This is a genomic window from Pseudomonas sp. NBRC 111132, from assembly GCF_001320565.1.
Taxonomy (GTDB): Bacteria; Pseudomonadota; Gammaproteobacteria; order Pseudomonadales; family Pseudomonadaceae; genus Aquipseudomonas; species Aquipseudomonas putida_P.
In genome coordinates this window covers 1-56477 of the sequence record NZ_BCBI01000040.1, presented here as the reverse complement: position 1 = coordinate 56477, position 56477 = coordinate 1, and the positions used below count along the sequence as shown (strand labels likewise).

General features: G+C 64.8%; 34 protein-coding genes and 2 pseudogenes. 22 read left to right on the top strand and 14 right to left on the bottom strand.

Annotation, left to right across the window (positions count from 1 at the left end):
- The 14 genes from APH35_RS18855 to APH35_RS18790 form a co-directional block, all read left to right on the top strand.
- Positions 1–15773, top strand: a 15773-nt coding sequence (locus tag APH35_RS18855) for a BapA/Bap/LapF family large adhesin (RefSeq protein WP_060515259.1), incomplete at its 5' end; no start/stop codon positions are given.
- 63 nt (positions 15774–15836) lie between these two features.
- A complete protein-coding gene (locus APH35_RS18850; RefSeq protein ID WP_060515258.1) occupies positions 15837–17273 on the top strand; it encodes a TolC family outer membrane protein in 1437 nt (478 codons plus the stop codon).
- Positions 17270–19438, top strand: coding sequence for a type I secretion system permease/ATPase (locus APH35_RS18845; RefSeq protein WP_060515257.1), 2169 nt, complete (start codon positions 17270–17272; stop codon positions 19436–19438). Before APH35_RS18850 ends, APH35_RS18845 begins: the two co-directional genes overlap by 4 nt.
- The gene (locus APH35_RS18840) at positions 19435–20619 is read left to right on the top strand and encodes an HlyD family type I secretion periplasmic adaptor subunit (RefSeq protein WP_060515256.1); all 1185 of its coding nucleotides are present in this window, start codon (positions 19435–19437) and stop codon (positions 20617–20619) included. Before APH35_RS18845 ends, APH35_RS18840 begins: the two co-directional genes overlap by 4 nt.
- Positions 20620–20759: 140 nt before the next feature.
- Positions 20760–21659, top strand: a complete 900-nt coding sequence (locus APH35_RS18835) for a chemotaxis protein (protein ID WP_012270550.1) — start codon at positions 20760–20762, stop codon at positions 21657–21659.
- Between the two features lie 88 nt (positions 21660–21747).
- Positions 21748–22059 (top strand): hypothetical protein, encoded by a 312-nt coding sequence (locus APH35_RS18830; protein ID WP_012270549.1) that lies wholly within the window; start codon positions 21748–21750, stop codon positions 22057–22059.
- Positions 22056–22790, top strand: coding sequence for a YkgJ family cysteine cluster protein (locus APH35_RS18825; protein ID WP_060493621.1), 735 nt, complete (start codon positions 22056–22058; stop codon positions 22788–22790). Before APH35_RS18830 ends, APH35_RS18825 begins: the two co-directional genes overlap by 4 nt.
- A 268-nt stretch (positions 22791–23058) precedes the next feature.
- The gene (locus APH35_RS18820) at positions 23059–24222 is read left to right on the top strand and encodes an efflux RND transporter periplasmic adaptor subunit (protein ID WP_012270547.1); all 1164 of its coding nucleotides are present in this window, start codon (positions 23059–23061) and stop codon (positions 24220–24222) included.
- Positions 24219–27311, top strand: coding sequence for a multidrug efflux RND transporter permease subunit (locus tag APH35_RS18815; protein WP_060515255.1), 3093 nt, complete (start codon positions 24219–24221; stop codon positions 27309–27311). Before APH35_RS18820 ends, APH35_RS18815 begins: the two co-directional genes overlap by 4 nt.
- A gap of 9 nt (positions 27312–27320) precedes the next feature.
- A complete protein-coding gene (locus tag APH35_RS18810; protein WP_012270545.1) occupies positions 27321–27995 on the top strand; it encodes a heavy metal response regulator transcription factor in 675 nt (224 codons plus the stop codon).
- Positions 27970–29367 (top strand): heavy metal sensor histidine kinase, encoded by a 1398-nt coding sequence (locus APH35_RS18805; protein WP_012270544.1) that lies wholly within the window; start codon positions 27970–27972, stop codon positions 29365–29367. Before APH35_RS18810 ends, APH35_RS18805 begins: the two co-directional genes overlap by 26 nt.
- Positions 29368–29523: 156 nt before the next feature.
- The gene (locus APH35_RS18800) at positions 29524–29748 is read left to right on the top strand and encodes a hypothetical protein (RefSeq protein WP_012270543.1); all 225 of its coding nucleotides are present in this window, start codon (positions 29524–29526) and stop codon (positions 29746–29748) included.
- Between the two features lie 205 nt (positions 29749–29953).
- On the top strand, positions 29954–31288 hold the full coding sequence (locus APH35_RS18795; RefSeq protein ID WP_012270542.1) for an OprD family porin: 1335 nt from the start codon (positions 29954–29956) through the stop codon (positions 31286–31288).
- Positions 31289–31522: 234 nt separating this feature from the next.
- Positions 31523–33013 carry a sensor domain-containing diguanylate cyclase gene (locus APH35_RS18790; protein ID WP_012270541.1) on the top strand — a complete coding sequence of 497 codons (1491 nt, stop codon included), beginning with the start codon at positions 31523–31525 and terminating at the stop codon, positions 33011–33013.
- On the opposite strand, the gene APH35_RS18785 is transcribed toward APH35_RS18790, so the two are convergent.
- Entirely contained in the window at positions 33010–33486 is a 477-nt protein-coding gene (locus tag APH35_RS18785; protein ID WP_060493626.1) for a ferritin-like domain-containing protein, read from the bottom strand. The genes APH35_RS18790 and APH35_RS18785 overlap by 4 nt on opposite strands.
- A gap of 202 nt (positions 33487–33688) precedes the next feature.
- Between APH35_RS18785 and APH35_RS18780 the strand changes: the two genes are divergently transcribed.
- A complete protein-coding gene (locus APH35_RS18780; protein ID WP_060493627.1) occupies positions 33689–33910 on the top strand; it encodes a DUF3820 family protein in 222 nt (73 codons plus the stop codon).
- Between the two features lie 146 nt (positions 33911–34056).
- On the opposite strand, the gene APH35_RS18775 is transcribed toward APH35_RS18780, so the two are convergent.
- Genes APH35_RS18775 through ptsP form a run of 3 tightly spaced genes read right to left on the bottom strand, consistent with a single transcriptional unit; the run spans position 34057 to position 39596 of the window.
- The gene (locus APH35_RS18775; protein WP_060515254.1) at positions 34057–35799 is read right to left on the bottom strand and encodes a PTS fructose-like transporter subunit IIB; all 1743 of its coding nucleotides are present in this window, start codon (positions 35797–35799) and stop codon (positions 34057–34059) included.
- Positions 35796–36743, bottom strand: a complete 948-nt coding sequence (pfkB, locus tag APH35_RS18770; protein WP_012270537.1) for a 1-phosphofructokinase — start codon at positions 36741–36743, stop codon at positions 35796–35798. The genes APH35_RS18775 and pfkB overlap by 4 nt, the downstream gene beginning before the upstream one ends.
- Positions 36744–39596: a phosphoenolpyruvate--protein phosphotransferase gene (ptsP, locus tag APH35_RS18765; protein ID WP_060515253.1), complete on the bottom strand. Its 2853-nt coding sequence runs from the start codon at positions 39594–39596 to the stop codon at positions 36744–36746.
- 284 nt (positions 39597–39880) lie between these two features.
- Between ptsP and cra the strand changes: the two genes are divergently transcribed.
- Positions 39881–40876: a catabolite repressor/activator gene (cra, locus tag APH35_RS18760; protein ID WP_012270535.1), complete on the top strand. Its 996-nt coding sequence runs from the start codon at positions 39881–39883 to the stop codon at positions 40874–40876.
- Positions 40877–40878: 2 nt separating this feature from the next.
- Positions 40879–41655, top strand: a complete 777-nt coding sequence (locus APH35_RS18755; protein ID WP_060493631.1) for a TatD family hydrolase — start codon at positions 40879–40881, stop codon at positions 41653–41655.
- A gap of 39 nt (positions 41656–41694) precedes the next feature.
- Here the strand turns inward: APH35_RS18755 and ampE are convergent, their stop codons facing one another.
- From ampE to APH35_RS18740, 3 genes are all read right to left on the bottom strand, one after another.
- Complete coding sequence (gene ampE, locus APH35_RS18750; RefSeq protein WP_012270533.1) at positions 41695–42525, bottom strand: regulatory signaling modulator protein AmpE; 831 nt, start codon at positions 42523–42525, stop codon at positions 41695–41697.
- The gene (gene ampD / locus APH35_RS18745; protein ID WP_060515252.1) at positions 42522–43094 is read right to left on the bottom strand and encodes a 1,6-anhydro-N-acetylmuramyl-L-alanine amidase AmpD; all 573 of its coding nucleotides are present in this window, start codon (positions 43092–43094) and stop codon (positions 42522–42524) included. Before ampD ends, ampE begins: the two co-directional genes overlap by 4 nt.
- 87 nt (positions 43095–43181) lie before the next feature.
- Entirely contained in the window at positions 43182–45341 is a 2160-nt protein-coding gene (locus APH35_RS18740; RefSeq protein ID WP_060515251.1) for a DUF1631 domain-containing protein, read from the bottom strand.
- Positions 45342–45583: 242 nt separating this feature from the next.
- Between APH35_RS18740 and nadC the strand changes: the two genes are divergently transcribed.
- Positions 45584–46432 (top strand): carboxylating nicotinate-nucleotide diphosphorylase, encoded by an 849-nt coding sequence (nadC, locus tag APH35_RS18735; RefSeq protein WP_012270530.1) that lies wholly within the window; start codon positions 45584–45586, stop codon positions 46430–46432.
- A 58-nt stretch (positions 46433–46490) separates the two neighbouring features.
- On the opposite strand, the gene trxB is transcribed toward nadC, so the two are convergent.
- The gene (trxB, locus tag APH35_RS18730) at positions 46491–47453 is read right to left on the bottom strand and encodes a thioredoxin-disulfide reductase (RefSeq protein ID WP_003247318.1); all 963 of its coding nucleotides are present in this window, start codon (positions 47451–47453) and stop codon (positions 46491–46493) included.
- 322 nt (positions 47454–47775) lie between these two features.
- Between trxB and cysZ the strand changes: the two genes are divergently transcribed.
- Entirely contained in the window at positions 47776–48504 is a 729-nt protein-coding gene (gene cysZ, locus APH35_RS18725; RefSeq protein WP_012270529.1) for a sulfate transporter CysZ, read from the top strand.
- A 36-nt stretch (positions 48505–48540) separates the two neighbouring features.
- Here cysZ and APH35_RS29775 read toward each other — a convergent pair.
- Together APH35_RS29775 and APH35_RS29770 are read right to left on the bottom strand one after the other, a co-directional pair.
- Positions 48541–48954 (bottom strand): annotated as a pseudogene (locus APH35_RS29775) (methyl-accepting chemotaxis protein); the annotation flags it as partial.
- Positions 48955–49128: 174 nt separating this feature from the next.
- A pseudogene (locus APH35_RS29770) lies at positions 49129–49728 on the bottom strand (PAS domain-containing protein); the annotation flags it as partial.
- Positions 49729–50035: 307 nt separating this feature from the next.
- Between APH35_RS29770 and APH35_RS18715 the strand changes: the two are divergent.
- Complete coding sequence (locus APH35_RS18715) at positions 50036–51226, top strand: glycosyltransferase family 4 protein (protein ID WP_060515250.1); 1191 nt, start codon at positions 50036–50038, stop codon at positions 51224–51226.
- 127 nt (positions 51227–51353) lie between these two features.
- On the opposite strand, the gene APH35_RS18710 is transcribed toward APH35_RS18715, so the two are convergent.
- Both APH35_RS18710 and APH35_RS18705 read right to left on the bottom strand, forming a co-directional pair.
- Positions 51354–51836: a glutathione peroxidase gene (locus APH35_RS18710; RefSeq protein WP_012270526.1), complete on the bottom strand. Its 483-nt coding sequence runs from the start codon at positions 51834–51836 to the stop codon at positions 51354–51356.
- A 145-nt stretch (positions 51837–51981) separates the two neighbouring features.
- Entirely contained in the window at positions 51982–52467 is a 486-nt protein-coding gene (locus tag APH35_RS18705; RefSeq protein WP_060493634.1) for an FKBP-type peptidyl-prolyl cis-trans isomerase, read from the bottom strand.
- On the opposite strand from APH35_RS18705, the gene APH35_RS18700 reads away from it, so the two are divergent.
- Complete coding sequence (locus APH35_RS18700; protein ID WP_060515249.1) at positions 52466–52768, top strand: DUF3565 domain-containing protein; 303 nt, start codon at positions 52466–52468, stop codon at positions 52766–52768. The genes APH35_RS18705 and APH35_RS18700 overlap by 2 nt on opposite strands.
- A 31-nt stretch (positions 52769–52799) precedes the next feature.
- Positions 52800–54887 carry a phosphate acetyltransferase gene (pta, locus tag APH35_RS18695; RefSeq protein ID WP_012270523.1) on the top strand — a complete coding sequence of 696 codons (2088 nt, stop codon included), beginning with the start codon at positions 52800–52802 and terminating at the stop codon, positions 54885–54887.
- Between the two features lie 37 nt (positions 54888–54924).
- Here pta and APH35_RS18690 read toward each other — a convergent pair whose 3' ends face one another.
- Positions 54925–55647, bottom strand: a complete 723-nt coding sequence (locus tag APH35_RS18690) for an OmpA family protein (RefSeq protein WP_012270522.1) — start codon at positions 55645–55647, stop codon at positions 54925–54927.
- 109 nt (positions 55648–55756) lie between these two features.
- Positions 55757–56401 (bottom strand): MBL fold metallo-hydrolase, encoded by a 645-nt coding sequence (locus APH35_RS18685; RefSeq protein ID WP_060515248.1) that lies wholly within the window; start codon positions 56399–56401, stop codon positions 55757–55759.
- Between the last annotated feature and the right edge of the window lie 76 nt (positions 56402–56477).

Sequence of the window (56477 nt, the reverse complement as noted above, 5' to 3'; positions counted from 1 at the left end):
GCGCCGTGGTCGGCCCGACTGGCGCGTTCAGCATCAACCTCAACCCACCGCAGGTAGATGGTGAAGTACTGCAGGCCACTGCCACCGATGCCGCTGGTAACACCTCTGTGGCCAGTTCGGTCACCGCGCCGGACATCGACGGCGGTGATACCACGCCACCAGATGCCCCATCCAACCTGGTCATCGGCCTGGCCGGCAGCCAACTCAGTGGTCGCGGCGAAGCCGGCACCACCGTCCAGGTGCGAGACGCCGCAGGCAACATCATCGCGACCGGCACCGTCGGCCCGGATGGCACCTTTACCGTCACCCTGGACCCTGCCGTCATTGACGGCAGTACCTTGCAGGTGACCCTCACCGATGCTGCTGGCAACGTGTCGCAACCTGGCTCGGTCACCTCGGCCGACCTGCTGCCGCCCGCACAACCGACAGACTTGGCCCTGGCCGACGGCGTGACCTTCACCGGGCGCGGTGAGCCCGGCGCCACTGTGCAAGTGCGCGACGCTGCAGGTACGGTCATCGGCACGGGTATCGTCGGTGCCGACGGCCTGTTCAGCCTCACCCTGTCGCCTGCCCAAGCCAACGGCGAAGCGCTCGACGTGCGCCTGGTGGATGCCACCGGCAACACCTCGGCCCCGCTGCAGTTCGATGCCCCCGACATCACCCCGCCCGATGCTGTCAGCAATATTCTGGTTGGCCCGGGTGGCGCGGCGCTCAGTGGGCGTGGCGAACCGGGTGCCACCGTCGAAGTGCGCGATGCCAACGGCAACGTGATCGGCACGGGTGTGGTCGGTGCCAACGGCACCTTCCTGATCGACCTCAACCCAGCCGCGCAGCCGGGTGAACACCTGAGCCTGGTGCAAACCGACCCGAGCGGCAACGAATCCGTGGCCCTGGAGTACGACGTTCCGCTGACCACCGCCCCCGATAGCCCGAGCAACCTGGCCATCGATGCCGACGGCACAACGCTCACCGGTACCGCGCCGGCTGGCAGCCGCGTGGAAGTGCATGATGCCAACGGCACGCTGATCGGCAGCGCTATCGCCAATGCCGATGGCAGTTTCAGCATCGAACTGAATCCGGCCCAAGCCAATGGCGAACTGCTGGACGTGGTCGCCATCGATGGCAGCGGCCTTTCGTCGCTGCCAGCGCAGGTCACCGCACCGGACATCACTGCGCCAGCTGCACCAACCGAACTGACAGTCAATGCCAACGGTACTGTGGTTACCGGCCGCGCCGAACCGGGCAGCACCGTGCGTATCCTGGCAGCCGATGGCACTGAACTGGGCACCGCCGTGGTCGGCCCGACCGGCGTGTTCAGCATCAACCTGACCCCGCCACAAGTAGACGGCGAAGTGCTGCAAGCGACCGCCACCGATGCCGCTGGTAACACCTCTGTGGCCAGTTCGGTCACTGCGCCGGACATCGACGGCGGTGATACCACGCCACCGGATACCCCATCCAACCTGGTCGTCGGCCTGGCCGGCAGCCAACTCAGTGGTCGCGGCGAAGCCGGGACCACTGTCCAGGTGCGAGACGCCGAAGGCAACATCATCGCGACCGGCACCGTCGGCCCGGATGGCACCTTTACCGTCACCCTGGACCCTGCCGTCATTGACGGCAGTACCTTGCAGGTGACCCTCACCGATGCTGCTGGCAACGTGTCGCAACCGGGCTCGGTCACCTCAGCCGACCTGCTGCCGCCCGCACAACCGACAGACTTGGCCCTGGCCGACGGCGTGACCTTCACCGGTCGCGGCGAGCCGGGCGCCACTGTGCAAGTGCGCGATGCTGCAGGTACGGTCATCGGCACGGGTATCGTCGGTGCTGACGGCCTGTTCAGCCTCACCCTGTCGCCTGCTCAAGCCAACGGCGAAGCGCTCGACGTACGCCTGGTGGATGCCGCCGGCAACACCTCGGCCCCGCTGCAATTCGATGCGCCGGACATCACCCCGCCAGCGATCGTCAGCAATATCGTGGTCGGCGGTGACGGCCTGGCCCTGAGTGGTCGCGGCGAAGCCGGCGCCACCGTGGAGGTGCGCGATGCCAATGGCACCTTGCTCGGCAGCGGCGTGGTCACGGCCAATGGCACCTTCCTCGTCGACCTTTCACCCGCCGTGCAGCCAGGCGAGCAACTGAGCCTGGTACAGACCGACCCAAGCGGCAATGCCTCTGCGCCACTGCAGTTCGAAGTGCCGGTCACCACTGCACCTGCCAGCCCCACCGACCTGGTGTTCGCCGAGGACGGCAGCAGTATCAGCGGTACGGCACCTGCCGGCAGCCGTGTGGAAGTGCATGATGCCAACGGCACGCTGATTGGCAGTGTGATAGCGGGCCCCGATGGCAGCTTCACCGTCACCCTCGCCCCAGCCCAGGCCAATGGCGAACTGCTGGATGTGCTGGCCATCGATGGCAACGGCGCTGCGTCGCTGCCGGTGCAAGTCACCGCGCCAGACATCACCCCACCGGTTACCCCGAGCGAACTGGTGATCAATGCCGACGGCAGCGTGGTCACTGGCCGCGCCGAGCCGGGCAGCACCGTACGCGTGCTGGCCGCCGACGGCACCACCGTGCTGGGTAGCGTGGTCGTTGGCGCTACCGGCAGCTTCAGCATCACCCTCGACCCGCCACAGGTAAACGGCGAGGTGCTGCAAGTCACTGCTACCGATGCGGCGGGCAATGCTTCCACCGCTGGCAGCCTTACCGCGCCAGATATCGACGGCGGCGACACCACCCCACCGGATGCCCCGACCAACCTGGTGATCAACGCTGCCGGCAACCAGCTGAGCGGTCGTGGCGAAGCCGGTGCCAGCGTTCAGGTGCGCGATGGCGCTGGCACCGTAGTGGCCACGGGCACGGTCAACCCGGATGGCACTTTCGCCATCACGTTGAGCCCAGCCATCACCGACGGCAGTACCCTGCAAGTCACCCTGACCGACGCTGCCGGTAATGTCTCGCAACCCGGCGCTGTCGCCGCGCCAGACCTGCAGGCCCCGGCGCAGCCAACCGAGTTGGCCCTGGCCGATGGTGTCACCTTCACCGGCCGTGGCGAGCCCGGCGCCACCGTGCAGGTGCGCAATGCCGCCGGCAGCCTGATCGGCACTGGCCTGGTCAACGAGGACGGCACTTTCACCGTCACCTTGTTCCCGGCCCAGGCCAATGGTGAAGCACTGGACATTCGCGTGGTGGACGCCGCTGGCAACAGCTCGACGCCGCTGGCGTTCACCGCACCGGACATTACCCCGCCAGCCGCCGTCAGCAATATCGTGGTCGGCGCCGATGGCCTGGTGCTCAGTGGCCGTGGCGAGGCAGGTGCCACCGTACAAGTACGTGACGCCAACGGCACTGTCATCGGTACCGCCACCGTTGGTGCCAACGGCACCTTCCTGATCGACCTCGACCCCGCCGCGCAGCCGGGCGCTCAGTTGAGCCTGGTGCAGACCGATGCCAGCGGCAACGCCTCCGTGGCCCTGCAATATGAAGTGCCGGTAACCACCGCGCCAGCCAGCCCAGGCGACCTGGTTGTGGCTGCGAACGGCAGCAGCATCACCGGTACAGCGCCGGTGGGCAGCCGGGTGGAAGTACACGATGCCAACGGCACGCTGGTCGGCAGTGTGGTGGTGGGTGCTGGTGGCACCTTCACCGTCATCCTCAACCCGGCACAGGCCAACGGCGAGCTGCTGGATGTGGTGGCCATCGACGGCAGCGGCGCTTCGTCGCTGCCAGTGCAAGTCACCGCGCCAGACATCACCCCACCGGTTACCCCGAGCGAACTGGTGATCAGTGCCAACGGCAGCGTGGTCACCGGCCGCGCCGAAGTGGGCAGCACCGTGCGCGTGCTGGCCGCCGATGGCACCACTGTGCTGGGTAGCGTGGTGGTGGGCGCCACCGGCAGTTTCAGTATCACCCTCGACCCACCACAGGTGAATGGTGAGGCGCTGCAAGTCACCGCCACCGACGCAGCCGGCAATGCCTCCACCGCCGGCAACATCACCGCGCCGGACATCGACGGTGGCGATACCACGCCACCAGATGCCGCCACCAACCTGGTAGTCGGGCTGGCCGGCGCCCAGCTCAATGGCCGTGGCGAGGCCGGTGCCAGCGTGCAAGTGCGCGATGCCCAGGGCACTGTACTGGCCAGCGGCACGGTTAACCCCGACGGCACCTTCCAGATCACCCTCAACCCACCGGTGAAGGATGGCAGCACCCTGCAAGTGGTGCTGACCGACGCCGCTGGCAATGCCTCCACACCGGCTACGGTGGTTACCCCAGACCTGCAGGCCCCGGCCCAGCCGACCGGCCTGGCCTTGGCCGACGGTGTGACCCTGAGCGGCAGCGGCGAGCCAGGCGCGACCGTGCAGGTACGCGATGCCTCGGGCAACCTGCTCGGTACCGGCCTGGTCAACGAGAATGGCAGCTTCAGCGTCACCCTGTCGCCGGCCCAAGCCAATGGCGAAGTGCTCGACGTCCGCCTGGTCGATGCCGCTGGCAACGTTTCTTCCCCACTGCAGTTCGACGCCCCGGACATCACCGCGCCCGCCGTGGTCAGCAACATCGTGGTCGGTGCCGACGGCCTGACCCTGAGTGGTCGCGGCGAAGCCGGTGCCAGCGTGGAGATACGCGATGCCAATGGCACGCTGATCGGTAGCGGCACCGTGACTGCGAACGGCACCTTCCTGATTGGCCTCGACCCGGCAGCGCTGCCGGGTGAACGCCTGAGCCTGGTGCAGACCGACCCGAGCGGCAACGCTTCCCAGGCCCTGACCTACGACGTGCCACTGGTGGTCACGCCGACCAGCCCAAGTGAACTGGTGGTGGCCGCTGACGGCGGCAGCATCAGCGGCGCTGCCCCGGCTGGCAGCCGCGTGGAAGTGCACGACGCCAACGGCACGCTGGTTGGCAGCATCGTGGTCGGTGCCGAGGGCACCTTCACCGTGGTGCTCACGCCGGCCCAGGCCAATGGCGAGTTGCTGGACGTCGTGGCCATCGACAACAACGGCACCTCGTCGCTGCCGGTGCAGGTCACCGCACCCGACATCACGCCACCTGTAGCGCCGAGCGACCTGGCAATCAATGGCGACGGTACCGTCGTCAGCGGCCGCGCAGAAGCCGGCAGCACCGTGCGTGTGTTGGCCGCCGATGGCACTACTGTGCTGGGCAGCGTCGTGGTGGGGGCCAGTGGCGCCTTCAACATCGGCCTCACACCGCCACAAGTGGCGGGCGAACAATTGCAAGTGACCGCCACCGACACCGCAGGCAATGCCTCCACGGCCGGCACAGTCACCGCGCCGATCGTGGACAATGGCGGCGACACCACGCCACCGGCGCCGGCCACCGACTTGGCCATCAGCAACGATGGCCGCACGGTCTCCGGCCGTGGCGAAGTGGGTGCCACTGTAGAAGTGCGCAACGATCAGGGCCAAGTGCTGGCAAGCGGCACCGTTCAGCCCGATGGCAGCTTCAACGTGCAACTGCCAAGCCCGGTGGTGGATGGCTCGGCCCTGCAGGTGACCCTGACCGATGCCGCCGGCAACGTCTCCACGCCCAGCCCGCTGACAGCGCCAGACCAGGTGGCACCACTGCAACCGACCGGCCTGGTGCTGACCAATGGCGACAGCCTCGCCGGCATTGCCGAAGGGGGCGCAAGGGTGGAGGTGAAAGATGCCTCGGGCAACCTGATCGGCAGCGTCATCGTCGCACCGGATGGCAGTTTCAGCCTGACCCTCGACCCGCCACAGGCCAATGGCGAAACCCTGTCCATCACCGTGACCGACGCAGCAGGCAACACCTCGGTGCCGCTGAGCTACGTGGCCCCGGACATGACCGCACCGACGATCGTCACCGAGGTGGTGGCAGGTGATGGCAGCCTAACCGTGTCTGGCCGTGGCGAACCCGGTGCCACGGTGGAGGTACGGGATACACAGGGCGCCGCCCTTGGTAGCGGGATTGTCGGGCCAAACGGTACCTTCGTGGTCGATCTGGATGTACGACTGACCGCAGGCCAAACCATCGTCCTGGTGCAAACCGATGCCGCCGGCAATATCTCGGTGGGTGTCAGTGTGATCGTTACCGATACACCGCGGCCCGAAAGCCCGAGCGACGTGGTGGTGGCCGCTGATGGCTCCAGCGTTTCCGGTACCGCACCGGCAGGTACGCAGGTGCAGGTGCGTGACGCGCAGGGCAATGTGCTGGGCAGCGTCCAGGCCGGCCCGGATGGCAGTTTCACCATCGGCCTGACCCCAGCCCAGGCCAACGGCGAGGCTCTGGCTGTCGTGGCGGTCGATGGCGCTGGCAACAGCTCGCTGCCTACCCCGATCACCGCCCCCGACATCACCCCGCCCAATGAGGCCAGCGAACTGCAACTGAGCGCCGATGGCGGCCTGCTCACCGGCCGTGGCGAACCGGGCACCACCGTGCAGGTCATCAGCGCCGACGGTACCGTGCTGGGCAACGCCCAGGTCGGTGCCGATGGCGTGATCAGCGTGGTCCTGACCCCGCCGCAGACCGACGGCCAGGAGCTGGACGTGGTACTGCGCGACGCTGCCGGCAACAGCTCGACCGCCACCATCGTCGCGCCCGACACCGATGGCCCGCTGCAACCCTCGGGGCTGGCCATCGATACCGCTGGCCTTCACCTCACCGGCCAAGGTCAAAGCGGTTCCATCGTCACCGTGCGCGACGCCAACGGCAACGTGCTCGGCACCGCCACCGTGGGCGGCGACGGCCGCTTCGACGTCACCCTCAATGCAGCACAGCGCAATGGCGAAAGCCTGACTGTCGAAGCCACCGACACCCAGGGCAATAGCGCCGGGCCGGTGAACTTCACCGCACCGGACTCAACCCCACCGCAAGTGGTCACCAGCCCTGCCATCGACGGCACCGGCACCACGGTCACCGGCAACGGCGAACCGGGCGCCACCGTTACCGTGCGCGGGCCAGATGGCAGCGTACTGGGCAGCACGCTGGTCGGCGCTGGTGGCGCGTTCGAAATCACCCTCGACACGCCGCAGACCAACGGCCAGGCACTGACCGTGGAGCAACGCGACGCAGCCGGCAACCTTTCGGCGGCGGTCGACTTGGCGGCACCGGATACCCAGGCTCCCGATATACCCACCGGCCTTATCCTGGCTAGCGACGGCAGCAGCCTGAGCGGCAGCGGCGAGCCAGGTGCACAGGTGACCGTAACCGGCACTGGCGGCGCAGTACTGGGCACCGCAACGGTCCAGCCCGATGGCACCTTCCAAGTGACAATCGACCCGCCGCAGCTCAACGGCCAGACGCTGTCTGTCACTCAAGCGGACAATACGGGCAACGGCTCACTCGCGGGCACCGTTACCGCGCCTGACCTCGAGGCGCCACTGCCGGCGCAAGGCCTGGGCCTTGACCCTACCGGCACACTGCTCAGCGGCCAAGGCGAAGCTGGCAGCACCGTAGAGGTACGCAACGCTGCAGGCGATTTGCTGGGTACCATCCAGGTGGGTGCAGGCGGCACATTCGAAGTGCCGCTTAGCCCCGCCCAGACCAACGGCGAAGTACTGTCCGTGGTGCTGATCGATGGCGGCGGCAATGCCTCGCCGTCGGCCAGTTTCACCGCTGACGACAGCACGGCGCCAAACGCACCGGCCGGGCTCACCATCACCCCAGGCGGCAATGCCATCCAGGGTACCGGTGAAGCAGGCGCCACGGTTGAAGTGCGGCTTACCGATGGCACGCTGGTAGGCACCATCGTGGTACCCGTAGGCGGAAGCTTCACAGTGCCACTGTCGCCCGCCCAGCTGGACGGCCAGGCCCTCAACGTGACCCTGACCGATGTGGCTGGCAATGTATCGCAGCCCGGCCAGATCAATGCACCGGACATCACGCCACCGGCACTGCCCACCGACGTGGCCGTCAGCGGCGATGGCACGGCTGTCACTGGTAACGCACCTGGCGCCACCTCGGTGACCGTGAGCGATGGGGCCGGCAATGTGGTTACCGTCGCGGTCAACCCGGACGGCAGTTTCAGCGTGCCGCTGAATACCCCGCAAAACAATGGCCAGACCGTGACCGTGGTGGTGACCGACGCCGCCGGTAACAGCTCGGCGCCGGTCCCTGTCACCGCCCCTGACACAACCAACCCGGAACCTGCGACCGGCCTCACCGTGAGCCCGGACGGCAGCACGGTCGGCGGCACCGCCGAGCCTGGCAGCACAGTGGAAATCCGCAACCCGGATGACACCGTGCGCGGTACGGCAACCGTGGGGCCGGACGGCACCTTCGTGGTAGAGGTCGACCCACCGCTGACGACAGGCGAAACGGTCGATGTGGTCGTGATCGACCCTACCGGCAACCAATCGCCCGAAGTATCGCTGGCTGGCCCGGCCGGTACCGAAGCGGCCACGCCGTCGGCCCTCTCCATCAGCGCCGACGGCTTCCTGCTGACCGGCCAGGGCACGGTCGGCTCGCTGATAACCGTGACCTCCGGGGGCGTCACCCTGGGCACCGCCACGGTCGGCAGCGACGGCACCTTCCGAGTGTTCTTCCAGAATGCCCAGCTCAATGCCCAGACCTTGCAAGTCAGTGCCAAGGTTACCGTCGATGGCCTGCCTTCGGTGCCAGCCATCATCGTGGCCAATGACACCACGGCACCGAACGCACCGACCCAGGTAAACCTCAACGCCACCGGCAGCACGCTGACCGGTCAGGGCGAAGTGGGCGCAACCGTGCGCGTGACAGACGCGCAAGGCACTTTGCTGGGGACTACCACCGTCGGCAGCAACGGCCTGTTCAGCATCAGTTTCTCGCCAGCTGTGGCCAATGGACAGAACCTGATCGTCACCCAGGCCGACGCTGCAGGTAACGTTTCGCTCGCGGCCACCCTACAGGCACCCGACCTGCAAGCACCGCTGGCGGCCAGCAACCTGAGCCTCAACAGCGCAGCCACCGTGCTCAGCGGCCAGGGCGAAGCCGGTGCCAGCGTTACCGTACGCGATGCCAGTGGTGCCATCCTGGCCACAGGCACGGTCAACCAGAGCGGCCAGTTCCAGATCACCCTGCCCAGCGCGCAGGTCACCGGCAGCCCGCTGCAAGTCACCCTCAGCGATGCTGCGGGCAACGTGTCCGGCCCGGCCAGCCTGGCCACGCCAGACCGCACGCCACCCGCGGCCATCAGTAACCCGCTGTTGAGCCAGGACGGCCGGCAGCTGTCCGGCAGCGGTGAAGTGGGCGCTACCGTGCAGGTACGCAACGCCGCCGGCACCGTGCTCGGAACCGCCACGGTGGGCGCCGACGGTCGCTTCACGGTGACCTTCGACACCCCGCAAACCAGCGGCCAGCCCATCGGCGTTACGCAAGTGGATGCCGCCGGCAACACTTCGCCAGCGATCAACGTGCCAACCCCGGACCTCACCCCGCCAGCGCCGCTGACCAACGTGGCGCTGAACAACAACGGCCTGACCCTGACTGGCCTGGGCGAAGCCGGCGCCACGGTCACCGTTCGCGGCCCGGACGGCACCATCATCGGCACCGGCCTGGTGGCAGCCAATGGCAGCTTTACCCTTACCCTCAACAGCGCCCAGCTCAACGCCCAGCACCTGAGCGTCACCCAGACCGACGCGGGCAACAACACCTCCACCCCCGTGGCCGTCACCGCGCCGGACTTCACCCCACCTGCGGCGCCGACAGCCCTGGCCCTGTCCGGTACCGGGCTGCAGCTGACCGGTAACGCCGAGGCCGGCAGCACCGTGACCGTGCGCGATGCCAGCGGCAATGTGCTGGGCACTGCGTTAGCCAGCAGCAACGGCACTTTCCAGGTCACCCTGAACAGCGCCCAGACCAATGGCCAGACCCTGCAAGTGACCGCCACTGACGCCGCCGGCAACGTGTCGACGGCCGCGCCTTACACCGCCGCCGATACCACGCCACCAGCAGCCGTGACCAACCTGGCGGTCTCCGCCAATGGCGTCACCCTGACAGGCAACGGCGAGGCAGGCGCAACGGTTACCGTACGGGCACCGGACGGTACCGTGCTGGGCAACGCCACGGTCGCGGCGGACGGTCACTTCAGCGTGACCTTGTCGCCGGCCGCGATCACGGGTGAAAGCCTCAGCGTGGTTCAAACCGATGCTGCACAGAACGTTTCCCCTGCGCAAAGCGTCACCGCGCCGGGCGTGCTGGCACCGGCCACACCGGACAACCTGGTACTGGCGGCCGACGGCCTGTCGGTGACCGGCACCGCCGCAGCGGGTAGCACGGTCAAGGTGTATGGCCCCAATGGCGTACTGCTGGGCAGCAGCCCGGTCGCCAACGACGGCACCTTCACTGTCAACCTGGGCAGTGCCCAGGCCAATGGCGAAGTGTTGCAAGTGAACGCCACCGGCAGTGACGGCGCAGTTTCGCTGCCGGCTACCTTGCAGGCGCCGGACACCACGGCGCCGCAACCACTGACCAACCTGGTGCTGTCCAACGACGGCCTGGTGCTCAGTGGCCACGGTGAGGCAGGCGCGACCGTTACCGTGATTGGCGAAGGCGGTATCGACCTGGGTACCGCCCTGGTCGACGCCAACGGCAACTTCAGCGTCAACCTGAGTGCTGCGCAGATCAACGGCGAACAGCTCAGCGCCAGCCAAGCCGATGTGGCCGGCAACGAGTCCAATAGCGTCAGCCTGACAGCCCCTGACCGCGTCGCGCCGGATGCTGCTGGCAACCTGGCTTTTGCCGGGGGTGGCAGCCTGCTCAATGGCACCGGCGAAGCGGGTGCGGCTGTGCGTGTTATCGCCGCCGATGGCACGGTGCTGGGCAATGCCACGGTGCGAGCCGATGGTACCTTCCAGGTCAACTTCACCTCGCCTCAAGCCAACGGCCAACAGGTGCAAGTGGTGCTGACGGACGCCGCTGGCAACCAGTCTGCCGCCAGCGCCATTACCGCCCCCGATACCACACCACCAACAGCACCCAGCGAACTGGCCGTTTCCGGTGATGGCGTCACCCTCACCGGGCGCGGCGAAGCTGGCGCGCTGGTAACCGTGACCAACCCGGCAGGCGAGGCCATTGGCAGTGCCACCGTCGATGCCAGCGGCCACTTCACCATCACGCTGAACCCTGCGCTGGGCAACGCCGAGCTGCTCAGCTTCACCCAGGCCGATGCGGCCGGCAACGTGTCGCCAGTGGCCACCCTGCAGACCCCGGACTTCACCCCACCGGCGCCGCTCACCCAAGTGGTGATCAATGCCGACGGCAGCGTGGTCAGCGGCCTGGGCGAAGCCGGTGCGACGGTGATCGTCAGCAACGCCGCGGGGGTCGTACTGGGCACGGGCACCGTGCTTGCCGACGGCAGCTTCCACGTCGAACTGTCTCCTGCACAAATCAACAATCAGACACTGTCGGTGCTGCAGGCCGACCCACCTGGCAACGTCAGCCTGCCGGTCAATGTGCAGGCGCCGGACCTTACGCCGCCTACCGCGGCAACCGAGCTGCGGCTCAATGCAGCGGGCGATGAACTGGGTGGTGTCGGCGAAGTGGGCGCCACGGTGCGCGTGTACGTCGGCACTACGCAGATCGGTACCGCCGTGGTGGCAGCCAATGGCACCTTCGTGGTCGAGCTGACGACAGCGCAGCTCAATGGCCAGGTTCTGCAAGTGACCCTGACCGATGCCGCCGGCAACGTCTCGCCAATCAGTTCGGTCACGGCGGTTGACACCACGCCACCGGCCACCGTGATTGCGTCCATCAACGACGGCGGCACACAAGTGGTGGGTACCGCTGAAGCCGGCACCCGTGTCACCGTGATCAACAACAATGGCGACCTGCTCGGCCAGGTGACGGTCGACCCGGACGGCACCTTCGTCCTTGACCTGAACCGCCCGCAAATCAACGGCGAGACACTGACCATCATCGCCCAGGACGCCACCGGCAACCCGTCGGCGCCACTGACAGTGACTGCGCCAGACCTGACGCCACCCGTGCAGCCGACCAACCTGCTGCTCAACCCTGCAGGTACGTCGATGACGGGTACGGCCGAAGCCGGCACCACCATCACGGTACGTGGCCCGAACAACAACATCGTAGGCACGGTGGAAGTCGGTGAAAACGGCCAGTTCACGGTGCCGATCAGCCCGGCGCAGAACAACGGCCAGCTGCTGACGGTGGTATCCACGGACGATGCCGGCAATGCTTCGGTGGCTGTCCCCTACCAGACCAATGACACCTCGCCACCCGACGTGGTAACCAACCTGGCGATCAACAACGCCTATAACGTGCTGACTGGCAAGGGCGAAGCCAATGCCACAGTTACCGTCAGTTTCGGCGGCGTCGTGATTGGGACGGGCGTGGTGGATGCCGCTGGCAACTTCCAAGTAGCGCTTTCGCCAACACCGGGCTCAGCCGCAACCCTGACAGTGACGCAGTCCGACGGTATCAACACGTCTGCGGTCGCATCGTATGTCACCCCGCTGATCCCGCCACCGGAGCCACCTACCAACGTGATACTGGGCGGCAACGGCCTGACCTTGACGGGCAGTGCAACTACCGGCGCAAGCATTCGCGTCTACGATGCCGCAGGCAACCTGATCGGCTCAGGCGTGGCTAACCTCGGCGGCACCTTCACCTTGACGCTGAATGCGGCACAGCTCAATGGCCAACACATCTCGGTGACGGCAGTATCGCTGCTGGGCGGCGAATCGCAGCCGGTCTTCCTGCAAGCGACTGACATTACACCACCGGCCAATCCGCTGGTGACCGGCTTGTCCATCAATGGCCTGGTGCTGACCGGCACGGGTGAAGCCGGTGCCACGGTGACAGTGCGCGACGCCAGCAACAACGTGCTCGGCACCGCGCTGGTGAATGGCGGAGGCGTGTTCACCGTCAACCTGAACGCCGCGCAACTCAACGGCCAGGTACTGGGCGTGAGCCAGGCTGACGCCGCGGGCAATGTGTCCGGCAGTACCAGCTACACCGCCGCCGACCTGCAGCCACCTGCCGCGCCGAACAACGTCACCATCAACGGCGCGGGTACCGTACTCACCGGTAACGGCGAAGCAGGCGCGATCGTCACGGTCCAAGGCCCGAGCGGTCAGGTCGGTACTGGCGTGGTCCTCGCCAATGGCACCTTCAGCATCACACTGGCGTCGCCACAGAACGACGGGCAATTGCTGGTAGTGCGCCAGTCGGACGCTGCGGGCAATTTGTCGGCCAGCACCAGCTTGACCGCACCGGACACCACCCCGCCCGCCGCCCCGCTGGCCACCATCAACGCCAACGGCACCGCGGTCAGTGGTTCTGGCCAGATCGGCAGCACGGTCACCGTGCGCAACAGCGCCGGCACCGTGCTGGGAACCGCGACGGTGGGCAGCAACGGCCTGTTCGTGGTCAGCCTGACGGCGGCGCAGATCGACAACCAGGCGCTGAGCGTCACCCTCACCGACAGCGCCGGCAACGTGTCCACCAGCACGGGGCTGACCGCACCGGACCTGACCCCGCCTGCGGCTGCCGGCAACCTGCTGTTCAGTGCCGACGGCAGTACCCTCACCGGTACTGGCGAAGTGGGTGCCACCGTGACCGTACGCAGCGCCAGCGGTACCGTGCTGCAAACCACAACGGTGCAGGCCAACGGCACCTTCAGCGTGACCCTGAGCCCGCCTCAGGACAACGGCCAGGTCCTCTCGGTGACCCTCAGCGACCCGCGCGGCAACGTGTCGGGCAACGTCAACGTCACCGCGCCGGATGTGGATGCCAACGCGCCGGTCATCGCCAGCGACAACCTGGCCACGGCCACGGTCAACCTGGCACCGGTCACCGCCACCAAGACCTACACCGACAGCTTCACCACGCTGCTGTCTGGCTTCACCAAGACCTACACCTGGACGGTGGCGGCCGGCACCACAGCCGACCCGACCCTGACACTGACCACCAACAGCGTGCTGGCCCTGCTCAACAACTCCAGCTTCACCCTGCAGGTGAAAGACGCCAGCGGCGCCTGGGTGACCATCGCCACCGGCAACACCCAGGGGCTGCTCGACCTGATCGTGCTGCCGCTTGGCCTGCAGGTGGATATCGGCGTGCTGCAAGCCGGTGACTACCGCCTGACAGTCGGCAGTGGCGGCATTGGCCTGGTCACCAACGTCACCACCTCGCTGGACATCACCTCCACCAGCCTGACCCAGTTCACCGGCACCGGCACTGCCACCTCGGGCAACGTCATCACCGATGTGGGCACCGACGGCGCCGTGGACGCCCGTGGCCCGGACAGCGCCGCCGTGCTGCAAGTGTTGAAGAACGGCAGCTACGTCTCGGCCGGTACGTCCACCACGGTGCAGGGCCTGTATGGCACCCTGGTGATCAGTGCCGACGGCAGCTACACCTACACGCCGAACGGCAGCCCGAACAGCGTCGGCAAGGTAGACGTGTTCAGCTACCAACTGGTGCACCCGAACGGCCTGTCCGATACCGCCAACCTGTACGTGCGTATCGACAGCCCGCAGGCCAACGAGGTGTGGAGCAACATCAACTACGCAGCGCCCGCCACGGTGGTCGACGCGGTCAACGATGTCGGCTTCAGCCACCTCACCCTGGCCAACCGGGTGGACACCAGCAGCAGTACGCTGGGTTCGCTGAGCCTGCCCTTGGTTGGTTCGCGCCAGGCGACCTACACCACCACGGTGGCCGCCGATACCACCGCAAACCTACAGGTGGTGGTCAACTCCACCAACCTGTTGAGCTTGCTCAACGGCACCACCATCGAACTGCTCAAGCTCAACCCGGCCACCGGCCAGTACGTGCTGGTGCAGTCGGTGCCGGGTGGTTCGCTGATCAGCCTGCTGGGTGGCGGCGCCGGCTATACCTTCCAGAACCAGGGGGCCGGCACCTACCACGTACGTGTCACCGCCGGCGGCATCGGCCTGCTCAGCTCCATCACCACCAGCCTGAACGCCACCACCACGCACCTGACCGAGTTCGTGGTCAGTGGTGCAACGGCAGCTACCGGTAACCTGCTGACTGACGACAACGTAGGTTCGGCACTGACCGTGCTGAGCGTGCTGACAGCGGCCAACACCTACACCATCCCGGGCTACAACGGGGTGAGCGTTGCCGGCACCTATGGCACCTTGCTGGTGCATGCCGACGGCAGTTACACCTACACCCTCAACGCGGGGCTCACCTCGGCGGCGGTCGGCCAGCATGACACCTTCACCTACGAGCTGACCCACCCCAACGGCACCACCGACACCGCAACGCTGACCATCAACCTGGACAATGCCGCCGGCCTGGTCACGACTACATCGCTGCTGGCCGACAGCGGTGACGAAGCCGTGGCGCTGGCCAGCCTGGCAGCCGCCACCGATGTGATCGCCGGCACCGACGGCAACGACCACCTCGATGGCAGCCAGGGTGGCCACATCACCCTGCAGGGTGGTGCGGGTGACGACACGCTGGTGGTGGTCGACCAGAACTTCGCCAGCGTTGACGGCGGCACGGGGACCGACACCCTCCTGTGGGGCGGCGGTGATGCCAGCATCGACCTGGGCAACCTGGCCGGGCGGGTGCACGACATCGAAATCATCGACCTCAACGACACCAGCTCGGTGGCGCTGACCCTCAACCTGGCGGACGTGGTGGCAATCACCGAAACCGGCACCGACACCCTGGTCATCAAAGGGGACGACAAAGACTCGGTTCACATGACGGACAACTGGACGCTGGTCGGGAACCAAACCGTCGACGGCATCGACTATAACCAATACACGGCTCAGGAGGATCCAAGCCATCACCTGTGGGTACAGAACGGTATCCATGTGGTCTGAAGCCGCTGCAAACCCGCCGAGCCTATGCCCGGCGGCATGGACGACCAGCAGTAAGGGAACTATGTGAAGCGAAGCAGTCCGCTGTCACCGCTGTTGCTGGGAGCCTTCGGGCTCCTGGCCCTTGACTTCCACCCGGTTGCCCACGCAGCCGATGACATAGACCCCCAACTACGCCAGATCGGGCCATCGCTGTTACGCGATGCGCCCGAAGCGGTGCCCTCCCGCCCGCCAATCGGCATGGCCCCGGTCGCCAGCGGCGAGCGCCTGGGGTTGACCGATGCGGTGCTGCAGGCCGCACAGTGGCACCCAAGCATCGCCGAGGCCGTCGGCAACCTGTACAAGCAGGGCGAAGGCATCAACGTCGCCCGCGCCGGGTACTACCCGCAAATTTCCGGCGGTATCCGCACCGGTTATGACACCGGCTACGGCGGCGACCGCAACAGCCAGGCCTTGAACCTGTCGCTCAAGCAAATGCTCTATGACTTCGGCAAGGTCGACAGCGCCGTCAGCGCGGCCCAGGCCGCCGCCGCTCGCGCCCAGGCCAATATCCTGCTGGTGGTCGACGAACTGGCTCGCGACACCGCCTATGCCTGGATCGAAACCCGCCGCTACGAGCAACTGATGACCATCGCCCGCGACCAGGTTCGCGGGGTTGGCGACATTGCCGGCATGGCCCGCCAGCGCAGCGACATGGGCGCCAGCACCCGTTCCGACGTGGTGCAGGCCGAATCTCGTGTGGAAAGCGCCCGCGCCACGCTCGAGGAGTACCAGTCGCAGTACGAGCGCTGGCGCTCGACCCTGGCGGCGCTGATGGGGCGTGTTACCCCACCAGCTCTGACCGAGGATTCACCCGCCGAGCTGAACCAGGCCTGCAAGCGCCCCGCGCAGGGCGATGACCGCCTGCCTGCGGTGCTGATGGCCCTGGCCCAGCGCGCCCAAGGCCAGGCCGAGCTGGCCCAGGCCAAGGCGGAGGCCTACCCGACGGTGTCGTTGCAACCGCAGGTCAACCATTACCTGGACAACGACTACAACCGCGACAACTCACGCATGGACCGCACCCAAGCGGGCATCTACCTGAACGTCGAAGTGCCCATTTACCAGGGCGGTGCCATCAGTGCCCGCACCCGCGCTGCCGGCCATGCGCTGACCGCCGCCGATTCCGCCGAAGATGCAGCACGCCTGCAGGCGCGTCGGGGCCTGGCCGAGGCCATGGCGCAAACCTCCGGGCTGGGCCGCCGGCTGACGTCGCTGGAAGCGCGCCAGGTCAGCATCCAGGAAGCACGCATGCTTTACGGCCGCCAATACCTGGACCTGGGCACGCGGCCACTGCTCGACCTGCTCAACGCCGAGCAGGAGATCTACCAGTCACGCTTCGAACTTGCCGGCACCCGCTCCGACCTGCTGCGCCTGGATGTCGACTGCCTGTACAACACCGGCGCCCTGCGCACGGCCTTTGGCCTTGAGGGGCGCAACCTGCAAGGTGTGGAGATCCAGCCATGAGCGATCCGATCAATGTAACCCTGCCCAACCAGGCGCCTGCCCCAGCGGCCGAAGAAGCTCATCGGCCAGACCTTGGGCCGTGGCTGGAAGTGATGCTTCAGGTCGCGCACCACTACCGCCTGGACGTGTCGCCCCAGCGCATTCGCCTGGCCGCCGTGGAGGATGCTCGCCCACTGGACGAAATCCTCCGGCATATGGCCCGTCAGGCCGGGCTGGCCCTGCGCTTCGTGCGCTTCGATGCCAAGGGCCTGCGGCAATGGCGCACGCCGCTGGTGCTGGAGCTGGACGATGGCCAGCTGGCAGTGGTCGAGTCGGTGACCGAAGAGGACGACGTGGCGGTGGTGTTCGCCGGCGACCAGGGCCTGACCTCGCGCCTGCCACGCGACACCCTCAAGGGCCGCATCAACCGCGTTGCCCTGCTGCGCCCGGCAAGGCCGCTGCGTGACGTGCGCACCGACGACTACACCGCGCCCTACGACCGCCACTGGTTCGCCCGCATCGTGCTGCGCGACCTGCGCCCCTATGGCCAGGTGATGGTCGCCTCGCTGGTGGCCAACGTGCTGGCGCTGGCCGGGGTGCTGTTCTCGATGCAGGTGTACGACCGGGTGATCCCGGCCGAATCCCTGCCAACCCTTTACGTGCTGTTTGGTGGCGTGGTGCTGGCACTGGTGTTCGACTTCAGCATGCGCCTGCTGCGGCTGAAGGTGACCGACCTGCTCGGCAAACGCGCCGACTTGCGGGTAAGCGACCTGGTCTACGGGCATGCCCTGCGCCTGCGCAACTCGGTGCGGCCGAAATCCACTGGCTCGTTCATCTCGCAACTGCGCGAACTGGAGTCGATTCGCGATCTGATCACCTCAAGCACCGCCACGGCGCTGGCCGATCTGCCGTTCTTTCTGCTGTTCCTGTTGGTGTTCTGGCTGATCGGCGGCGTGCTGGTGTTCATCCCACTGGTCGCGTTGCTGGCCATGGTCCTGCCCGGGTTGCTCGCGCAACGGCGCCTGGCACGGCTTGCCAATGCCTCGATGCGCGAGTCGGCGCTGCGCAACGCCATGCTGGTAGAGAGCATCCAGGGCATGGACGAGATCAAGGCACTGCAGGCCGAGGCACGCTTCGAGCGGCAGTGGAACCAGTACAACGCGGCTTGCGCGCACACCAACCTGCGCCTGCGCACCCTCACCAACGGCCTGGTGACCTGGACGCAGAACGTGCAGGGCGCGGTGTTCGCCGTGGTCATCGTGATCGGTGCACCCATGGTCATCGCCGGCGACCTCACGACCGGTAGCCTGGTGGCGGCGTCGATGCTGTCGTCGCGGATGATGGCCCCGCTGGCGCAACTGACCCATGTGCTGACCCGCTGGCAGCAAGCCAAGGTAGCCCTCCAGGGCCTGGACAAGCTGATGCAGTCGCCGGTCGACCACCCCGAAGGCGAAGCCCGCGTGCACCTGCCGGCCATCCGTGGCGAGTACCGCTTGCGCCAGGCCAACTTCCGCTACAGCGAAGAGTCCCCACCGGTACTGAACATCGGCCAGCTGGATATCCAGCCGGGCGAGCGCATTGCCGTGCTTGGGCGCAACGGTGCTGGCAAATCGACCTTGCTGCAAGCCTTGGGCGGGGCCATGGACCTGGTACAAGGCGAGATCAGCCTGGATGGCATCGCCATGGCCCACCTCGACCCTGCCGACCTGCGCCGTGATGTGGGCCTGCTGCCGCAATACGCGCGGCTGTTCCACGGCACCCTGCGGGAAAACCTCACCCTCGGCGCCGGCCAGGCCAGCGACCAGGAACTGGTGGCCGCGCTGGCCGCCACCGGCGCGCTGGACTTCGTCCGCCGTCTGCCCAAGGGCATGGACCACCTGATCCTCGAAGGCGGCCTGGGCTTGTCCGGCGGCCAACGCCAGGCCCTGGTGCTGTCGCGCCTGCTGGTGCGCCAGCCGCAGGTGCTGCTGCTGGACGAGCCGACCGCGTCGCTGGACGACATGACCGAGCGCAAGCTGCTGGATAACCTCGAACGCTTCTGCCAGGGCCGCACCCTGGTGATCGCCACCCACCGTCTGAGCGTGCTGCAACGGGTCGACCGCATTCTGGTGCTGGATGCCGGGCGCATCGTCATCGACGACGCGCGCGACGCCGCCCTGGCCAAACTGCAAGGAGCCCAGGCATGAGCAACCATGAACTTCCGGCCTCCTACCTGGACGGGCAGGACGATCAGGCGGTATTCCGCGCCGGCCGCATCATCACCCTTTGCGCGCTGATGCTGGCGGCGTTCCTGGCCTGGGCGGCCTGGTTCGAGGTGACCGAAGTGTCCACCGGTACCGGTAAGGTCATCCCCAGTTCGCGCGAGCAGGTGATCCAGTCATTCGAGGGCGGCATCGTTGCGCAGATGAGCGTGGCCGAAGGCGACCTGGTCGAGCGCGGCCAGGTGCTGGCCCAGCTCGACCCGACCAAAACCGCTTCCAGCGTTGGCGAAAGCGAAGCCAAGTACCGTGCCGCCAAGGCGAGCCAAGCCCGCCTGCAGGCAGAAGTGACCGGCAAACCGCTGACCTTCCCGGAAAGCCTGCGCGACTCTCCCGACCTGATCGATGCCGAAACCGCCCTGTACCAGACCCGACGCCGTGGCCTGGAACAGACCCTGGCTGGCATTCAGGACTCGCTGCAACTGGTGCGCAGCGAGCTGCAGATCACCGAGAACCTGGCGAAGATGGGCGCCTCCAGCCGGGTCGAGGTGATCCGCCTGAACCGCCAGCGTTCAGAGCTCGAGCTCAAGGCCAACGAAGCCCGCTCCGACTACCTTGTACGTGCCCGGGAAGAACTGGCCAAGGCCAGCGCCGAAGCGGACAGCCTGTCGGAAGTGATCCGCGGGCGCAGCGACTCGCTCACCCGCCTGACCCTGCGCTCGCCGGTGCGCGGCATCGTCAAGGACATCGAAGTCAATACCTTGGGCGGCGTGGTGCAACCGGGCGGCCAGGTAATGAAAATCGTGCCGATGGACGAGCGCCTGTTGATCGAAACCCGCATCGCCCCGCGTGACATCGCCTTCATCCACCCCGACCAGGCGGCCAAGGTCAAGATCAGTGCCTATGACTACTCGGTGTATGGCGGGCTGGATGGCAAGGTGGTGGGGATTTCGCCGGATACCCTGCAGGATGAGGTGAAGCCGGAGATCTACTACTACCGCGTGTTCATCCGCACCGAGCAGGACAGCTTGCAGAACAAGGCCGGCAAGCATTTCGCGATCGTGCCGGGGATGATTGCCACGGTGGATATCCGCACCGGTGAGAAGACCATCCTCGATTACCTGATCAAGCCCCTGAACCGGGCCAGGGAGGCCCTGCGCGAACGGTAGTGCATGCCTTGAGTTTTGTGTTGTTGGGGCGACCGAGCGCCGCCCCAACAACACAAAACTCAAGACAATCCCACCAACCCTAAAGCCCAACCCAAACAGGCCGATAACCGGTTATTCCCTGTTCCCCACCGAAGGTCACCATGGCCACGCAAAATGCCCGCGCGGACTCGCTGTCCCTGCTGCTGTTCACCCTGCGCAGCGGCAAGCTGATGGCAATCAACCTGCTCAAGGTCAGCGAGATCATTCCCTGCCCGTCTCTGACCAAGCTGCCCGAGTCGCACCCCCATGTGAAAGGTGTGGCAACCCTGCGCGGCCATTCGCTGTCGGTCATCGACCTGTCCCGCGCCATCGGTGAACAACCACTGGCCGACCCGCAGGGTGGCTGCCTGATCGTCACCGAGATCAGCCGCTCGCGCCAGGGCCTGCATGTGCAGGCGGTCAGCCGCATCGTGCATTGCCTGAGCACCGACATCAAACCGCCGCCCTATGCCTCGGGCAACCGCTCGTTCATCACCGGCGTGACCCGCGTCGACAACACCCTGGTGCAGGTGCTGGACATCGAGAAGGTCATTCACGCCATCGCCCCGCCCGTGGCGGAGCCTGCGCACGGCACCTTGAGCGAAGAAGACGCCAGCCTGCTGGCCGCCGCCAACATCCTGGTGGTGGACGACAGCCAGGTGGCCCTGCAGCAGTCGGTGCACACCCTTCGCAACCTGGGCATAGAGTGCCACACCGCACGCAGCGCCAAGGATGCCATCAACGTGCTGCTGGAGCTGCAGGGCACCGCGCAGGAGATCAACATCATCGTCTCCGATATCGAAATGAGCGAAATGGACGGCTACGCCTTCACCCGTACCCTGCGTGAAACACCCGACTTCCAGCACCTGTACGTGCTGCTGCACACCTCGCTGGACAGTGCCATGAGCAGCGAAAAGGCGACCCAGGCCGGGGCCAATGCCATCCTTACCAAGTTCTCTTCACCGGAACTGACCGATTGTCTGGTGGTGGCCGCGCGTACCGTGGTATTCGCCGAGCACTGATATATTCAGAGACAATCTCCCCGGCTTGCCGTCGGGGGTGAGTCGGGCATAATTTGCGCCCTTCGCAAGAAAATTGCCGGAATCACGTATGAAGTTTTTCAGCGCCATCCTGATCAGCTGTGCCCTCTTCAGCGGTATTGCCCAGGCCTCAAGCAGCCAGGCCTGGAACGAGCAGCGCCAGCAGATGCTAAAAGCCTGCTTGGCCGCCAGCCAGTTCAAGGACGCCCACGCCCGCGGCAAGCCCGCCGAGTTCGATGACCAGGTGGGCATGAGTGCCCTGCTCATTGAAGGCGTGTACCCGCAAAAGCACATGCAGAAGCGCACCGGCACCGAACTGTGCCTATACGACCGCCAGCACCAGCGTGCCTTCGTCAGCGAATGGAGCCCGGAAGCCAAGTGACCGACAGCTTGCGTTTCGGCTGTACCGGCTGCGGCAAATGCTGCACCGGGCACCATGTACCTTTGACCCTGGCCGAAGCGCGCCGCTGGGCGCAGGATGCAGGCCAGGTAATCGTGCTGATCGAGGCCTTCGTGACCGACGGCCCCGGTATGCCGCTGGAGCAGCGTGATCATGTGCTGCGCCGTTCCCATCCGGTGCAGTGCGGCGACGGCGAGGCACGCGTTTCGGTGACCTTTGCCGCATTCAACCCTGGGCGTTGCCGCAACCTCGACGACAACGACCTGTGCACCATCTATGACCAGCGCCCGCTGGTCTGTCGCATCTATCCGGTGGAAATCAACCCCCATATTCCGCTACGCCCGGACACCAAGGACTGCCCGCCGGAGGCCTGGCAACAGGGCCCGGAGCTGATCCATGGCACGCAGTTGGTCGACGCCGAGCTAAAGGCGCTGGTACAAGCCTCGCGCCAGGCCGACCGCGACGACATTGCCATCAAGGTGGCGGTGTGCCAGGCACTGGGCATGACGACCAGTGCGCTCAAGGGCAATGGGTTTACCGCGTACCTGCCAGACATGGGGGCGTTTGCCACGGCCCTGGCGCAGGTGCAGGGAGATGACGCCGCGCAGTGGACCTTGCATGTGCAGGATGAAGCGCTGACGGGGAGCTTGCAGGGGCTTGGTTTGCGCACGACCAACGAAACCCCGCTGTACTACGCCTTTATCGGTTTCTAGCCAAGACGCACGCCCCCCTTGTAGGAGCGGCCTTGTGTCGCGATCGGGCTGCGAAGCAGCCCCCGGATTTCGGCGTTACCCCATAGATTGCCGGGGCCGCTTCGCGGCCCGATCGCGACACAAGGCCGCTCCTACACGGAATCGTATTCTGCGGCAGGCGAAACTGACAGCGCTGTCAGCCAGCGGTCACGCTGCCGACCCGGTAGGGGGGCTATAAGATTGAGTACCGACAACCGTTCCCTCCTACCTGGTCAAGGTGCCCGCACCGATGCGACGTCCGTCCCGCTCAGTCATCCTCGCCGCCTTGGCGCTTCTGGTCCTGGTGGTAGCGGGCATCTGGTTCGGCCAGCGCCAACCCGAACCGGCCGCCCGCGCACAAACCGCCATCCCTGTGCGCGTTGTCAGCGTTGCCCAGCAAGACGTACCGCGCTATGCCAGCGCCATCGGCTCGGTGCTGTCGTTGCACAGCGTCGAGGTCAGGCCGCAAGTCGAGGGGATACTCACGCAAGTGCTGGTCAAGGAAGGTCAGTGGGTCAAGGAGGGCGACCTGCTCGCCACCCTCGATGATCGCAGCATCCGCGCCAGCCTCGACCAGGCCCGCGCCCAGCTCGGCCAGAGCCAGGCTCAGATCCAGGTGGCCGGCGTCGACCTCAAGCGCTACCGCCTGCTCAGCAGCGATGACGGCGTGTCAAAGCAGACCCTTGACCAGCAACAGGCGCTGGTCAACCAGTTGCAGGCCACGGTCAAGGGCAACCAGGCCGCCATCGCCAACGCCGAGGTGCAACTCTCCTATACGCAGATCCGCTCGCCGGTCACCGGGCGCGTCGGCATCCGCAACGTCGACCCTGGCAACCTGGTGCGCACCAGCGATACCCAAGGGCTGTTCAGCGTCACCCAGATCGACCCGATCGCCGTCGAATTCGCCCTGCCACAGCAAATGCTGCCAACCCTGCAGAGCCTGCTGAAGGCGCCAACCCCGGCGCTGGTGCAGGCCTATATGGACGCCGATGGCGAACGCAGCCTGCTCGGCGAAGGCCATCTGGCACTGATCGACAACCAGATTTCCGCCACCACCGGCACCGTGCGAGTAAAAGCCGAGTTCGACAACAAGGACGGCCGCCTGTGGCCAGGCCAGTTGGTCACCATTCGCCTGCGCACAGCTGTGGAAGAAAACGCCCTGGTGGTGCCGCCGCCCGTGGTGCAACGCGGCGTCGACGGGCACTTCGTCTACCGCCTGGACGGCGACAAGGTCACCAGCGTGCCGGTCAAGGTGCTGTACCAGGACAGCGGGCTGAACATCATAGCCGGGGTCAAGCCGGGCGAGCGCCTGGTGCTCGATGGCCAGTCGCGGCTCAAGCCGGGCTCACGGGTCGAGATCACCCATGACGCCCCCGTGCCGTCGGAAATGGCGGATCGCCGGAGCCAGCCATGAACACGCGCAACGGTGTTTCGGCCTGGTGCATCGACCATCCCATCGCCACCTTGCTGCTGACCTTCGCCCTGGTGCTGCTGGGGGCCATCGCCTTCCCGCGCCTGCCGGTGGCGCCACTGCCCGAGGCAGACTTCCCGACCATCCAGGTCACGGCCCAACTGCCCGGCGCCAGCCCGGAAACCATGGCCTCGTCGGTCGCCACGCCCCTGGAAGTGCAGTTCAGCGCCATCCCCGGCATGACCCAGATGACCAGCAGCAGTGCGCTGGGCTCGACCACCCTGATCTTGCAGTTCACCCTGGACAAGAACATCGACACTGCCGCCCAGGAAGTACAGGCAGCGATCAACACCGCCACTGCGCGCCTGCCGCAAGACCTGCCCAACCCGCCGACCTGGCGCAAGGTCAACCCAGCCGACAGCCCGGTGCTGGTAATGACGGTCAGTTCCGACCAAATGCCCGGCAACGAGCTCAGCGACTACGCCGAAACCCTGCTGGCCCGCCAACTGAGCCAGATCGAAGGGGTGGGCCTGATCAACATCACCGGCCAATTACGCCCGGCCATCCGCGTGCAGGCGCAGCCCGAAAAACTGGCCGCCATCGGCCTGACCCTGGCCGACCTGCGCCAGGCCATCCAGCAAACCAGCCTGAACCTGGCCAAGGGCGCGCTGTACGGCGAGCACAGCGTGTCGACCATCGCCGCCAACGACCAGCTGTTCCACCCCGAGGACTACGCGCAACTGATCGTCTCGTACCGCGACGGCGCCCCCGTGCACCTGAAGGACGTGGCCAAGGTGATCAACGGCGCCGAAAACGCCTATGTCAAAGCCTGGTCCGGCGACCAGCCGGGGCTGAACCTGGTGATCTTCCGCCAGCCTGGGGCCAACATCGTCGATACCGTGGACCGGGTACTGGCCGCCCTGCCCAAGCTGCAAGAGATGCTGCCGGCCTCGGTCGAGGTGTCGGTGCTGCAGGACCGCACCCAGACCATTCGCGCCTCGCTGCACGAAGTGGAGCTGACCCTGATGATCGCAGTGGCCCTGGTGATCGGGGTCATGGCGCTGTTCCTGCGCCAGTGGTCGGCGACAATGGTGGTGTCCAGCGTGCTCGGTGTATCGCTGATCGCCAGCTGCGCGCTGATGTACGTACTGGGTTTCAGCCTGAACAACCTCACCCTGGTGGCCATCGTCATCTCGGTGGGCTTCGTGGTGGATGATGCCATCGTGGTGGTGGAGAACATCCATCGCCACCTGGAGGCCGGCGACGACAGCCGCACGGCGGCGCTCAAGGGCGCTGGGGAAATCGGCTTTACCGTGGTGTCGATCAGTTTCTCGCTGATTGCCGCGTTCATCCCGCTGCTGTTCATGGGCGGTGTGGTCGGCCGGCTGTTCAAGGAATTCGCCCTCACTGCCACCGCCACCATTTTGATTTCGGTGGTGGTCTCGTTGACCTTGGCGCCAACCCTGTGCGCACTGTTCATGCGCCGCCCGCCCGGCGAGCACAAGGGTGGGTTTGGCGAGCGCCTGGTCAAGTGGTATGAAAAAGGCTTGAACCGGGCCCTCGCCCACCAGCGCCTGACCCTCGGTGTATTCGGTGTGACCCTGGCGCTGGCGGTGGCAGGTTACGTGGGCATCCCCAAGGGCTTCTTCCCCCTGCAGGACACCGGCTTCATCCTGGGCACCAGCGAAGCGGCGGCGGATGTGTCATACCCGTCGATGATCGAGAAGCACCAGGCACTGGCCAAAATCATCGGCGCAGACCCTGCGGTGCGTGCGTTCTCCCATTCGGTGGGCGTTACCGGCAGCAACCAGACCATCGCCAACGGCCGCTTCTGGATCGCCCTCAAGCCGCGCGGCGAACGCGATGTCTCGGCCAGCGAACTGATCGACCGGCTGCGGCCCAAGCTGGCCCAGGTACCGGGCATCGTGCTGTACATGCGCGCCGGTCAGGACATCAACCTCAGCTCCGGGCCCTCGCGCACCCAGTACCAGTATGTGCTCAAGAGCAACGATGGCGACGCGCTTAACCTGTGGACCCAGCGCCTGACCGAACGCCTGCGGGAAAACCCGGCGTTCCGCGACTTGTCCAATGACCTGCAGTTGGGCGCCAGTGTCACCCGCATCGATATCGACCGCCAGGCCGCAGCACGTTTCGGCCTGACCACCACCGACGTCGACCAGGCCCTGTACGACGCCTTCGGCCAGCGGCAGATCAGCGAATTCCAGACCGAGACCAACCAGTACAAGGTGATCCTGGAACTGGACGCGCGCCAGCGCGGCAAGGCCGAAAGCCTCAACTACTTCTACCTGCGCTCGCCGCTGACCAGCCAAATGGTGCCACTGTCGGCCGTGGCCCACGTGGCACCGCCCAGCACCGGGCCCCTGTCGATCAGCCACGATGGCCTGTTCCCAGCCGCCAACCTGTCGTTCAACCTGGCGCCAGGCGTGGCCTTGGGCGATGCGGTAAGCATCCTTGATCGCACCCAGCGCGAACTGGGCATGCCCGACTCGATCAGCGGCAACTTCCAGGGTGCGGCGCAGGCATTCCAGAGTTCGCTGTCGAGCCAGCCTTGGCTGATTCTGGCGGCACTGGTGGCGGTGTACATCATTCTCGGTGTGCTGTACGAAAGCTTCGTCCACCCGCTGACGATCATCTCCACCCTGCCCTCGGCCGGCCTGGGTGCGCTGATTTTGCTGTGGGCCATGGGCCAGGACTTCAGCATCATGGGGCTGATTGGTGTGGTGCTGCTGATCGGTATCGTCAAGAAAAACGGCATCCTGCTGATCGACTTCGCCCTCGAAGCGCAGCGCCATCACGGCCTGACACCTGAACAGGCGATTCACCAGGCGTGCCTGACGCGCTTCCGGCCGATCATCATGACCACCCTGGCAGCCTTGCTCGGCGCCGTGCCGCTGATGTTCGGTTTTGGTACTGGCGCCGAGCTGCGCCAACCGCTGGGCATTGCGGTGGTCGGCGGCCTGCTGGTGAGCCAGGCGCTGACGCTGTTCACCACCCCGGTCATATACTTGGCCCTGGAGCGCCTGTTCCACCGCCGCCAGGCTGCCCGAACGGCAGCGCCAAGTGCCAGTTAGGACAAGACCATGCGTGTGCTGATCATCGAAGACGAAGAAAAAACCGCCGACTACCTGCATCGCGGCCTGAGCGAACAGGGCTTTACCGTGGACCTGGCGCGGGACGGCATCGATGGCCTGCACCTGGCCCTGGAGGGTGACTACGCGGTAATCGTGCTGGATGTGATGCTGCCAGGCCTGGACGGTTATGGCGTGCTGCGCGCCTTGCGCGCTCGCAAGCAAACGCCGGTGATCATGCTGACCGCCCGCGAGCGTGTCGAAGACCGCATCCATGGGCTGCGTGAGGGCGCTGACGATTACCTGGGCAAGCCGTTCTCGTTCCTCGAACTGGTCGCCCGCCTGCAGGCCCTGACCCGGCGCAGCAGCAGCCACGAACCGCTGCAGGTGCAGGTGGCAGACCTGTGGATCGACCTGATGGCGCGCAAGGCCACTCGCGCCGGTCAACGCCTGGATCTGACGGCCAAGGAGTTCTCGTTATTGAGCGTGCTGGCCCGGCGGCAGGGTGAAATCCTGTCGAAGACGGCGATTGCCGAGCTGGTCTGGGACATCAACTTCGACAGCGATGCCAACGTCGTGGAAGTGGCAATCAAGCGCCTGCGCGCGAAACTCGACGGGCCTTTCGACAACAAGTTGCTGCACACCATCCGAGGCATGGGCTATGTCCTGGAAAACCGTGCGGGGTAACTCCATCGCGCTGCGCCTGTCGGCGTTGTTCATCCTGGTGGCGCTGGGTGTGTTCGTGCTGATCGGCTCGGCGCTGTACCGCCAGGTCGATCGCAGCCTCGACTTGCTGCCACAGGCGGAGCTGGATGCGCGCTTCAGCGTGCTCGAATCCACCCTCAACCGCTATGGCACACCCGACCACTGGGCCAAGATCAACAACAAGCTCAACCTGCTTAGCGAAGAGGACAAGCGCATTCGCTTCTGGGTGGTCAGCAGCAACCCGGCCTATGAATACGGCCACCCCAGCGAGCTGGTGCGTGCCTTCGCCGAAGGGCCGCAAGGCATGCGCGACTTGCGTCTGCCTGACCGGCCCTACCCATACAAAGTACTGGTCAGCGAACTGCCGGCGCTGGGCGAGCGGCCGGCGTTGCGTTTTCTGATCGGCATTGACACCGAAACCTTCTGGCAGGCACAGCACAGCCTGCTGGTGGCGATTGTCGGGCTGGCCGTGCTTGGCGTGCTGCTGGCTTCAGTGCTGGGCTACTGGGTGGCGCGCATTGGCCTGCGGCCGCTGCTGGCGTTGTCCAACGAGGCCCAGGCACTGGCGCCACCTCGCCTGGACGGGCGCTTGCAGACCCACGCGCTGGCCCCGGAGCTGGCGCAGTTTGCCGGCGCCTTCAACGCTGCGCTCGACCGCGTCAGCCAGGCCTATTCGCGGCTGGAAGCGTTCAACGCCGACGTAGCCCACGAACTGCGTTCGCCGCTGACCAACCTGATCGGCCAGACCCAGGTGGCGCTGACCCGTGGCCGCAGCGCCGAGCACTACTTCGAAGTGCTGCAATCGAACCTGGAAGAGCTGGAGCGCCTGCGCAGCATCATCAACGACATGCTGTTCCTGGCCAGCGCCGATCAAGGCAGCAAGGCCACCGCCCTGACCCAGGCCTCGCTGGCCGAGGAAGTAGCGACCACCCTCGACTACCTGGATTACATCCTCGAAGACGCGCAGGTCAGCGTGAGCGTGACCGGCGACGCCCAGGCGCCGATTGAAAAAGCCCAGCTGCGCCGGGCGCTGATCAACCTGCTGAACAACGCCGTGCAGCACACCGCACCACACCAGGTGATCCAGGTGCGGATCGATGCCCGGCCGGAACAGGTCAGCATTGCCGTGAGTAACCCGGGGCCGGCAATTGATGATGAGCACCTGCCGTTACTGTTCGAACGTTTCTACCGGGTGGATGCTGCACGCAGCAACAGTGGTGGTGGCAACCATGGGTTGGGCTTGGCGATCGTCAAGGCGATCGCGCTGATGCATGGTGGGGAGGTGTTTGTACGCAGTGCAGCGGGGGCCAATACCTTCGGTATCCAGTTACCCACCCACAGGGACCGCGTCTAGGACGGGGGTTTGCGGCGAAAGTACTATTGCTTTCTCATGAATCGTTACCTTTTGCGCAACAGTGCTTATCGCACTTCGCTCTGTTTCAAGTGCATTGAAAGGGCTAACTTTACCCCCGTCCTCATTAGCACTTGCACCGCAAGAAGGTAGTTTCAAATGTCCAACAGTATGGGTATTGCCAGCGTCTTCGTCCTGTCTTCCCTGTTGTTGTCGCCCCTGGCCATGGCCGAAGAATCCCAGGCTTTCGTCGCCCGTAATGCTGAGTTCGCCGCTGTCCATCAAGAGGCCCGCGACGCGGTAGCCGCAAATAAGGCAGACGCCGCCAAAGACGCAAAACAGACAGCTTCCAAAGTTTCTGTCGATGCCAATGCCGACAGCTGATCACGCGCTGTCACTGCTCCCGTTTTCCCTTGGCTACGCCATGGGCACCACCGGTGCCGATATGTTAGCCTTTTAAAGCCGCTGCCAATCAGCGGCTTTTTTTATGTGCTTTAACTCTCAGCCCGGCTGTAACGTCATCCTATAAAAAAGACGCACATTCAAAAATAAAAACTGCCCCACCGTCAGACCAAAGGAGCTAGTACCGGTGCCTTCCGCGTTTCGTTTTACCCCGCTTTTCATTGCGTTGACTGCAACGATCCCTTTCGCCGCCCAGGCAGATGAAGACAAGGCTGATGGCTTCATCGAAGGGTCGTCCTTCAACCTGCATTTTCGTAATGCCTACTTCAACCGCGACAACCACAACGCTGGCGTGCGCGACACCCGCGAATGGGGCCAGGGCGCGGTTGCGCGCTTCGAGTCGGGTTACACCCCCGGTGTCATCGGCTTTGGCCTGGACGCCCATGCCATGTTGGGCCTGAAGCTCGACGGCGGTGGCGGCCATGCCGGCACCAGTATCCTGCCTGAGCACATCAAGGACGACGGCGAACTGGGGGCTGCCCCGCACTCGTTCTCCACGGCTGGCGCTGCGGTCAAGCTCAAGGCCTTCGACACCGAACTGAAAGCTGGTGACCTGTTCCTCACCAACCCGGTGATCGCCGGCGGCGAAACCCGCATGCTGCCGCAAACCTTCCGTGGTGTGAGCCTGACCAACACCAGCATCGACGGCCTGCTGCTCGAAGGCGGCCAGGTGAGCTTCACCCACCCCTACAACCAGAGCGGCCACCGCCGCATCGACACCTACTACGGGTCGCTGGACGAGCACGACAAGAGCAAGCACCTGAACTGGGCCGGCGCATCGTGGAGCGGTACCGAGAACATCACCGCCAACCTGTACGCCGCCGAGCTGAAGGACATCTGGAACCAGTACTACGCTGACTTCGACTACACCTACGTGGTCAACGACCTGGTCAGCCTGAACCCGGGCGTGCACTTCTACCACACCCAGGACACCGGCCAGGCCCTGCTGGGCAAGATCGACAACAACACCTACAGCGTGCACTTCACCGTCAACGCCGGGTTCCACAGCATCACCGCCGCCTACCAGCGCGTGAACGGCAACACGCCGTTCGACTACATCAACCTGGGCGACAGCGTGTACCTGGACAACTCGCGCATGTACTCGGACTTCAACGCGCCGAACGAGCGCTCGTGGAAGCTGCAGTACGACTATGACTTCGCCGGTGTCGGCGTGCCAGGCCTGACCACTTCGCTGTCGTACTCGCGCGGTGAAGCCGACCTGACCAAGGCCACCCAGGACACCACGCATTACGACTACTACCGGGAAGATGGCAAGAACGCCATGCACTGGGAACGCGACCTGGACGTGAAGTACGTGTTCCAGGCGGGTGACCTGAAGGACCTGTCGGTACTGGTGCGCTACGCCACCCACCGTGGCAGCCAGGGTTATGCGTCGATCGACAGCAACAGCGACAACGACGAAGTACGCGTGATCGTGGATTACCCGCTTAACGTGTTCTGATCGCCGTTTGTAAACAATACATATGACTCTGTGGGAGCGGGTTCACCCGCGAACACCGGCGAAGCCGGTGCCAAGCACCGCGGTGGATTCTTCGCAGGTAAACCCGCTCCCACAGGGTTCGGCGTGAAGCCGAAATACAGCTCTGCGTGATTCCGTCGGACAAATCTTGTCCGACAATCTCTGCTTCCCTAGAATATTGCCGCCGCGAATGGCCCTGCCCACGCAGTAGCGAGCATGCCCACCCAATCCCCGCGTTTCCCAGTCTACAGGTCGCACCCCGAACTGATCCTCAACCTGGGCAGTTGCCTTGCCGTGCTCGCCATCGTGGCTATCGTCAGCTACCTGCTGGCCCGCGAGCGCGACAGCGTCGAGCTGTCGGCGGTGCGCGCGTCGAACAACATCGTCCAGCTGATCGAAAGCGACATCCTGCGCAACGCCGAACTGTACGACCAGTCGCTGCAAGGCCTGATCTGGGCCGTCGGGCGCAAGGAGCTGGCGCAAACTCCTGGCCCACTGCGCCAGCGCCTGCTGTTCAATGAAGCGTTCGTCGACCGCAAGCGCGGTGACGTGCTGTGGCTGGACAAACAAGGCAACGTCGTCGGCGATTCCACCAGCAGCGTGCCGCGCAAGGCCAACTTCGGCGACACCGGGGTGTTCAAGGCTCACCAGCACAATGCCAACCTCGGCCTGCTGGTAGGCCCGCCGTTCAAGGCCAAGCTCGGCGACCTGGACTGGTGCATCAGTTTCAGCCGGCGTATCTCCGGCCCCAATGGCGAGTTCGCCGGGTTGGCGGCGGGTGCGCTGCGCCTGTCGTACTTCAGTGAACTGTTCCAGCGCCTGGACATCGGGGATGACAGCAGCATCAACCTGTTCAATACCGACGGGCAGTTGCTCGCCCGCCAGCCCTCCCGCGTGCACGACCCGCTGATCGGCAGCAACTACGCCGAACGGCCCAACTTCAAGCGCATCCTCAGTGAACGCAGCGGCAGCTTCACCGCCCGCTCCGGCGGCAGCGGCAAACCGCGCATGTATACCTTCGCCCGTGTCGCGCAATTGCCCCTGATCGTGTTGGTGGTGCACTCGGCCGACGAGGTGTTTGAATCCTGGCGCCGCACCGCGATTCTGGTCAGCGTCGCCACCGGGGTGCTGTGCGTGGGCATTCTCTGGCTGACGCTGCTGCTGGGTCGTGAATTGCGCCGCCGCCACGAAGCCGAAGAAGGCTTGGCCACGCTGGCGGCCACTGACAGCCTGACGGGCCTGGCCAACCGCCGCCGACTGGATCTGGTGTTGCGCCAGGAATGGGCGCGCGCCCAACGTAACCGCAAGCCACTGGCGGTGCTGATGGTCGATGTGGACCATTTCAAGGCATTCAACCAACGCCATGGCCACGCCGGTGGCGACCACGCCCTGCGCGAAGTGGCCAAGACTATCGAGGCTTGTATCCGTCGCCCGGCGGACCTGGCTGCGCGCTATGGAGGGGAGGAGTTTCAGGTGGTGCTGCCAGAAACCGACCTGGCCGGTGCGCAGCTGCTGGCTGAACGCATCCGTGCGAGCGTCGAGGCGCTGGCGCCGTTTGCCGATGATGCCCACGCGGTTACGGTGAGCATTGGCATCGGCCTGTCCGGCACCCAGCATGACCTGAGCAGGGTGCTGGGTGCCGCGGATGAAGCGCTCTACCGGGCCAAAGCCAAAGGCCGCAACCGGGTAGAGAGCCCGGCCGATTAGGAACGGGCGCGGGCGGAGTCGCGCAGGGCTTTGACCTGGTCATGGTTGCGCTGCACGCCTTGCAGCTGTTTTTCCACCAGGCTGTAGGTCGTGTCGCTGGCAGTGCGGCCCAGCTTCACCAGTTTTTCGCGGGCTTCCTTGTAGGCTTTGAGGGCGTGGTCTTCACCGCGCTCCACTTCGTTCAGCACCGCTTCTTCGTCCTTGCCGGTAACCATCGACTTGAGGTTGACCCAGCCGCGGTGCAGGTCGCCGCTGATGCTGGTGGAGGTTTCCGGGTCGCCGCCCAGGCGGCGCACTTCGCTCTGCAGTTCACCGGCCGCGTTGGCGCACTCGCCGGCACGCTGGACGAAGAACGCTTTCAGCTCGGCGTTCTTCACATCATCGGCCGAGGCCTTGAAGCCCTTCTCGCCATCCTTGCTGTACTCGATCAGGTCGTTGAGCACGTCAATCACGTCTTTGTTGGGGTTGCTCATGGTCGAACTCCTTGGCAGGTGATAGTCATCTACACAGGTGCAGCGTTCGTGCCATGCTGCCAGATAAAGAAAAACTCTTATTATTCAGATAGTTACAAAACAAATGACGCGGACTGGCAACGGCGTTCTGCATGATTGCCGCTTGGGGCTTCGTGCAGATTGCAGTATGGTCGGCGCTTTTGAACAACCAGGTGCGCCGTAGATGAAGCCGGAAACCCTCGAACTGCTGGTGACCCGCAGCATGCCGTTCGGCAAGTACCAAGGGCGAATCATTGCCGACCTGCCGGGGGACTACCTGGCGTGGTTCGCGCGCAAGGGTTTCCCGGCGGGAGAACTGGGTGGGTTACTGGCGTTGATGCATGAGATCGACCACAACGGGCTGGGTGATCTGTTGGTGCCGTTACGCAAGAAACATGGGCGCTGACAGGTCAAATCGGGCTTAGTGGGAGCGGCCTTGTGTCGCGAAAGGGCCGCAAAGCGGCCCCAACAATCTATGCGGCGAAGCTGAAATCTGGGGCTGCCATGCAGCCCTTCCGCGACACAAGGCCGCTCCCACAGGACGGGGGCAGCTCAGGCACTTTTAACCGGCGCCACCGCCAGCTCCACCTGCTCGCTCTTCTTGATCACCGCATACACCACCGCCGTCAACAGGCTGCCCGCCACGATCGCCAGCAAGTACAGCAGCGCATGGTTGATCGCATTGGGGATCAACAGCACGAACAAGCCGCCATGCGGTGCCATCAGCTTGCAGCCAAAGTACATCGACAATGCACCGGTCAGCGCACCGCCGACGATACTGGCCGGGATCACCCGCAGCGGGTCCTTGGCGGCAAACGGGATAGCCCCCTCGGAGATAAAGCACAAGCCCAGCGCCAGTGCCGCCTTGCCCGCCTCACGCTCGCTCTGGGCGAACTTGCGCCGGGCCAGGAAGGTGGCAATACCCAGGCCGATCGGCGGCACCATGCCAGCGGCCATGGTCGCCGCCATCGGCGCGTAGCTCGACGAAGCCAACAGCCCCACCGAGAAGGCATAGGCGGCCTTGTTGATCGGCCCGCCAAGGTCGACGCACATCATGCCGCCCAGCAACAGCCCCAGCAGAATGGCATTGGTGGTGCCCATGCTGTCGAGGAAGTGCGTAAGGCCTTCGAGCATCGCCGCTACCGGCTGGCCAACCACGTAGATCATCACCAGGCCGGTGAACAGGCTAGCCAGCAGCGGAATGATCAAAATCGGCTTGAGCGCTTCCAGGCTGCTCGGCAAGCGCGCCCAACGGGCAATGGCCTTGGCGCTGTAACCGGCAAGAAAACCCGCGACGATGCCACCAATGAAACCAGCCCCCAGGGTGCTGGCCAGCAAACCGCCGATCATGCCTGGGGCCAACCCCGGTCGGTCGGCAATGGACCAGGCGATGTAACCGGCCAGCAAAGGCACCATCAGCTTGAACGCAGCCTCGCCGCCAATCTGCATCAACGCCGCCGGCAAGGTGCCCGGCTGTTTGTAGGCCTCGATGCCGAACACGAACGACAGGGCAATCAGCAGGCCACCGGCCACTACCATCGGCAGCATGAACGACACGCCAGTGAGCAGGTGCTTGTATACCCCACTCTTCTCGCCTTTGGCTGCCGTGCTGGCCGCCGCAGCCTCTGCACTGTTTTCCACCTTGGCTTCGGCCAAGGCTTTGTCCAGCGTGGCGCGGGCCTGCTTGAGGGCGATGCCGGTGCCGCAGCGGTAAATACGCTTGCCGGCGAAACGCGCGGTGGGTACTTCGATGTCGGCGGCCAGCAACACCACGTCTGCTGCAGCGATGGCTTCGGCGGACAACGGGTTGCGCGCACCGACCGAGCCCTGGGTCTCGACGGTGAGCTGGTATCCCAGTTGCTGTGCGGCTTGCTGCAAAGCTTCTGCAGCCATGAAGGTGTGCGCAACGCCGGTCGGGCAGGCAGTGACGGCAACGATACGAGCAGCGCCGCTGCCAGCTGCGGCCGGGGTGTCAGGCAATGCGCTCAGCAGTTGGGCGTTGGCGGCCGCTTCGTCGAGGAAGCCCTCGCGATCAGCCAAGGCCTGGGACGGCGTACTCTTGTATAGGCGCTTGCCGACGAAGCGGGCCAGGTCCACCGGGCCGGTGCTGACCACCAGCACCCAGTCGGCCTCGGCGATCTGTGCCGCACTCAGTTGCCGCTCAGGGTGCTCGGCATCCAGCACTTCGACACTGGTGCTCCAACCACGTCGCTGGGCAGCGGCAGCCAGCAGGCGCGCGCTCAGCACACTCGATACCTGGCCGTTGGGGCAGGCGGTGACAATGGCAATGTTCATCGGCAACCCTCTTGTTGTTCTGTCAGTTGCACGGCGGCTTCCAGACGTTCCAGTTGCTCGCGGTCACGGATGCCGAAGCCAACCTGGGTGACGGCCTGGGCGGCAATTGCAGTGGCACGAATCAAGGTCTGCGCGGGGGCCTCGCCCTGCAGCAGGCCATGAACCATGCCGGCCACCAGCGAATCCCCCGCCCCCACCGTGCTGGCGACCCGCACCTTGGGCGGGCAGGCATGCACGGCCAGATCGCGGCGGAACCAGCTGACGCCCTGCTCCCCTGCAGAGACCACCACGTGCTCAACGCCAGCGGCCAGCAGGCGCTCGGCGGCAGCGCGCTGCTGCGCCGGGTTATCCACAGCCAGACCAAGCACTTCGCCCAGCTCCTCGGTATTGGGTTTCACCAGCCAGGGCGCAGCCTGCAGGCCAGCACGCAGGGCTTCACCGCTGCTATCCAGGGCCACCTTGAGGCCTTGCGCCTTCAGCTGTTCGAGCAACTGGCGGAACCAGTCGGCACTGATCCCACGCGGCAGGCTGCCGGCCACCACCACCGCATCATGACCTGGGGCGACCTGCTGCAGCCTGCGCAGCAAGGCGCTGCGTGCCGCCTCGTCGACCTCCGGGCCCTGGCCGTTGATATCGGTGACGCGGCCATCGGCCTCGACCAGCTTGATGTTGCTACGGGTTTCGCCCGGCACGCGGACAAAGCAGTCGGCAAAGCCGCGCCAGGCGATCAACGCCTCGAAGGGCTGCAGGTTGTCCTGCCCGAGGAAACCGCCGACGGTCACGCTGTGCCCCAGGTCGGCCAATACCTGGGCAACGTTCAGCCCCTTGCCCGCTGCGTGACTTTGCTGCGCTTGACTACGGTTGACCTGCCCAGGGCGCAGGGTGTCCAGGCCGACGGTGATATCCAGCGCCGGGTTCAGGGTAAGGGTGAGGATCTTGGCCATTCAGTAACGCTCCACCAGCGCGCGAACTGCCGCAGCGCTGTCCTGTTGCAAGGCTTCGCGCGCCAGGGCGCGGGCCGTCTGGTGATCGGCCTGGCGAACCAGTGCCTTGACTTCGGCGATGCTGCGCGCGGATACACTGAGCTCGTCCACGTCCAGGCCCAGCAGCACGGCGACCGCTTGCGGGTCGGCCGCCAGCTCGCCACACACGCCCACCCACTTGCCTTGGGCATGGGCGGCACGCACCGTCATGTCGATCAGGTTCAATACTGCCGGGTGCAGGCCGTCGGCCTGGGCCGAGAGGCTAGGGTGGCCACGGTCGATGGCCAAGGTGTACTGGGTCAGGTCATTGGTGCCGATGCTGAAGAAGTCCACTTCGCGCGCCAATTGCGCTGCCAGCAGGGCCGCCGAAGGCACCTCGACCATGATGCCCAGTTGCAGGTCGGCGACCGGGATTTCTGCACGCAGGCGCTCGACCATGGCCCGAGCCTCGCGCCATTCGTGCACCTGGCCAACCATCGGGAACATGATGCGCAGCGGTCGCTGGTCGGCGGCCCGTAGCAAGGCGCGCAACTGGTCTTCCATGATTTGCGGGCGCTGCAGCGTCAGGCGTACGCCACGTACACCAAGGAACGGGTTTTCCTCGGCGGCGATGGGCCAGTAAGGCAGCGGCTTGTCGCCACCGACATCGAGGGTGCGCACCATTAGTGGCCGCCCGCCCAGGCCATCGAGCACACGGCGGTACTCGGCCTCCTGGGTGGCCACGTCCGGCGCTTGAGGGTGGGCCATGAAAATCAGTTCGGTGCGCAGCAGGCCAACGCCTTCGGCGCCCTGCTCCACCACCTTGGCGATGCCGTTGCTGTCGCCAATGTTGGCGAACACCTCGACGGCATGACCATCACGGGTGACGGCTGGCTCGAAGCGGTTGGCCCAGGCAGCCTGCAGGCGCTGCTCACGCAGGTCGCGCTCGGCCAGCGCCTGTTGCAACTCATCCACTGGCGGCGCCACGCTGACCACTCCACGCTGGCCATCGAGCAGCAGCGGCGTGCCACTCTCCAGCAGCAGAATCGACGCACCTGCGCCGACCACCGCCGGAATGCCCAATGCACGGGCGACGATGGCACTGTGGGCCGTGGCACCGCCTTGGGCGGTGACGATGCCGGCAACCCGGTTCGGGTCCAGGCGGGCGACATCGGACGGGCCGACTTCAGTCATCACCAACACATAGGGTTGCTCGGGTTCAACCTGCGCCTGCACACCACACAGCTGCGCCAGCACGCGGCGGCCAATGTCGCGCAGGTCGGCGGCGCGCTCAGCGAGCAGGGCATCGTGCAACGACTCCTGCTGACGGGCTGCGGCTTCGATCACGGCCATCCAGGCGGCCGCAGCGCTTTCGCCCTGGGCCAGGCGCTGTTCGATATCGTCGGTCAGGGCCGGGTCGGCAAGCATTTCCTGATGGGTGACGAAAATTTCGCCAATGGCCTTGTCGCTGCGCAGCACCAACGCCTGCAGTTCGCCGTTCACACTGGCGATGGCTGCGCGCAGCTTCTGCCGCTCCTGGGCGCAGGATTCGCCACGCAACGGATAGTCGAACTCACGCTCGACACAGACATGCGCCGGGCCACTGGCAATGCCGGGCGCTGCGCCCACACCCTGGATACGGCTGCCGGCGGCTGGGGCCTGCAGCACTTCGGGTGGGTGATCGGCCATGGGCGTGACGCTCTGCGGCAGCGGTTCAACCTCTTCGCCAAGGCCTTGTTCGATAGCGGCCAGCAGCACCGGCAAGGCATCGGCGGCGATGCCAGGCTCGGCGACCAGTTCCAGCACCTGACCACGGCGGGCGCCCAGGCTCAGCAGCTTGCTCAGGCTCTTCAGCGACACCGCTGGCTGCGCGCTGTCGACCAGGCGCACACGGATTTCCCCTTCAAAGCCTTTGGCCAGCTGTGCCAGCACCTTGGCCGGGCGGGCATGCAGGCCATGAGGGTTGGCCAGCACAATACGCGCGCTGGGCCAATCCGCCGGCGCTTCGCCGCCCAGCACTTCCAGTACCGCGCGGCTGCTGGTGGCCTGGTAGAGCATCTGCCCACGGCCTTCAATCAGCACTTCGCACAGGCGCTCGAGCAAGGCTTGGTGAGCGGCGCCTAGGCTCGCCAGGCAGAACAAACCGTTGAGCGGTTGGTCGCGATAGCGCAACGGCTGCTGGGGGGTGATGAACGCCAGGCCCGGCTGACGTACCTGACGCTCGCTGTGCAGCCACCAAAGGCCCTCACCCAGCGGCAGCGGCTCGGCTTGCTGCAATACGGCGGCAAAGCCGCTGTCGACACAATCGGCACGTTGCAACAGGCGGGCACCGCGCCAGGCCAGTTCGTCGAAGTCTTCAGCCGGCAGGTTCAGGCCAACCAGCTGCGCATCCAGCGCCAGTGCCTGTGGTGCGCCCTGCAGCAGCTTGAGCAGCGCTTCGGCGGAACTGGCCCGGCGCAGCGCTTCGGCCAGGTCGGTCTCGCCCAGGGCGCGGGTGAGCAGCTGCAGCAGGCGCAGGTGTTCGTCGGAGCGAGCGGCGATACCGATGGCCAGGTAGACCATTTGCCCGTCACCCCAGTCCACACCCTCGGGGAACTGCAGCAGACGCACGCCGGTGGTATACACCAGATCACGGGTTTGCGGCGTGCCATGGGGGATGGCGATGCCCTGGCCAAGAAACGTCGAGCCCTGCACCTCGCGGGCTTGCAGCCCTTGCAGGTAACCCTCGGCGACCAGGCCGTCCCCGACCAGCCGGTCCGCCAGCAGGCTCAATGCCTCGGCCTTGTCGGCGGCCGTCTGGCCCATGGCTATCTGCTCCTTGGCGAGCTCGAGCATGACCTTCTCCTTTTGCAGTTCCCGTTCGGGTACTGGAGTATTGTTGTGAAATTCACATAAAGGGCCAGTTCCGCAGCCTTGCACGGATGGCAGCCGAGGCAGAAAATTCGGCAGCTGAAACGTTTAACCTGACCAGACGGCCACGTTACTCGATAATCTGCCCGGTAAAAAGCCCCATCCTGTCGGACAATTGCGACAATGGTCGTCTGCGCGTGATGCCCGTGCCGGGTCAAACTACCCGGTCCGGCCTTACAGCCAGCCCCGGTAATAACAAGGAAAATTCGGTGAAACTCAGCGATATCGCCCGTCTGGCCGGTGTGTCCGTGACCACTGCCAGCTACGTCATCAACGGCAAGGCTGAACAGCAGCGCATCAGCAACAGTACTGTCGAGCGGGTACGCGCGGTGGTCGAAGCCCACGGCTTCACCCCCAACCCGCAGGCTGCTGGGCTGCGCAGCCGGCATACCCGCACCCTGGGCTTCATTCTCCCGGATCTGGAGAACCCCAGCTACGCCCGCATTGCCAAGCAACTGGAGCAAGGCGCCCGCGCCCGCGGCTACCAGTTGCTGATCGCCAGCAGCGACGACCAGCCCGACAGCGAGCGCCAACTGCAGCAGCTGTTCCGTGCGCGCCGATGCGATGCATTGTTCGTTGCCAGCTGCCTGCCGCCAGAAGATGACAGCTACCGTGACTTGCAGGACAAAGGCCTGCCGGTGATCGCCATCGACCGCCGCCTGGACCCTGCGCACTTCTGCTCGGTGATCAGCGATGACCGCGATGCCAGCCGCCAACTGGCCGCCAGCCTGCTCAATTCGGCCCCACGCAGCATTGCCTTGATCGGCGCACGCCCCGAGCTGTCGGTCAGCCAGGCGCGCGCAGGCGGTTTCGACGAAGCCCTGCAAGGTTATGCCGGCGAAGTGCGCCGCTACCAGGGCGAAGCGTTCAGCCGCGAGTGCGGCCAACGCCTGATGCAGCAGCTGATCGAAGACCTGGGTGGCTTGCCGGATGCCCTGGTGACCACCTCCTATGTGCTGCTGCAAGGGGTGTTCGACACCCTGCAGGCACGCCCTGCCGACTCGCGTCAGCTGCAACTGGGCACCTTTGGCGACAACCAACTGCTCGACTTCCTGCCGCTACCGGTCAATGCCATGGCCCAGCAGCATGGCCTGATTGCCGCCACCGCGCTGGAACTGGCCCTGGCCGCAATTGAGGAAAAACGCTACGAACCCGGCGTGCATGCCGTTGGCCGCACCTTCAAGCAACGCATCACAGCGGCCTGAAAATGCGCCTGATCGACACCCACACTCACTTGGACTTCCCCGACTTCGACGCCGACCGCTCGCGCCTGCTGGCCAACGCGGCGGCACGCGGGGTGGAACGGATGGTGGTGCTGGGGGTTTATCAGGCAAATTTCCAACGGGTGTGGGACCTGGCCTGCGCCAATGAACGCCTGTTTGCGGCACTCGGCCTGCACCCGGTGTACCTCGACGAGCATCGCCCAGAGCACCTGACGCAATTACGCCAATGGCTGGAGCGCCTGCGCGGCGACCCGCGGCTATGCGCCGTGGGCGAGTTTGGCCTGGACTATTACCTTGAGGACCTGGACAAAACGCGCCAACAGGGCCTGTTCGAAGCGCAACTGCAAATGGCCTGCGACTTCGACCTGCCCGCGCTGTTGCATGTGCGCCGCAGCCATGCCCAGGTAATTGCCACGCTCAAGCGTTACAAACCGGTGCGGGCGGGGGTGATCCATGCGTTTGCCGGCAGTTACGAAGAGGCCCGTGAGTACATCAAGCTGGGCTTCCGCCTCGGGCTTGGCGGCGCCGGCACCTGGCCGCAGGCGCTGCGGCTGCGCAAGACGCTGGCGCGGCTGCCGCTGGAGAGCGTGGTGCTGGAGACCGATGCGCCGGATATGGCGCCGGTGATGCACCCAGGGATGCGCAACAGCCCGGAACACTTGCCGGACATTGCCGGGGCGCTGGCCCAGGTGATGGGCTTGGATGTAGAAGAGCTGGCGCAGGCCAGTAGCCGCAATGCCTGCGAGTTGTTTGGCTGGTGAAATCCAGGTGAGCGTGGTTTTTGTGGCGGCGGCCATGAATCAAACCAGCACGGTCCACAGCGCGAACCCGGCATACCACAACACCGCACAGCGCAGCAGCAGCTCCCACAGGCTGTCCAGCCGCCCCAGCCCACGCTGGCTGTCTTCTTCCTCTGGAATGTCATCGGCAATACGCCCGACCCGGGCCACCAGGTGCGCGGCGCTGATGTGCCAGTTGAGCACCTCGTGCAGCATTACCCGTGTCACGGCGAGGAAGTTGCCCACCAGGGCAAAGCTCAGCGCCAGCACCCGTACTGGCAGCCAGTCCATGATGTGCCGCAGCTGCTCGGCACGCGCCTTGAGCGTTGGCTGCTTGCTGTGTTCGCCACACAGTGCCAGCAGTCGATAAGCCAACGCCGCACCGGGGCCCAACACGAAATACCAGAAGATCACCGCGAAAAAGCCCTGGTACACCTGCCACAGCAGGTTGCCTTGTACCCGTACCAGCAGGCTGTGCGGCTCATCGGCCACCAGGCCCAGGTCACGCTCGGCCACATGCAGCGCCGCCTGGTCGTCGCCCCGCCGCCAGGCATCGCGGAACGGGCCCATCGAGGCCTTGGCATCGCCACGGCCCAGGCTGTAGATCAGCACCAGCAGGTGCACCGGCAAGGCCAGCAAGCCATAGGCCACTGGCTCCAGCACATGCAGCAGCAATACCAGCAGCGCGACCGGCGCCAAGACCAGAATGGCCAGCGTCCACCACGGGTGCACCTTACCGCTGCGCTCAAGGCGTACAAGTTCGCCAAGGAAGAACCCATCGCGCTGCACCTGATGGCGCAAAGCCGAGAACTTCTCGACCCACAGCGCCAGCAACAAAACCAGAAAACTCATGCCTCATCCTCATTGTGCTGCAGCGCCTGACGGTAGCGCGGCCAATCGAAGGCCGGGCCGGGGTCGGTCTTGCGCTGCGGGGCAATGTCGCTATGGCCCTGGATGCGGCTCAGGTCGATGGCCGGCCAGGCACCGCGGATGTGCCGGGTAAGTTGCTCCAGCACAGCGTACTGGGCATCGGTATAGGGCTGGTCGTCGGTACCCTCCAGTTCGATGCCGATGGAAAAGTCATTGCAGCCCTCGCGCCCGTCGAAGCTCGACACCCCCGCATGCCAGGCGCGGTCACGTAACGATACGAACTGGGTCACCGCACCGTCACGCTCGACGAACAGGTGCGCCGACACTGTCAGATGGTTGATGCTGGCAAAGTAGGGATGTTCATCGGGGTCCAGACAGTTCTGGAAGAACTGCTGCACCTTGCCGGTGCCGAAACAGGCCGGGGGCAAGCTGATGTTGTGGATCACCAGCAGGGAAATCGATTCGCCCTCTGGGCGCGCATTGAAGTTCGGCGAGGGGCAGTGGGTGATTCCGATTCCGTGGAACCAGCCAGTGGCACGGTCCAATTGCATGGGGCAGATCCTGAAAACGCCATGAACAAGACAACAGTATGCCCTGTGGCCAACACCGTGTGCATGTGAATGATTGTAATGCTGCCGCTACTGCACCAGCCCTTGCCGCAAGCCGTCGAGCACGGCCTCCAGTGCACGCTCGAACAGCAGCCCGTCATCCAGCACGCGCACTTCGCCCCGCTGCAGTGCCTGGGCCAGGCTGGTGCTGCTCCATTCGCGCACTTTCATGCCGGTGCGGTTGGCGAACACCAGCCGGTCACTGCTGTTTATACGTGCCACCAGCTTGCAGCGCAGGGGTTCGTCTTCATCGAGCGCCTCGACCCAGGTGCCGATGCGCAGGCGCTGAGCCTGGTGTAACGCTGCAGCCTGCCCGTCGGCGATCTGCAGCGGCACACAGGCGGGCTCTTCGGCCATTGCCAGCACAATGTCTTCGGCCACCCGTACATCAGCCAGTGGTTGCCCATCGCCACTCGGCAGCACCTGGGCACCTGCGCAGGCGCGCAGGTGCAACTGCTCCAATTGCAGGAAGAACTCGCGGGTGGCCAGCGCGTCCAGGGCCACGCTGGCCAAGCCCTCACGCAGCGCCTTGAGCAGGCCCGGCACCTGCTGCAACAAGGCTTGTGGCTCATGGGGCGCAGTGATGCTGGCCAGCAGCGTGTCCATCGTCTGCAACGCGTCGCGCCATTCCTGGGAATTCTCGCCCTGTTTCAGCCAAGCCAGCAGCAACACCTGGCTCCAGGCCTGTACCAACATGTGTACCACCACCTGCGGCAATACTCGGCCGCGCAGGCGCTGGTTGAGCACATCTTGCACCTGTTGCCTGGCCTGCAGCGTCCGGGCTCGGCCTTCTTCGGCATCACGGGTGCGTTGTTCCAGCAACTCGTTGCGCCGCCGCTCGTCCTGGTTGAAAGCGAGGAAGTCGTCGAGCAGCTCGGTGAACAAGCCGACATCTTCGGCAAAATCATTGAGCAGGCGCTGGACGATTCGCTCTACCCGCAAGTGCAAGCTGTCACGCTGCCCTTCCCTGCCGTATTCCCAGCCAATCGCCGCACCGGCGACCTCGTTGAGCAGCCGGCGCGCCGGATGGCTCGCGCGGCTGAACAGCCCCTTGTCCAACAAGGCCACCTTGAGTAGCGGAATGTGCAAGCGGGCAATCAGCGCCCGCAGGCTGGCCGGCAGGTTGTCGTCGTTGTGGATGAAGGCGAACAGCATGCCAACCAGGTTGATCATGTCTTCGTCGGCCACGGCAAGGCGCCGGCGCGTGCCACTGCGCACGCTGACCCGCAACAACAGTTGCTCAAGCTGCTGGCCGAGCTCGAAATCATCGGCCTCGTGGGTGGCGGGCACGTAGTGCTGCAAATGCGATAGCAGCCGGAGCAGGTCGGCGCAGCTGATCGGCTGGGCGGCAGACACTGCCTGCAAGCGCGGGGCGAACTGCCCGCGCACCGGGGCCAGCAGCGCCTGCACCGAGGCAAAGAAAGCCTGCCCTGCCGCATCCGCGCCCACCGTCTGACCAAGGTTCGCGTGCCCCCTCCGTGCACGCATGCGCTGGTCTTCAGCCCGCCGCCGCGGTGCCGGCTGCAGTTCGGGCAGCACACCGGCGGCGGCCAGCAGTTGGTTGGCTTCGCCATAGATCACATCGGCATCGCGCAGCACATAGCGCTCGAACAGCTTGAGCAGCACCAGCTTGACCCGCAAACCAACCCCAAGGTTACGCCCGGCATCGAGGAAGTAACTGCATAATGCGGCAGGCCCCAACGGGTTGTGCGGCTCGTACAGCGGCCGGTCGAGCAGCGCCTGCAAACGCAAGCCCAACTGCTGCAAGGCAATGCCATCGCGTGACAACACCCGCGCCACCATGCCATCGATGGCGGCAGCCCGCTCCAGTTGGGCCTTGCTGCAAAGGTTGCCCGGCTCGACCTGCTGAGCCAGCAGGTCGACTTGGCCAATGCGCGCAAAGGTGTCGTAGAACGTATCGAGAAAACCACGTTCGATGCTTTTGCGCTTCAGGCGCAAGTCGCGCATGGCCTCGAAGTACAGGCTCTGGTCACAGCAGTCCAAGGCCTTGTCGGCCATTTCGAAAAGGGTGTCGTCGGCGTTGTCGAACAAGTCCTGCAAACCCTGACGCAACTGCAGAGCAGCCTTGTCGCGCACTTGCAGTAGCAAGACCGGAAGGCAAGGCAGAGGCGCACGCCCGCCTCGGTCGATGGCTGCCGCCAAGGGCACCACCTTGCCTTCTTTTTGCATCCTGGACTCCTTGCAGGGTGTCTTGCCCGGACGGGCCCATCATCGTCAAAGCTATGACGCCAAATACTGGTCGCCATTATCGATAAAATTTCGTACAGCTGCCAGCGCCGTTTTACAGGCTGTTCAGTGACCCTGTTTTGCACGGTCTGCTCACCACGCCCGACCAATGGTCATCATCAAGGCGGCTGTACACGCAAGCCCTCTGCCCTATAATCGCCGGCATCTAGCTTGTGGAGCCGAACATGCCGAACCTACGCCTTGCCGACCTGACCGCTGAAATTGAAGCCAACGTGCGCCGCGCATTGTTGGAGGACATCGGCAGTGGCGATATCACCGCGCAGTTGATCCCGGCCGAGCGCCTGGCCAAGGCCACCATCATCACCCGCGAGGATTGCGTAATCGCCGGCACCGCCTGGGTCGATGCCGTCTTCCGCCAGCTCGACCCGCGTGTTGCAGTGCACTGGCAGGTGGCCGACGGTGAACGGGCTACTGCCAATCAGCCGCTGTTCCATCTGGAAGGCCCGGCCCGCTCGCTGCTCAGCGGTGAGCGCAGCGCGCTGAATTTCTTGCAGATGCTGTCGGGGGTCGCCACCCGTGCACGCTTCCTCGCCGACCTGGTGGCAGACACCCAGGTACGCCTGCTGGACACCCGCAAAACCCTGCCTGGGCTGCGCTTGGCGCAGAAGTACGCGGTGACCTGTGGCGGCTGCGACAACCATCGCATCGGCCTGTACGACGCCTTCCTGATCAAGGAAAACCATATTGCTGCCAGCGGCGGCGTAGCCCAAGCCGTGGCGGCGGCGCACCGCATCGCACCGGGCAAACCGGTGGAAATCGAGGTGGAGAGCCTGGAAGAACTGCGTGAGGCGCTGGCCGCTGGTGCAGACATCATCATGCTCGACGAGCTCAACCTGGACGAAATGCGCGAAGCGGTGCGTATCAACGCTGGCAAGGCCAAGCTGGAGGCCAGTGGCGGGGTAAACGAAACGACCTTGCGGGTGATTGCCGAGACTGGGGTGGACTACATCTCGATTGGCGCCATGACCAAGGATGTAAAGGCGGTAGACCTGTCGATGCGATTGAGCCTGTGAGCTGAACGCAGGCAACAAAAAACCGGCCACTGAGCCGGTTTTTTGTTGCCTTGCTGGATCAGAACGAAGCGTTGGCCAACCCGTCCAGGTAACGCTCCACATCCAATGCCGCCATGCAGCCAGCGCCGGCCGAGGTAATGGCCTGACGGTAAACGTGGTCAGCCACGTCACCGGCGGCGAACACGCCCTCGACGTTGGTGGCGGTGGCATTGCCTTCACGGCCGCCATTGACTACCAGGTAGCCGTCCTTCAAGGTCAGCTGGCCTTCGAACAGCGAAGTGTTCGGGGTGTGGCCAATGGCGATGAATACGCCGTCGACCTTGATCTCGTCACTGCTGCCATCGTTGTTCTTCAGGCGCGCACCGGTCACGCCCATGTTGTCACCCAGCACTTCGTCCAGGGTGGCGTTGAGCTTGAGCTCGATCTTGCCTTCGGCCACGCGCGCGTTCAGCTTGTCGACCAGAATCTTCTCGGCGCGGAAGGTTTCGCGACGGTGTACCAAGGTCACCTTGCTGGCGATGTTGGCCAGGTACAGCGCCTCTTCCACGGCAGTGTTGCCACCGCCGACCACGGCGACCGGCTTGTTGCGGTAGAAAAAACCGTCGCAAGTAGCACAGGCCGAAACGCCTTTGCCCATGAAGGTTTCTTCCGACGGCAGGCCCAAGTAGCGAGCGCTGGCGCCAGTGGCGATGATCAGCGCGTCGCAGGTGTACTTGCCACTGTCACCCTGCAGGGTGAACGGCTTGTTGGCCAGGTCGACAGCATTGATGTGGTCGAAGACGATTTCGGTTTCGAAACGCTCGGCATGCTCTTGCATACGCTGCATCAGCGCCGGGCCGGTCAGGCCGTGGGGGTCGCCCGGCCAGTTGTCGACTTCGGTGGTGGTGGTCAGCTGGCCACCGGCCTGCATGCCGGTGATCAGCAGCGGCTTGAGGTTGGCACGGGCGGCATACACCGCAGCGCTATAACCGGCAGGGCCGGAACCGAGAATGATGACGCGCGAATGACGTACTTCAGACATGTCGAACTCCTGTCGAGCGGGCCGGTATCGGTGTACCGGCTGCGCCAGCTGGAAAATTAAAAAGGACCCACGCAGCACTTGGGGAAGGCTACAACGCGCAGGCCCAGAAAGCGGAAAGTTGAGCGCACTGTAGCGAGGTCGCAAAGATTAAGGAAATATCCTTCGACAATCCACCTCATAGGCATCGTCTATGCTGCGATTTCATCGATAGCCATGCCCCTGACGCTTTTGTTACAGCCCGTTTCCCGCCCGCTACCCGCCTTTCGTCGGCGCGGCAAACTCGGTAAGGTCAGCGCGTTTTCCTTCTGTGCGGAGTAACTAGATGCAAGCCCCTGTCCTCTCTGGCCCCCAGTACCTGCGTGAAGGCCTGAAACTGGTGCTGAGCCCCAACCTGCGGTTGTTCGTGCTGCTGCCGCTAACGGTCAACCTGCTGCTGTTCGGTGGCCTGATCTACTTCGCCGGCCACCAGTTCGGGCTGTGGCTCGATGCCTTGATGCCAACGCTGCCTGACTGGTTGAGCTTCCTCAGCTACATCCTTTGGCCGTTGTTCGTTGCCTTGCTGCTGCTGATGGTGTTTTTCACCTTCACCCTGGTGGCAAACATCATCGCCGCCCCATTCAATGGCTTCCTGGCGGAAAAGGTCGAGGTGGTGGTCCGTGGCGAAGACACCTTCCCAGCGTTCAGCTGGGGCGAACTGCTGGCCATGGTACCGCGCACCTTCAGCCGCGAAATGCGCAAGCTGGGGTACTTCCTGCCGCGGGCCATCGGCCTGTTCATCCTGTCGCTGATCCCGGTGGTCAACGTGGTGGCGGCGCCGCTGTGGCTCATCTTCGGTGTGTGGATGATGGCCATCCAGTACATCGACTACCCGGCGGACAACAACAAGATGAGCTGGCAGGACATGCTCGCCTGGCTGCGCCAGAAGCGCTGGCAAAGCCTGGGCTTTGGCGGCATCACCTACCTGGCGCTGATGATTCCGGGGGTGAACGTGCTGATGATGCCGGCGGCGGTGGCGGGGGCTACGTTGTTCTGGGTGCGCGAGCGCAACTGATCCCCGCGCCCGCCATACCCCTGCCGGGCTGGGGCGTCACTGCCCCAATCGGCTGGAGAACTGCCCCACCACATCCACCACTCGCTTCGCCCCATCCTGAATCTCGACAATCACGCTGCCCGTCTCGTCCGCCAGCGCCAGCCCCTGTTCGGCCTGGCGCTTGCTGGTGTCGATGATCGACACTGCCGCCTGCGCCAGTTGCTCGTTCTGCTGCACCACCCGAGCGATTTCCTCGGTGGCGGTGCTGGTGCGCGAGGCCAGTTGGCGCACTTCGTCGGCAACCACGGCAAACCCCCGCCCTTGCTCGCCCGCACGGGCCGCTTCGATGGCTGCGTTAAGCGCCAGCAGGTTGGTTTGCCCAGCAATGTCGCTGATGGTCTTGATGATCGAACCGATCACCCGCGACTGAGTATCAAGTGCCTGGATACCCTCGGCCGCCTCTTGCATCGAGGCCTCCAGGCCACGCATCACGCTGACGGTCTGGGTGACTACCTCGGTGGCCTTGCGGGCACTGACATCGGTACCCAGGGAGGTGCTGTAGGCGACATCTGCCGCCTCGGCCACTGCCTGCTCCTGGTTGACCTGATCGGTAATCACCGTGGCGAACTTGACCACCTTGTACAGCACGTCGTGGGCATCGAAAATCGGGTTATACGAAGCCTCCAGCCAAATCACCCGGCCATGGGCATCAATGCGTTTGAAGCGCTCGGCAACGTATTCACCACGGCGCAGCTTGTCCCAGAAGGCCTGGTAGCCGGCCGAGTTGGCCTCCTCCGGCTCGCAGAATATGCGGTGGTGCTTACCGCGAATCTGCTCCAGACGATAACCGACGGTGGCGAGGAAACGGTCGTTGGCGGTGAGGATGGTGCCGTCGAGCTCGAACTCGATCACTGCGGTGGAGCGCATCAGCGCCTTGATCAGGCTTTCGTGCTCGCGCGAGGTCTCGATAGTACGGGTAAGGTCGCTGGAATGCAGGGTGAAGTACTTGATGCGCCCCTCGCTGTTCTTGACCGGCTGCAGGATCGAACGCAGCCAGGCCTCCTGCCCATTGCCGCGCAACAGACGGAACGCGCCGTTCAGGTGCTCGCCCCGGCTGATCGCGCTTTTCATGCGCTGGTAAAAGTCGAGGGTCTTCACATGAGCCGGGACGATGTCCTCGATATTGCGCCCAAGCAATTGTTCGGCACGGTAGAGCATCTCGCTCTCGAAGTTGCCGTTGACCATCTCGATCCGTCCTTGAGGGTCGAGCTGCAGTACCAGCATCTCGCTGTCGAGGCTACTCTTGACCTGTTCCATGGACATCAGGTCTTCGCGCAACTGCCGGATTTCTTGCTTGAGCTTGTTGTTGAACATCACCGCTCTCCTGGAGCGCATCACGTAGTCGAATGCATCTTCATCGGCTGCCGATGACACCTTCTTGAGTGCCGTGCGAGGAAATATTCATAAAGGCGAAAGCGTCAGCGGTCAGGCGTCATCTGTACGTCACATGGCAGTCACATTGGCGCAATCCTGCAGGCGGAAACTTTTTGTCATGAATACACCCGCCCTACGCATTACCCTGGTCAGTGAAACCTTCCCACCCGAGATCAACGGCGTGGCCAACACCCTTGGCCGCCTCAGTGAAGGCTTGCGTCAACGCGGCCATGAGGTCGAGGTGGTACGGCCGCGCCAGGCCGGCGAAGCCCCCGTGCAAAACGACCCGCATCTGATGCTGTGCCGTGGTTGGGCCCTGCCGGGCTATCCGGGTTTGCAGTGGGGCGAGGTATCGATGCACAAGCTGTTGCGTCGCTGGCGCCGGCAGCGCCCGGATGTGCTGTACATCGCCACCGAAGGGCCGCTAGGGCTCAGTGCCCTGCGCGCAGCCAGGCGCCTGGGTATCGCGGTCGTCAGCGGCTTCCACACCAACTTCCCGCAGTACTCCGGCCAGTACGGTCTGGGCCTGCTGGCGCGCCTGCTCACCCACTATCTGCGCTGGTTCCATCGGCGCACGGCGATCACCTTGGTACCCAGTGTCAGCCAGCGCCTGGAGCTTGAACGCCGTGGGTTCGAGCGCCTGGAACTGTTGGCACGAGGTGTCGATGCCGGCCTGTTCAACCCGACCCGGCGCAACCAGGCGTTGCGTGAAAGCTGGGGGCTCGGCCCGGATGATATCGCCGTATTGCATGTCGGACGGCTGGCGGTGGAAAAGAACCTTGGCTTGCTGCGGCCTTGTCTCGAGGCATTGCAGAAAACTTATCCACAGAAGCGCTTGCGTCTGATCATGGTCGGTGACGGCCCGCAGCGTGCCAGCCTCCAACAGCAGGTGCCAGATGCAGTGTTCTGTGGCGCCCAGCGCGGCGAGCTGCTGGCCGAGCACTATGCCAGCGGCGACCTGTTCCTGTTCCCCAGCTTGACCGAGACCTTTGGCAACGTGGTGCTCGAGGCCATGGCTTCGGGGTTGGCGGTGGTGGCTTATGACGAGGCGGCAGCTGCGCAGCATATTCGCCATGGACACAGTGGCGGGCTGGCCATGCCAGGGGATGAGGCCGCATTCATCGATGCCGCCTGCTGGCTGCTGGAAGAAGAGGAAACCTTGCGCCGGGTGCGCCTGAATGCGCGGCAGCATGCCAGCCGTCAGGGCTGGCCCGCGATTGTCGAGCAGTTCGAGGGGTATCTGCATTCAGCCCAGAACCCATCTGCTGCCGCACCTGCTTCAAGCTTGGGCCCCACGCGATCAGTGTAGGAGCGGCCTTGCCCCGCGAATGGGCCGTACAGCGGCCCCCGGATTTCAGCACTACCGCAACCATCGAGAGGCCGCGTTGCGGCCCTTTCGCGGCACAAGGCCGCGCCTACAGGAAGTGCGTAAAACTTCAGGCAAGTGCTTTTTCTATGGCCTGGACTACCGCCGGGTCATCCGGCGCCGTGCGCGGTGAAAAACGCGCCAGTACTCGCCCATCCTTGCCCACCAGAAACTTCTCGAAGTTCCAGGTGATGTCACCGGGGAACTCGGCCCCCTCACCCGCCAGCAGACGGTACAGCGAATGGCGCTGCGGGCCGTTGACCTCCAACTTGCCCCCCAGCGGGAAGCTCACCCCATAGTTGAGGCTGCAGAAGTCCTGGATTTCCTTTTCGCTACCCGGCTCCTGGCCGGCAAACTGGTTGCACGGCAGGCCAAGCACGTTGAAGCCCTTGTCCTTGTAAACCTGGTAGAGGTTTTCCAGGGCCTTGTATTGCGGCGTGAGACCACATTTGGAGGCAACGTTGACCACCAGCACCACTTGCCCCTTGAACGGTGCGAGCGGCAGCTCTCCGCCGTTCAGCGCGTCCAGTTTCAGGTCGTGAAATGCACTCATGATGAAATCCCCTCTCAGGTTCCCGGTTGCCGCGGGGGCGAATTGCGCCCACTAAAAAGGCGCTCGTCCAAACCGTCCACCTCCCGTAGGAAGGCAAATCGGCTTGCCCGAGCGCCTGGCGACTTTCTGAGCTTAGCGCAGAAAATCAGTGGTGATGGCCACCTTCACCGTGGATGTGGCGGTGAGCGATTTCTTCTTCGCTGGCGTCACGCACGTCGACAACCTTTACCTTGAAGGTCAGGCGCTGGCCGGCCAGTGGGTGGTTGCCGTCAACGGTGACGTCGTCGCCGTCGAGGTCGCGGATGGTGACGATCTGCATCTGGCCGTCCGGTGCCGAAGCGTGGAACTGCATGCCCACTTCCAGCTCGTCGACGCCTTCGAACAGGCTGCGGTTCAGGGTGCTGACCAGCTCGGCCAGGTATTCGCCGTAGGCGTCTTCCGGCTCGATGGTAACGTTCAGCTCGTCACCAGCCTGTTTACCTTCCAGGGCTTTTTCCAGGCCTGGGATGATGTTGCTGGCACCGTGCAGGTAGACCAGCGGCGCGCCACCGGCGGAGCTGTCGATGGTCTCCCCGGCGTCGTTGGTCAGGGTATAGTCGATGGAGACAGCCTTGTTGGCGGCGATCAGCATGGGGCAAGACCTTTTGCAAAAGAATGTAGAGCGGACAAGTGTAACCAAGCCATCGTCCGATTGCGAACGCACCTCGGACGAGCAACGGCCCATCAGTCGGATCACAGGCTTCCATCTGGACGAAGAAGGCCATTGGGTGGCCGAACTGTCCTGCGGCCACACCCAACACCTGCGCCACCAACCGCCGTGGCAGGCACGCCCCTGGGTGCTCGACCCGGCCCAGCGCGCGCAGCACATTGGCCAGCCTTTCGCGTGCGGCTGGTGCGCACAAGGGGCCGATAGCGCTACCCTTGGCCGTTAATTTCTTGCACCGCTTATTTCGAGAAGCACGCATGCAGACATTTTTCATTGCGCCGACCGACTTCGGTGTCGGCCTGACATCCATCAGCCTGGGCCTGGTGCGTACCCTGGAGCGCGCCGGCCTGAAGGTCGGTTTCTTCAAGCCGATCGCCCAACCCCACCCGGGTGACACCGGCCCCGAGCGCTCTACCGAACTGGTGGCTCGCACCCACGGTATCAACCCTCCGGTACCACTGAGCCTGGCCCAGGTCGAGCGCATGCTCGGCGATGGCCAGTTGGACGAGTTGCTGGAGGAAATCATCCGTCTCTACCAGCAAGCCTGTATCGGCAATGACGTGGTAGTGGTCGAGGGTATGGTGCCCACGCGCCACGCCAGCTACGCCGCGCGGGTCAACCTTCACCTGGCGAAAAGCCTGGATGCCGAGGTGATCCTGGTATCGGCACCGGAAAACGAAGTGCTCAGCGAACTGTCCGGCCGGGTCGAACTACAGGCCCAGCTGTTCGGCGGGCCGCGCGACCCGAAAGTGCTCGGGGTGATCCTCAACAAGGTTCGCACCGACGAGAGCATGGCCGACTTCGCCACCCGCCTGCGTGAACACTCGCCGTTGCTGCGCGGCAATGACTTCCGCCTGCTTGGCTGCATTCCCTACCAACCCGAGCTGAACGCCCCGCGTACCCGCGACGTGGCCGAGCTGCTCGGCGCCCAGGTGCTCAATGCCGGCGACTACGAGCAGCGGCGCATGAGCAAGATCATCATCTGCGCACGCACGGTCGCCAACACCGTGCCGCTGCTGACCTCGGGTACCCTGGTGGTCACGCCGGGCGACCGCGACGACATCATCCTCGCCGTCAGCCTGGCAGCAATCAATGGCGTGCCACTGGCCGGCCTGCTGCTGACCAGCGACAGCAAGCCCGACGCGCGCATCCTTGGCCTGTGCCGCGGCGCACTGCAGGCCGGCCTGCCGATCCTGTCGGTCAGCACCGGCTCGTACGACACGGCCAACCAGCTCAACTCGCTGAACCGCGAGATTCCCGTGGACGACCGCGAGCGCGCCGAGTTCATCACCGACTTCGTCGCCAGCCACCTCGACGCAGCCTGGCTGCACCAACGCTGCGGCACCCCGCGTGAAATGCGCCTGTCGCCGGCAGTGTTCCGCTACCAGTTGATCCAGCGCGCGCAGCAGGCCAACAAGCGCATCGTTTTGCCAGAAGGTGCCGAGCCGCTGTTGGTGCAGGCCGCAGCCATCTGCCAGGCCCGTGGCATTGCCCGCTGCGTACTGCTAGCCAAGCCCGAAGATGTCGAGGCCGTGGCCCGCGCTCAAGGCATTGCCCTGCCGCCCGGCCTGGAAGTCCTCGACCCCGAGCTGATTCGCGGGCGCTACGTGGAGCCCATGGTGGCGCTGCGCAAGAGCAAGAACCTCAACGCACCGATGGCCGAGCAGCAACTGGAAGACCCGGTCGTGATCGGCACCATGATGCTGGCCCTGGACGAAGTGGACGGCCTGGTCTCGGGCCTGGTTCACTCCACCGCCAATACCATCCGCCCGGCGCTGCAGTTGATCAAGACCGCGCCAGGCTCAAGCCTGGTGTCGTCGGTGTTCTTCATGCTGTTCCCCGAGCAGGTACTGGTGTACGGCGACTGCGTGATGAACCCCCACCCCAGTGCTGCCGAACTGGCAGAGATCGCCCGCCAGAGCGCCGAATCGGCGCAGGCCTTCGGCATCGCGCCGCGGGTGGCGATGATCAGTTATTCAAGCGATTCGGCCAGCGATGAAGAAGTCGAGAAAGTGCGCGAAGCGACTCGCCTGGCGCAAGGTGCAGCAGAGGCGTTGCTGATCGATGGGCCTTTGCAGTATGACGCGGCAGCCAACCCGGCCATTGCTCGGGAGCTGGCACCAGGCAGCCCTGTGGCCGGGCGTGCCACGGTGTTCGTGTTCCCCGACCTGAATACCGGCAATACCACGCACAAGGCGGTGCAGCGTAGCACCGACGGGGTCAGCCTGGGGCCGATGTTGCAGGGTTTGCGCAAGCCAGTGAACGATTTGCCACGCGGGGCACAGGTTGACGATATCGTGCATACCATTGCCCTGACGGCGATTCAGGCCAGCGTGGTGCGCTAGCAAATCACTGGGGCCGCAAAGCGGCCCCAGGAATCAATCAGGGATACTGCTGAACCTGACCTTGCTGCTGGTCATACTGCTGCCCCGGAATCGGCTTCAGGTTCACTTCCACGCGGCGGTTCTGCGCACGGCCATTGGCGTCGGCGTTGCTGGCGATCGGCTGGTCCGGGCCCATGCCACGTACCGAGATGCGCGAGGCATCCACACCCTGCGAGGTCAGGTAGGTGCTGACTGCCTGCGCGCGGCGCTGGGACAGGTCCATGTTGTGCTGGCGGCTGCCGGTGCTGTCGGTAAAGCCGACCACTTCGATGGTGTTCTGGTTGAACTGCTTGAACGAGCCCGCCAGGTTGTTCAGCGGCGAGTAGAAGCTTGGCGCGATGTTGGCCGAGTCGGTAGCGAAGGTGATGTTGCCCGGCATGATCAGTTTGATCTGGTCACCCTGGCGCTGCACTTCCACGCCAGTGTTGGCCATTTGCGCGCGCAGTTCGGCTTCTTGCTTGTCGGCGTAATAGCCATAACCGGCGGCGGCGGCACCCACTGCGGCAGCACCGATCAGCGCACCCTTGCCACGGTTGTTGTGGTCGATGGCGGCACCGGCGATGGCGCCGGCCAGCGCGCCCAGGCCGCCGTACTTGGCGGTCTTGCTCATCCCAGTGGAGCCCTGCGCCTGACCCTGGTTGTCGTAAGGATTCTGGCTGGCACAGCCAGTCATCAGGGCAGCGGCAGTTGCGACGATAATCAGACGACGCATGGTGAACATGGACAAGCTCCTACTAAAATTCGTAAATGCGGCAGATCTCAAAGGGATCTATGCCAGCCTTGGATTGCATCGGCAACGAAAAATTCCATGAAAGTGCCTTCATGTGCCATCAGGCACGCACGAAGGGGTTTTCGCGCATCTCGTCGCCCAGACGGGTGTCAGGCCCGTGGCCGGTCACCACGATGGCCTCCTCGTCCAGCCGGTACAGCCGCTCCTTGATGGAGCGAACGATAGCCCGCTGGTCACCACCCCACAAATCGGTGCGGCCAATGCCACGGCGGAACAGGGTGTCGCCGGCAATCAGCAGTTTGGCGTCGGCGAACCAGAAGCTCATTGAGCCTGGCGTATGCCCTGGCGTGTGAAGGGCCACGCCGCAGCCGCAAGCCAGTTCTTCATCATCGCCCAGCCAGCGGTCTGGCGCCGGTACCGGCGTGTAAGGCACGCCGAACATCTGGCATTGCATCTCCAGGTTGTCCCACAGGGCCTGGTCGTCCTTGTGCAGGTGCAACGTGGCGCCCGTCAGCTCCTTGAGCTTGCCCGAGGCCAGGAAGTGATCGAAGTGCGCATGGGTGTGGATGATGCTTACCAGCGTGAGGCCGTGAGCTTGCAGGCGCGCGAGGATCTTGTCCGGGTCACCGCCCGGGTCGACGACGATGGCTTTCTTGGTCAATGGGTCGCCAATCAGCGTGCAGTTGCACTGCAAGGGGCCTACGGGAAAGGTTTCGCGGATGAGGGTGGTCGGGGCAGTCTTCATGAAGGGCCTGTCTTTGACGCTGCAGCGCCTGTGAGATCGAGCGCCGCCCGCGCGGCGCATCGCGAGCTGGCGCTCG

Coding starts and splice junctions, on each gene's coding strand:
- APH35_RS18845 (WP_060515257.1), top strand. CDS start 17,270: ATGAGCGATCCGATCAATGTAACCCTGCCCAACCAGGCGCCTGCCCCA.
- APH35_RS18840 (WP_060515256.1), top strand. CDS start 19,435: ATGAGCAACCATGAACTTCCGGCCTCCTACCTGGACGGGCAGGACGAT.
- APH35_RS18835 (WP_012270550.1), top strand. CDS start 20,760: ATGGCCACGCAAAATGCCCGCGCGGACTCGCTGTCCCTGCTGCTGTTC.
- APH35_RS18830 (WP_012270549.1), top strand. CDS start 21,748: ATGAAGTTTTTCAGCGCCATCCTGATCAGCTGTGCCCTCTTCAGCGGT.
- APH35_RS18820 (WP_012270547.1), top strand. CDS start 23,059: ATGCGACGTCCGTCCCGCTCAGTCATCCTCGCCGCCTTGGCGCTTCTG.
- APH35_RS18815 (WP_060515255.1), top strand. CDS start 24,219: ATGAACACGCGCAACGGTGTTTCGGCCTGGTGCATCGACCATCCCATC.
- APH35_RS18810 (WP_012270545.1), top strand. CDS start 27,321: ATGCGTGTGCTGATCATCGAAGACGAAGAAAAAACCGCCGACTACCTG.
- APH35_RS18805 (WP_012270544.1), top strand. CDS start 27,970: ATGTCCTGGAAAACCGTGCGGGGTAACTCCATCGCGCTGCGCCTGTCG.
- APH35_RS18800 (WP_012270543.1), top strand. CDS start 29,524: ATGTCCAACAGTATGGGTATTGCCAGCGTCTTCGTCCTGTCTTCCCTG.
- APH35_RS18790 (WP_012270541.1), top strand. CDS start 31,523: ATGCCCACCCAATCCCCGCGTTTCCCAGTCTACAGGTCGCACCCCGAA.
- APH35_RS18785 (WP_060493626.1), bottom strand. CDS start 33,486: ATGAGCAACCCCAACAAAGACGTGATTGACGTGCTCAACGACCTGATC.
- APH35_RS18780 (WP_060493627.1), top strand. CDS start 33,689: ATGAAGCCGGAAACCCTCGAACTGCTGGTGACCCGCAGCATGCCGTTC.
- APH35_RS18775 (WP_060515254.1), bottom strand. CDS start 35,799: ATGAACATTGCCATTGTCACCGCCTGCCCCAACGGCCAGGTATCGAGT.
- pfkB (WP_012270537.1), bottom strand. CDS start 36,743: ATGGCCAAGATCCTCACCCTTACCCTGAACCCGGCGCTGGATATCACC.
- ptsP (WP_060515253.1), bottom strand. CDS start 39,596: ATGCTCGAGCTCGCCAAGGAGCAGATAGCCATGGGCCAGACGGCCGCC.
- APH35_RS18755 (WP_060493631.1), top strand. CDS start 40,879: ATGCGCCTGATCGACACCCACACTCACTTGGACTTCCCCGACTTCGAC.
- ampE (WP_012270533.1), bottom strand. CDS start 42,525: ATGAGTTTTCTGGTTTTGTTGCTGGCGCTGTGGGTCGAGAAGTTCTCG.
- ampD (WP_060515252.1), bottom strand. CDS start 43,094: ATGCAATTGGACCGTGCCACTGGCTGGTTCCACGGAATCGGAATCACC.
- APH35_RS18740 (WP_060515251.1), bottom strand. CDS start 45,341: ATGCAAAAAGAAGGCAAGGTGGTGCCCTTGGCGGCAGCCATCGACCGA.
- nadC (WP_012270530.1), top strand. CDS start 45,584: ATGCCGAACCTACGCCTTGCCGACCTGACCGCTGAAATTGAAGCCAAC.
- trxB (WP_003247318.1), bottom strand. CDS start 47,453: ATGTCTGAAGTACGTCATTCGCGCGTCATCATTCTCGGTTCCGGCCCT.
- cysZ (WP_012270529.1), top strand. CDS start 47,776: ATGCAAGCCCCTGTCCTCTCTGGCCCCCAGTACCTGCGTGAAGGCCTG.
- APH35_RS18715 (WP_060515250.1), top strand. CDS start 50,036: ATGAATACACCCGCCCTACGCATTACCCTGGTCAGTGAAACCTTCCCA.
- APH35_RS18710 (WP_012270526.1), bottom strand. CDS start 51,836: ATGAGTGCATTTCACGACCTGAAACTGGACGCGCTGAACGGCGGAGAG.
- APH35_RS18700 (WP_060515249.1), top strand. CDS start 52,466: ATGGGGCAAGACCTTTTGCAAAAGAATGTAGAGCGGACAAGTGTAACC.
- APH35_RS18705 (WP_060493634.1), bottom strand. CDS start 52,467: ATGCTGATCGCCGCCAACAAGGCTGTCTCCATCGACTATACCCTGACC.
- pta (WP_012270523.1), top strand. CDS start 52,800: ATGCAGACATTTTTCATTGCGCCGACCGACTTCGGTGTCGGCCTGACA.
- APH35_RS18690 (WP_012270522.1), bottom strand. CDS start 55,647: ATGTTCACCATGCGTCGTCTGATTATCGTCGCAACTGCCGCTGCCCTG.
- APH35_RS18685 (WP_060515248.1), bottom strand. CDS start 56,401: ATGAAGACTGCCCCGACCACCCTCATCCGCGAAACCTTTCCCGTAGGC.